Origin of the sequence: Flavobacterium sp. Leaf359 (assembly GCF_001423985.1) — a bacterium.
In the GTDB taxonomy this organism is placed as follows: Bacteria; Bacteroidota; Bacteroidia; order Flavobacteriales; family Flavobacteriaceae; genus Flavobacterium; species Flavobacterium lindanitolerans.
In genome coordinates this window covers 69359-127029 of record NZ_LMPW01000002.1, presented here as the reverse complement: position 1 = coordinate 127029, position 57671 = coordinate 69359, and the positions used below count along the sequence as shown (strand labels likewise).

Genomic DNA, 57671 nt, shown 5'->3' with positions numbered 1-57671 from the left:
CTGGTTTTTGGCACTTTTCTGAAAACCAGGTATTTATAAACGGCTTCAGCCCTGTTTACAGAAAGTTTTCGTTTTTTGGTGTCTTTATCAATAGCTTCTTTGTGGTAAGGAGGCGTACAGCAAACATGTCCCTGGATTTCAAATTCCAGATTCTTGTATTTCAGGAGCTGCCGTGCCATTCTGTCCAGCTCGTTTTTTGATTTCATTGTAAGCTTGCTGCTCCCTTTTTCAAACAATAATTTTTCAAGATAGATACGGTCGCCAACAACATGGTTTTTATGTATCTCACTATAAACACCCGGAATTTCAAGCTTTTCGATTGGAATCTCTTTGAAATTCATCACCACATCCACACGTCTGTTTTTGGAACGTACTTCAGAGATATTATCGATATCGTCTTCAATCAATACCCTTCCTCTTCCTTCGATAGTAACTATAATCTTACTCCTGATTCCATTTTCAACCAATTTTTCCTTTATGGCATTGGCGCGATTACTGGAAAGTTTGAAATTGTATTCGTCCTTGCCCCGGTCATCACAATAGCCATAAATGCTTATGGATTCTATCCTTACGGAATCAGTTGACTGAATGAATTTTGTAACATCTTCCACCTGATTTTCGGTCAGGTTGTATTTGTTCGTATCAAAATAAACAGAATGAACGACCTCTTCTTGTGCAGAGACGAATCCAAAAATAAGCAGGGGTAAAATTTTAAGGATGCGAAGCATTTTATCTCAGTAATATTTTGTTGTATTCTGCCGGATTGTTTAGCAAGGCCGTAGCTTTTTTGATTTCAGAATTATTTTTGGTGTAATATTGATACAAACCTTCTTTGTATTGGTATCTTTTGATGATTTCATCCAGAATAAGTTCTTTTATTTCTGCCTGATGTTTGTTCAATTGGGTCTCGTCGCTTTTTTGCAGTGCTGTTAGCAGCTGTTGGACTTCGTTCTTGATATCTTCGTCTATTTTTTCTTTTTTGGCTGCCTCAAGCGTTTTTTTCATTGCCTGTTCGGTTTCTGTGTCAAAAGCAAATTTCTGGTCTTTCAGGAACTTTTTAAAATCGGCATAATCCGCATCGGTAATAGTTGGTATTTTGTCGCCCAGGCTCGGATTTTTATAGTAGTATCGCGTTACATAATTAAAAATACCATCGTTTTTGACCAAAGCTTCCGTAATGGCGCTTAATTTTGTTTCAGATAATTCTACATCGGGCTGGATTCCCCCGCCGTCATAAACGGTTCTTCCTTTGCGGGTTTTGAATGCATTGTAATTTTTTTCATCGGTGCGAATTGCTTTTCCGTCCTTATCTTTGTGGGCATAATCCAATGCCTGAATGCATCTTCCGGATGGAGTGTAGTAACGCGAAATGGTTACCTTTACCTGTGTACCATAGGTCAAATCGATAGGTCTTTGCACAAGGCCTTTTCCAAAGCTTCTTGTACCAACAACTACCGCTCTGTCCAAATCCTGCAAAGCTCCGGCAACAATTTCGGAAGCAGAGGCACTTTTACCGTCAACAAGAATGACCAAAGGAATTTCAGTATCAACCGGAGCCCTTGATGTTCTGTAAGTATTGTTGTGTTTTTCAATATGTGATTTTGTGGTTACGATTGTTTCGCCACTCGGAACAAATAAGTTACAGATATTAACTGCTTCGCCCAACAAACCACCCGGATTTCCTCTAAGGTCCAGTATTATTTTCTCAGCACCTTCAGCCTTTAGTTTTTCAAGAGCCTGTTTGGTTTCCTGTGATGCCTTGGCGTTAAACTGTGACAGAACAATATAGCCTGTTTTGTCATCTATTTTTGAGAAAAACGGAACAGCTTTCAGGTCAACTTCCTCTAAAACTAAAGTTGTATTATTCGTTTTGCCTTGACGAAGGTATTTGATGTCAATCTTGGCATTTTTGCTTCCTTTCAAAAGTTGCGAAGCATCATCTTTAAAGTCGGAAAGATTTACATCGCCAATCTGGACGATTTCATCACCCGCTTTTAAGCCTGCCTTATCGGCCGGATAGTTTTTATAAGGCTCTTTGATAATAAGCTTTCCTTCTTTTCTGGTAATCATCGCACCAATTCCGGTATATTCGCCCGTGTTGTTGATTTTGAATTTTACGACGTCCTGCTCGTTGAAATAGACCGTATACGGATCCAGTTCCATAAGCATATTCTTGATAGCCTTATCCATCAATTCACCCGGATTCGTTTCGTCAACATAATTCATATTCACGGTTTTGAACATGGTTGTGAATATTTCAATCTGTTTTGCAATTTCAAAGAAATCATTTCTGAAACTCGCTCCAACATATAAAAGGCCTCCAGCTACAACTGGAATGATATATCTCTTCTTTAAAAATGCATACATAACTTTAAGTTTTTCTTTTTCTTCTTCGTTTCTTTCAGATTAGGGAAAACAAGACCACTAAAGTAAGAATAAATGAGTAAACATTTCATCCACATGAAAATAAACTGCTATAGGCTACTAACGGAAACCGCTGCTTTTTTAGTATTGAAATGGCTTAATCCGTATCTTTTTCTATTTCCGGTTTTACCTGAAGACGAAATTTTTCGAACAGCTGTATGGTTTTATGATTTATGTCTTCGTAGGACAACCTCTCTTTTGTTTGGTAAAGAAGCATAAAAGCATAGGGTTCTTCAAGAGAGTCTAATAATAAATTTTTGTTGAGGCGGTAGGTTTCCCGAAGTACTCTTTTGAAATAATTCCGGTCAACGGCTTTTTTGAAATATTTTTTCGAAACTGACACACCTATTTTCAATTTTTGACCCTCATCAAAAGCCTGTTTTTTGTAGACCAGTCTTAGTGGAAATTTTGAAACTGACTTGCCTTCGCGGAACATGCTATCAATCGTCGTCCTGCTTTTTAGTTTTTCCGTTTTGGGATAGGTGTTCATTTTCCTCAAGTCTTACGGATAAATATTATAAACGATTTTTAAATCAGGATAATTGATGTAAAACTGAATGCGGTTGCCTTGCTTTTTTCTGGTAATGATTTCAATAACACAACGGTTGCCACTATTGTCTATACAGTTAAAAGTCACGGTCTTGTCTGTTTCGTTTTCAATAGTTTTGCCATAAGCATCGATATAATAAAGCTGTGTTTGTGCTGAATTTATAACAATGCGGTTTTTGTCTCCATCAAGAACGATAATCAGATTGGTGTCTTTAAAATCCGACCATTTTCCCCATTGGCCTTTGGCATTTTGTTCCATTACGCTATAGCTGGAAGTTTTGAACCGGTATTTCTGGGCAAAAGTTTGCTGTGTTCCAATGAGTAGAAAAAACAGCACGGCCAACATTTTTAATGCTTTCATCTTGAAATTTATATGGGCGGTAAAGTTACAAATATATTTGAATTGATTATTTCAGTAGGCCCGTTCCCTCATTATTGGAGATAATAAAATTGAAATGTGTGCTCTTTCCACAAGATTTTAACATAAAAATTCTACATAATCCCCAAAAATCCACATCTTTTTTTGGAATAGTATCACTTTTTGAAAATATGTTTTTTGTTGATTTATGAAGTTCAAATAAATTACAATAAATTGAATTACAGTAATTTATAATTAAATTTTATAGATAACATTCTGAATGTTGGCTCAAAATGGCATTGAAATTGTCTTAACTTAATCGAAAAACATACAACCACTATAACCACAAAAAAACTACTATGAAAAAATTAATTTTAAGCGCAATTATGCTTACAGGAGTTGTAGCATTTGCACAGGAAACGCCAAAGAAAGCCACAAAAGAAGTTGTAAAAAATGCAGCATCTTCCGTCGAAGCCGAAAAGAAAGCTGAAGCTCCTAAAGTAACAGAAGTGAAACAGGAAGCAAACATTGCGAAAAAAGCCGAAACAACCACAACTAAAACAACCGAAGCTGTCCAACCAGCAGCTCCTGCAGTAAAAACTGCAAAAAAACAAGAATAGTATCAATCCTAACCGACCAACTATCTAACTAGAAACCTTTGGAGTTATCCAAAGGTTTTTTTGTTTCAACTGTTTTTAATCAGCTTTTTAGCTATTTCGTTCAACTCCTTCCGGTTTTGGTCGATATAGCTCAAGCCGGCCTGTATGAGTTCATAGATGTTTTTTGATGAAACATCATCCATTTCTGGCGAAGCATTTTTTAGAGAAGGCATTAACCGATGGTAGTTTTGCCTGTTTCTTGAGCCTAAGGTTTCATACATTTTTTTTAAATGATAATCTGTCGTTTCTACGTTTGATGAAAGCAGGATATCAATAAGCGGCTGAATCCATTTTACTTTTCCCGCATTTTCAAACTGACGGTAGGTATAAGGTTTTAACACCTGACCTGTTCCAATGGAGACAATAATCATGTCGCTGATTTTTGGAAAATCTTTTTTTCCGGGCTGGTTAAGCACTTTTGAAAATTCTATTTTCCGGGCTTCAGCATAAGCACATAAAGCGGGATTGTTGGCATATACACCACCGTCAATGAGTGTAAATTCCTGCCCATAAAGCGATTTTATGTTGGCGGGCTCAAAATAAGTAGGTGCTGCTGAGGTGGCTCTGCAGATGTCTTTGGCGTAAAAATTCTCTAAATCGGAACCCGCTTCATGGCTTGTAAAAAATTTAGCTTTTCTGTGAAAGATGTCATAGGATGTAATGAGGCAGGGTTTTATAAAATCCTTGATTTCAAGATTGCCAAATACATTTTCAAGTTGTCTTTCCAGTGCTTTTTGTGAAATCCGCTCGTTAAAAAGTCCGAACGGATTGATGAGTTGCTGCCAAAACGAAACGTTGAAAATACTTTCTCCGTGTTTGGCATAAAGGTCCAGGGCAGTTTCTACTGAATATTTTGCTTTTTTATTGCTGTCGGGATAGAGTAGGATAGAAGCAAGTATTCCTCCTGTGCTGGTTCCGGCAATGAGATCGAAATAATCACCAATTTTTGCATTCGGATTGTCTAATTTCTGAAGCTGTTCTTCAATATACTTTAAAATGACGCAGGTTATGATCCCTCGGATTCCGCCTCCATCCAGGCTTAAAATTTTGATTTTTTTTGACATGGCTTTTATGATTTAAGATTTGGGTACACATTTCATTTATGTTTTTAGATGCTTAGAAGGACTGTTTTAAAAACAGTCTGTATGATTGCATTTTTGATATTATTCAATTTTATTTTCGATAATCCGGCACCTTGCAGTGCTTTTAGCGCGATAAGATCCTGCTGGCTTTTCAAAAGCCATGAAAATTCTTCTTCGGTAATTGATGACGATGCCAAAAGTAAGGTCCAACGTTCCAGTTTTTCCTTTGAACTATCCAGGAAAGCAGTGATGTCTTTCTGTATTTCCGGTTTAAATTCTTTGTATTTGTCGCCTAAAAGTGTGACAAGTTCCTGTTTCAGCTGTTTTAATAATTTTTCGATATCCATGATTTCTATTTATTGCTGTTTATCAGGCTCAAAAGCCCATCTTTTGAGGTCTTATCTTTCTTGATTTCATACTGTATCAACATATCCATAGCTTCCATGACCTGTTTTTTGGATTCTTGAAGAAAAACGGGTGATAACGATTCCTTTTCTTTCCAGTGTTTAAAGAAGCCAGATAACAGGTTTTTTTCTTCATCCGTCAAAAGTTTCCACATAGCGAATGTGATTTCATTATCGGGCTTATTTTTCTCGTATTCGATCAATTTTTCGACCTGAAGGAAAAAGGCTTCGGTTTCCTGCTGGTGTTTTGCATAGGGCGCTGTGGCTTTGTCCATTAATTTTGAGGCTTCTACTTTCAGTTCGGTTGTTTTCTGATAGGAATACTGATCAAAAACCGCCGTTCTTGTCGATTCGCACGAGACTGCGGCAAACGACAGGAAAAAGAAGAGCATCATGTTTTTTCCAATTGTTTTCATAGCTGTTTTTATTTTAAAATTACATATCCGTTTTTGTCTTTTTTAAGTTTTGATAATGCTCTCCAGCTAAGGTTCCTTTTTTCAAAGTGGGGCATATCTTTAAATGTTTTCCAATTACCACCCCATTCCCAGCCGTGTTTGGCGAAAATTTTCACACATTCATACCAGTCGGCAACCTTGTCATTGTCCCAGTCTTTTTTGGTATCCCAGGAAGCATCTTTTCCGTCGATTATCAGGCAGATATCTACAGCAAAACCATAATTATGTATGGATTGCCCTGCTTTGGCATTGGTGACTTTTTTCCCGGGCTTTGTTCTTCCTTGTGCATATAAGGCATCCTGTTCTTCAAAAGTTCGGAGCCCTTGCGTCACCCGGATTTTTGCCCTACCAGTCAAAGCATTGTCACATTCTTCAATGACTTTTGTAACTTCTTCTCTAACAGTAGGATGAAGTTTTTCAATTCGTTGTTTAGTATATTTATCCATTTGTTTTCAATTAATTACATTACAAATATATGAAAAAAATCAATTAAATAAAAGAAAATAAGATTATTTTCAATCAATTAAAAAACTATAATAAACAGATTTTTAGATTATTGGTTTAAATGTGAGGTAAAAGGTAATAAAAAAAGCTACTCGAAAGTAGCTTAATTTTGATTGTGTTAATGAAATATTTTCTAGTTAAATTAATAACCATTTTGGGACTTGCTTGTTTTTGATTTGCTCTATTGAGTAAAAGTTTTTACAGGCTTCATCAGTAACCAGCATATCTGGATAATCTGAAAGGATTTCATTGAAAAATTCATTCATTGAGTGATAAACTTGGTCGTTTGAAGTATGGTCTATCCATATATAAAAATAATATCTCTTGCCATTTATTACACTACTATTTGTTATCTCGGTTTTAAATTCATCTTTTTCGGTCACTGAAAATTCTAGATAATTATAATCATCCTCGCCGATTTCTTTACTTAAAGCAATATCTCCTAATGATAACGTCTTTTCTTTTGGAATGATTTTAAATTTATTTCTATTTCCAAATTCTATGATTTTTTTTAGAACCTGTTCTTTGTTTCTGTGTTCTTGTGAAACGATTATTGTGCTTCCCATTTTTTAATATAAATTTTTTAGATTATCAATTCCTTTTATAAATATAACTCCTTTTTCCTCTAATTTTTTTAGAATTGGATGGTTTAAAGTAAAAGTCCCAAAATCCTCATATACAACAACAACTTTTTTGCCTAAAGGATTCATAAATTCTTCTACAGATTTGATGTTTTCAGGTAAATATTTTTGAATTTGTTCATTTAATTTTCTAATTGCCTTTTCACTGCCTAGATTAGTTTTTGCCTCTATAATATATTTCTTGGTAGCACAATCAATATCTCCATTTAATACTCGAGTTCTTTTGTTTGTAACTTTATTAGAAAAATCTGTAATTTCATCTGCCACATTTTCAACTAATTCTAAAATTTTTTTGCCACTCTTGCCTCAAAAAGATCTCCGGCTTTGTTAGCATTAATTAAAGTGTCATTAATTTTTTTAATTATAATTTCTTTCGAAAGACCAGACCATTTTAATGTTGTATTCTTAGGATTTGTCCAACTCCAGGTTTGCCCATCAAAGACAATTTGCTTTTCTTTTATCAACCTATTTTCTTTTCTTAGTATTTCCAAATATTCTTCTGCAAGATTATCAGAAAGGTTCTCTAGTTTTTTGGCTAACGCGTTAATTTCTTTTTTACTACCTCTGAAAATTTCTATTCCATCTTTAAGAAGGGCATAAACACCATCTTCTAATTTAACCGGAACACCTGAAAATAAAGGAGAACTAGTGGCTACTTTCTTCAGCTCGACATCAAATTTTTGAAAAAAGACTCTTAATCGTCATTTCTAAAATACTATTCAGCCATTTGAAAATATTTTCTAAAAGAACGCCTAAATTTTTTAGATTGGTAGTTTAAAACATGAAGTAAAAAGTAATAAAAAAGCTACTCGAAAGTAGCTTTTGAATTTAATACTATGGCAAAATATATCTTTAAATTTATGTTTCACAATTAAATACTACATCTAGAAAGCTCTAGTTTTGATGTTTCTAAAATACTTTTATACTAGTAGAAATAACTTAACTGTTTTGTTCAACGAACTTCTTAAAGTCTTTCATAAAGTCAATAAATTCAGGATGGTCTAAAACGAGATCTTGCTTGTCTAATTTTCTCCCAGCACGTTGAGCCATTAAATCAATAAAAAACACTCCATATTTGTTACTACGCATGTAAACATCTTCATTTCCCCAATCAAATGATTTTTCAGGATCATTGTTTTTACTTTTATGCACACCATCTATTATGCTTTGTACTTTTTGAGGTGTCCAGCCAGTATCTCTAAAATTGTTTAGAACATAGTGTTCAGGAGTAATTATCTCAATACTAAAATATTTTGATAGAGAGACTTTTTCGATTAAAAAATTATATTTCATGATTGTTAATTTTAATTTTTTGGATAAGCATTCATTATATTTCCCAAATCATCGACCTCAATTTTTATATCAAATCCTGAGGTTGAAGTTCCTAGAAACCCATTAAACAAATCATTAGGATTTCTTGTGAGTTTTCCCACGCCCTTTGAAACGGTTTTTTCATAAACATAAGCAATTTCTTGTTGAATTCTAATCAAATCCCAATTTTTTGGAAACATTGATGATTGCATTCTTTTAAGAAGATAACCGTCTCTATACTTTATCCTTATTTTGGCTTGAAATGGTATATCATTTGGTATTCCTGAAATTGATCTATAATTTTCCGGAATAATAATTTCATCTAATTTAATTAACCCTTCTAAAATAGCAGAGCCTCTGTGTCCTCCCTGTGAAACTAATATTTCATCTAAATATCTAAAGCCTGAAGGCAAAATTCTTTCATATATTGAGGTGTTGAACTCCCCATCTAAATGATAAAAAAATCCCCTTTCAAATTTATCCGCTAATTTTACAAAAGCGGCTTTCCTGCCTTTTATTTTTTCAACAGATTCATTTAAATATTTGGTTGCTTCATCAACAGATTTTTTAGTTTTTGAAAAAAGATCTTTTAAATAGCTTTCTACTTCGGATTTGTTTAGGCCATTGGAGATTTCTTCATTTTTATATATGAACGTATATAATCCTTCTTCATTTTTTGCAATCGCAACACCAATTTCATGTAGTTGAGCCCACCATTTTTTACGAACTAGATTATAGAAAAATTGTGCAAAAATAGTAATAGGGTCAATAAAACTATAAGTTAGGCCACTTGACAAAACCACTTTGTTCTTTAATCCGGCAAATAGCTCATTTAACCATCTAAAAAGATACTCTAAAAAACACCTAAATTTTAGATTGTTGGTTTAAAATATAAAGTAAAAGGTAATAAAAAAGTTACTCGAAAGTAGCTTAATTTTGATTGTGTTTTTGATTTCTTCCAAAGAATTTTAATAACCTTCTTTTTCATATCTATAAGCCAAATCAATCATTTCACTGATAAATTCACTGAATGATATTTCAAGCGACCTAACATTTCTTTTTCTGTCTTCTTGCGCATAATTTACCATATGCACTACTGGATCGGCTTTTTCTTCATCTAGATAAAAGAAATAAAATATCTCGCAGCCGTTGCTTTCAGCAAAAAGCCAAAAAGGGCGGTCAATTTTGGTGCCGGTATCCTGTAACTCTTCCCACATTATTTCCTGATGCCAGTCAGAAGATATTGTTTCTAAGTCATCTGTGTCTAAAATCGTTAGGTTTCCAGAATATTCTCCAGCTAAATAAAGAAATTCTTTATAGGCTGTAGGAAATATAATGCCAAACTTTTTTTCAACTTTTTCTATTTCATTAATAGACACACCTCTGGACTTTTCAGAACCAATTTTCAGATTTTCTTTTAGTTTTTTTAAATATTTGATTTCCATATGGTATTAGTTTTTTAATGTTTCTCTTAATTGTCTGTTTCCTTTGACGAATTTTTTCGAATTTATTAGAGTTGCTTCTATACTAATTTTTGAGCTATGCATTGATTCTCTTATTAGTATTTGCTTTTTGCAAGAAATACAAGGCTCATAAAGGGTTTTGAAATTGATTTCTTTCACGTTTACTTTGCCATATTTTGCTTCTAATTTTAGCAAATCATCATCAAAAGCAGAAAATATTTTATGTTCACTGTCTTGAAAACGCATTACTTTTTCTTCTAGATCATTAATGTCTTCAAAGTGCGCCATTAATTCATCATAAGACATTTCCAGTTGCCTTGCAATATAATCTTTATTTACATTTGTACACAAACCTGGGCCATTTATTGAATCGCCCGCTAATGCCTTATATTCAAGTTCAATAATTTCTCCATTTATCTCTATTTTGGCTTTCATCGTTGCGGCATTTTTGTTATAGGCCTTTTTATTTAATTTTCTCAATGAAATTAAATCATCAACATCGGTCTTTGAAAGCGCTTTCATGAACTTTAATTGTTTCCATTTTTTTAGAATTAATGCTTCATCCGAATATTTTAATAACAGCTTTTTAAATGGTTTGAAGAATGCCTTCACTAAATTTTTATATAGTCTAATTTCAGCACTGCCTAAAGCAGGAATCTGTGAATTTGCATATCTCCTGGCATCATTTGAATAATTTCTAAATGATTGTTTTGAACCATAAAAGATTTCTTCAATTATTTCTAAAACTTCATCTAAAAGAACGCCTAAATTTTTAGATTTCTCCCTAATATAAGCAAAAATAGCTAAAAGATTTTCAAAGCCAATGATCACTTTGTCAGAAAATTTAAAGACAAATTTTTCCATGGTCTTAAAAATATTTATCAAAGAGTCTGCCAGTTTTTTAAATGCATCTGCTGCTGTTTTGGCGCCACCGGTAAACAGTATTTCCAAAATAAGCTGGATGATAAACCCAATGATATAGCCATAGTAATAGGCAACCTTGTCGAGATTTGGCATTGCTGCATTTTCGGCTAACCAGGCAAACGCCCTCGTTGGGAGAGTAAGGATAAACGCTGCACTTTTTTTAAAGAATTCGATTAAGGCTTTCAGATTTTCTTTGCTAAAAAGATTCTCGAGTGTTTCAATCATGTTTTCAATTATCTCAAAGAACAGACTGAGATAGCTTGGCAAGTTCTCCGCTATATTTTTCCCTTTTTTCTGCAATGCTGCCAAGGCCTTACAGATTATCGATAGAATGTCGAAAATTCCTTTTATCGCGTCTACAATGCTGTTTATGATTCCAACGATATAGGCATTGTACAATACGAAAACAGTTTCTGCAAAATCAAGAGCCTTACCCAACGGATCGCCCAGAAAATCCTTTACTTTTCGTAGCATATAAAGCAGCTGATTGATAATTTTTTTGAAAAAATCAGCTTTGCCAAGGGTTTTTTTACTCTCCTTTAGGATTTTTTCTAACTCAGTAATTTTGTTTATTGCTTTGGCATTGGTTTCTTCAGGCCTGCTCTTTTTGTTTGTTTCCTGCAGGTATTTGATGCCTCCCAATCCGGGTAAAAACAGGTTTGCATTTTTTAGAGGTAGGCCGTTATCATCATAATACTGCCATTGGCTGTCGTCCAGTTTTAGTGCACCAACAAGTTCTCCAATTCCGTCTGAAATTTTCCCGATTCCTTCCAACGTAAGATCTGATGAAAACCGTATAACCCTATTCAAGGCTCCCAAGAATGCTCTTTTGACAATGAAAAAACCGCTTGATTTGTCGGCTATGTGCTCCTTGATGATTTCCTGCAAAGCGGAACTTGAGACATTGGTGTTGAAATAATCTACAACCTTACTTAGTTTTTTATAAGGAACACCCGACGATGAGGTTACGTTAGCACCGGTTTTTATCCTGATAACTGAGCCAAAAAGGTTCATGCTGTCATTGGTTTCGATAAAAAGTACAATTTCGTTCCCGTATAAATTGTCAATGGATTGGTAGGCGGTTTCCAGCAGTGCCCCGTCTTTTGAGATAAAAAGCACTACTGAAAGCTGTTTTTCTCTTAAAATGTCGTTCAGCAAGGTTATCTTTTCCCTCTTTTTCTTCTTCATTTGTGTCGCTACTATTTCTAAACCTCCTAAGAATGTTTCCCAAGCAACAGCTCCTGCCATGTTTTTGGTAACCAAAGCGAAATATTTTTCACCAAACTTATAGATTCGTGCCTGTATGCTTAAAGTTTGAAGAAAAACCGTTGCGGAATCTGATACTTCCATAGCTGTAATAACATTGGAGTTGAGAATGTAATTTCCTTCCCTGTAATCAAGGATTTCACCGTCTTCGGCAAGTTTAAATTCATTGGGATTTCCATCGTTCGGCTCTATTTCTACATAGATGATTTCCGTATAAGCACTGCTTTCATTTTCATTTGTTTCGTCATTTACAACACTGATTTCGTTATTGAAAGCATAAATATTGCTTTTTATGTCGGTAAAGGAATAATTCCCATAATGGAGTAGTCCATATTCTGTCGCTCTCATATTTTGTGTGGTTAAAAAGCCCTGCTACATGTAGCAGGGCCTAAGGGTTAATTTTGGCTTATATTATGCGGTTTGGGAATTATCTCCAATCAAGGCATCTGTTTTTACAAATGATTTTACCGGATTGCCTTCAGCATCCAATATAGGCTGTCCGTCACTGTCAAACAGCGTGTTGTCGTCACAGTCCGAATTGCATGGCAAAGCGTTGACTACATTTAAGCCCATACTTCCTGCCTGGATAATGGTTAGTGAAGTTGGTACGCGGCTTTCCCATGTTTCTTCTACTTCGCCTTCCTGTGTTTGTAATTCTTTGATGATAGAAACAAATAACGGATCGTCAACAGCCGGTACTTGTCCGCCATTCCAAACTTGTCCTGTAGCCATGAACCAGTTAACGGCTTCTTCAAACCCCGGACGTACGGTTAGGATTACTCTTGCCATACCACTTTGAAGGAAAGCTCTGAATATTGGATCGTTCGCCTCATTCGGGTTGTACAGTTCTGCCCATTTTTCTTTGTTAGCCCAGTAAAATGGATAGAAATGGTAGCTCATCAAATCCCATTCAAAGGCTTGTTCTAAGAATTTAACCTGAGATGTGTAGATGTCTAATTCGGCATCATTCTTAACTCTTAGATCTTTAGCGTTACTACCCAAAAGCATGTTTTTGCCCATATTTTCATGTCCTAACATGTAAGCAATACAGTTTTTTCGCAAAATGGTATTCTCAACCTGGCGATAGAATCCAGGATTTGTTTTTGCTTTTGCTTCTCCTGTTGCTTTTGCTACAGCCAGTTTTTCCTGATATTCAGCCAATTTTGCTTCATAAGCCTCAATGATTGCATTAAATGCTTTTAATCTCCATTGCTGTTTTGCTTTTTCAGTCAATTTGCATCTTACTGACGCGACAATATCTCCAGCAACGTGATTTCCAAGTGTAAAGGAAACCGGTACTTCTATTTCGAAATTGTCTATAGGAAAATCTAGAGGCATGGTAGCCTGAAAGAATTTAAAAGGATTTGAAGCTGTTGTGTTACCAATAGATAAAGACAGAATATTTCCTTGATAACCATTTGTACTACTAGCATTAAAGATTCCATATGCATGAACAGCTTTATATCCTTCAGGAACTTTTATTTTGCCATTTCCAGAGTTGGACTCGGTGTCGGCTATTTTTGCCCCATTTGGATAGCCCAAGATTGCAAAGGATTCTCCCACAGTAATTTCCTCGTCAGGATAAGCTTCTATTTCTGCATTGTAAATAGCAGCCCAGTGCTTATAGGTATTTTGAACTAGTACGTTGCTGTCTTTTAATGGCAACAAGGTAGCGGTTCTCGGGTCAATTGGCTTTACCAAAACTTCTGTAAACGTGTCTTTTTTACCGGAAGTTACTTCGTTATGGAAAGAAGACGGTTCCGGAATCATAAACTCATACATCAAACGCTTTCCGTAATTGACCACCTTGTTTTTATAAATTTTGTCAACCCAACGATATACTCCTGAGATGTGATTATCTCCCTTACGGTTATCAAAACCATGTGTGTCTTCTTCAGAAAACTCCTCAATAATTTTGGTCGTACGTTCTTCTTTTACTTTTTGTACGACACGATCAAGGGCCCGTTCTGTAATTTCCTTGGCATACATAACGGCCTGGCTGTTTGATGTTTCGGATGAGGTGTTGTTGGCATAAGATGCATTTACTTCTCCTCCAAATCCTTGGCCTGATCCCCAATGAACTCCGGCCTGAACGCCCATACTGGTGTCCTTGGCCATTACAGAAGCAACTTCCTGATTCATTTCATGGCGTTCTGTAGTGGAGGTATCGGTTAATTTTTCGATTTCCTGTTCGCTGCTTGTCGTAGTGGTGTCTTCCGTTTTTCTGGAGCGTCTGGTTGTTTTTTCCTTAAACTCTCTCGCCATGATATTTTCGATATGGGAAACTTCCCCGGGAACATAGCAACAAATTTCCTGTTCTACTTTCCTGTAATCTGTAATACCCAATCTTCTAAAACCAAATGTTCGAACCGGTTCCAGGACTGGAGTTGTATCAGGCTGACCAGGAGTATTTTCATCATAAATGTCAACTATTTTATAACTTCCATTTCCAGAGGCTTTTAGTTCTTGTATCATTCCGGAAATTATTCCACCGCCTCCAACTGTACCTCTTCCTGTGATTTGTATGGCAGTGTTATTGCTCAACAGTAATTCTCCGTCAACTGTAAAATTTGTTGCCACTGAATAGTCTAATTTTTCTCTGAAAAGAGTTACTTTTAATTTGTCATCAACCCAAGTGTCATCAAAGGAAGTGCCTGAAATTATCGTTCCATTTGGAAATTTTACGTTATAGCTAGCACCGATAACATCAGCTCCTTGCGGGGCGTTGTTAAATAAAAACGTTAAATGAGATTTGCCCATGTGGTTTTGTCCTATAAATGAGAAGACATTACCCAAGCCTATCGTATTGGTATTTATGGGTGTTAAAATACCTCCATTGTTGACAATTTCCTGATTGCCTGGGTTTTGCTGGATGAGCGTATTTGACTCATCAATTATTCCACCCTCTATAGCTCCAATAATCCCGGTAAGTGTGCCAAAGTCATTTGAGAGATTCAAAATGACACTCTCCGTAAATGCGGAAATGTTGGGAGAACTTAATGCAAAATCAATTTCTGAGTTTGCATCGAACTCAAAAGGAGGTACAGTGACTCCAACATATTCGACAAGTGTTTTTTCAATACCCAAATCCTTATCAGTATATTTTTTCTCAACGGTTTGGGCAGAAGCATAAATGTCTTTTACATCTTGTTCGTATTGCTTATAGGCATTTTCCCGAGCCATTTGTGTCGACTTGTTGTATGATTTCTGGATGGCATTCAGTTCTTTTATTGTTTCTTGGTATCGCGAAATCTTTTGTTCGGCTAAAAACAGATCCAATTTTTTATCCAGTGCTTTAGAGTTTACAGGAATTGAACGAGGTTCACCTTTTACAGGGGGCACGAATTCGGTTTCATTTTCAAAAAAGATTTTCGGAATAATTATTCTAGCTTTGGCCACTTCTTTAAGTTCTTCAAATGGCAACTTTTTATTTGTGAGAAACAAATCAGTAACTAATAGAGATAAAAGACTTTCGCGTAGATATGGCGATTTTTGAGAAATGATTTGATAAAAAAGATTATCCCATATCAGAACTCTTGTATTCAGGTCAAAAGATGTAATGTCAGAAGGCATATTCTGCAACAAATTATCTTCTGTTAAAGAATCCCTGTTTCTTGTAAGCCATTCAGAAAATTTCAGAACAGGATCACTAACAGCATGACTAATCTCCTTTTTTGATTTTAAGCTTTGGCTTTCAAAATTAGCAGCTAAATTTTGCAGTAGTGCTTTTTTAGAAACCCCAGTGTTTTGCTTTATTCCTACAATGAAATGGCTGGCTAAATGTTCTGATACGTCAATAAGTTGTGCGAAATGGGTTTTTGTTTTTTCGTCACCTGTTAGTTCTGGTGCCCTCATGGTCATAAACCTGAAAAGCGTGTTTTTGATTTGTGTACTCATTTTGTTATTAATTTAAAATTTAGTGGAAATAAATCTTAGAAATAACCTTTCAAAAATTACAAAACCGCTTTCCGGACAGCAATAATTTAATTTTGTTTGGCTTATAAAGATTTTACATTGCAAATATAGAAGAAAATAATCAACAAAACAAATTAAAATAAGATTATTTTCAAATATTTTATAATTCACTAATAATTACCTGCATGTTATCGATTACATTATGGATTGCTTGTAAACAACACATTTAAAACAAGTAAAACCAAACGATTGTCTTTGCTCAAAATGAGTACTATTTTCTTATTTTTAATTTTATTATAGATTTTTTTCGTAAGTTTGCTCAATAAAATAATATTATAATCATATGGTTTCAGAAAGAGTAGGAGAATATATGGCTAAAAAAGGCATAAGTTATTATGCTTTTGAAAATAGCATCGGCGCCAGCAGAGGAAGTATTTCTAAAGCTGTTAAAGAAGGAAAAAGTATCGGGTCGCAGGTATTGGAAAAAATTATTTCTGTTTATACGGATTTAAATCCAACATGGCTTCTCACTGGGCAAGGAAATATTTTTGTAGATAACGAAGAAATCCTGAACAACAAGCAGATTGAAATGTACAGGCTAAAGACGGATAGTTTTGTTGAAAATCAGCAGATACCGCTGTATGATATTGAAGCTGTAGCCGGGTTGGTGCCTCTTTTTCAGGATAGTAAATCGCAGGATCCCATCGATCATATTTCGATTCCGCATTTGCCAAAATGCGATGGTGCGGTATATGTAACGGGAGATAGTATGTATCCGCTTTTGAAAAGTGGCGATATAGTACTGTATAAGGAAATACATGACGTAGCCAATGAGATTTTCTGGGGCGAAATGTACCTCTTGGGAATCGATATGAGCGGCGAAGAGTATGTTACGGTGAAATATATCCAGAAGTCTGAAAATCCGGGCTGTGTGAGGCTCGTAAGCCAAAATAAGCACCATCAGGATAAAGATGTCGAACTTTCAAAAATAAAAGCCCTGGCACTCGTAAAAGCCAGTATCAGGATTAATGCAATGAATTAAAAAAGGCGGACAATTTTGTCCGCCTTTTTATTTAATTTTTCAAAACTTTGCTGTTGTCCGGAATAGGTGCCGGATATACATTATTGTCTTTTTTCACATCGGCCATCAGGTTTTCAGGATCGATTTCAATTTTGCTAATCATTCCCATTCCTTTGTCAATAGTGAATTTCAATGAAGGATATGCCCAATCCCATCCTTTTAAGAATGTTCTTTTTACACCCGGATATGGATTTTCTTTGATACCTCTCATCATTTGTAACGGAGCATAGAACGATTCTTTGCTTCCATCTACATAAGTCACCATAATATCCAAAGGCATTGGCATTCTTCCAATTCTTTGCAATACGACTTCTGTTTTTCCGCCAGCATCTCTTACTTCCTTAATTCCGTAGTCGATGGTGTTTGTCGTTTGCGTCCAGTCTACCAGGTACCAATCCAGGTTCATTCCGGAAATTTTTTCTGCGGTTCTTTTGAAATCATTTGGCGTTGGGTGTTTGAATTTGAAGTCTTCATAGAATTTTTTAAGCGTTTTTGCCAGGTTTTCCTGCCCGATAATATATCCAAGCTGTGTCAGGAATAATTCTCCTTTGCTATAAGAAGATATTCCATACACCATATTTTCTTCAAATCGGTCACCATGAGTGGTCTGTGGTTGCTCTCTTCCGGTTTTAACCATATAGAAATAGTTGGAATAGGCTGAATCGAATGGATTTTTTTCATCTTTACTTGGCAATACTTTAGCCATAGCCAAATCAGAAATGTAAGATGTAAAACCTTCGTCCATCCATCCGTGTTTGGACTCGTTTGTTGCCAAAACGTGCTGGAACCAGGAGTGGGCCATCTCGTGAGCAGTAACGCCTACAAGGCTACCGTAGGACCTTTCGCCTGTAATTAACGTACACATGGCATATTCCATTCCGCCATCGCCACCTTGAATGACTGAATACTGTTTGTATGGATATGGACCGACATTTTTATTAAAGAAATCCATTAACTCTGCCGTTTTTGGCTGCATTTTTTTCCAGTTTTCTTTAAGTTTTGCTTTGTCTTTGTATAAGAAATGCAATTCCACATTATTTGGACCAGGATAAACATCATGGATATAATCCTTATCTGCCGCCCAACTGAAATCATGAACCATTGGCGCATTAAAATGCCAGGTCAGGGTTTTAACTTTTCGAGGTATTTTTACTTCAACACCTTGATCCTGGTATCCGTATCCAATTTCATTTTTATTCTGAAGATATCCGGAGCCTCCTAAAATGTATTTTTTGTCGATAGTAATTTTGACATCAAAATTTCCCCATACACCGTGAAATTCTCTTCCGATATAAGGGTCGGCATGCCAGCCTTCAAAATCATATTCCGCCATTTTAGGATACCATTGCGTCATAGAAAGTGCTACACCTTCTGAACTGTTTCGACCAGAACGGCGAATTTGTTCCGGAACCTGTCCGTCAAAATCCAAGGTGAATTTGGTTTTGCCTTTTGGCGCAATTGGTTTTGCCAGGTCTACTTCCAGGATAGTACCAACAACCGTGGTGGTAGCCGGAACTCCGTCCTGCATGAAATTGGTTACATTCAGGTAGCCAATCTGATTAGGTTTTAAGAGGCTGATTCTACTTTCTGTTTTTTCAACACCACCAGATTTTGTGGTTTTGACCATTCTTTTGTCCGGGTCTACAATAGTCTGTAGTCGGATATCCATTTCGCTTCCGGGTTGGAAGGCGTTGTTGTAAAGGTGGAAAAAGACTCTTTTGAGCGTGTCTGGTGAATTGTTGGTATAGACCAGTTCTTGTTTTCCTTTGTATTGGTATGTTTTTACATCCATGTTCACGTCCATTTTGTAATCGACGTGCTGTTGCCAGTAACCGCTTTGTGCTACCGCACTACCGCAGAAAACTGTAAATACTGAAAGTAGAAATAGTTGTTTCATAAGCATGCAAAATAAAAATGGAAGGGATTTCCCTTCCATTTTGAAAGTTTCCTAGATTTTATTTTTTCGTTTTAGCCATTTTTTCTGCCATAATCAGGGCGTTATAGGCATTAACCATTTTTCCGGATGTTGATATTTTTGAAAACGAGCGTTTGTTTGCTTTTTCGCCATTAAGGACTACATCTATATTGGTTGGAATTCCGGAATCCATTAAGATGTGCTTCACCTGCGAAGCAGTCAGTGACGGATAATACGAACGAATTAAAGCCGCAACTCCGGCAACATTTGGAGCCGCCATTGAAGTTCCCTGTTCGTATTTGTATTCGTTATTTGGATAGGTTGCATAAATTTTAACTCCAGGGGCAAAAACGTCTACGTCTTTGCTGCCATAGTTGGAGAAGTCTGCTACCAGGTTTGTTCCATAGGTAGTGTCCAAAGCACCTACTTTTATTACGTTATCTGCAATTTCGCCAGATGCAATACGGTCATTTGGAAAACGCTCTTCTACATCAAGATCGGCACCTTCATTTCCGGCTGCCAAAACAATCAGTACGTCTTTGCTTGCCGCATATTTGATGGCGTCATAAACCCATTCTTTATGCGGAGAGAATCCTTTTCCAAAACTTCCGTTGATGACTTTAGCACCATTGTCAACAGCATAACGAATTCCCAAAGCAATATCTTTGTCGTATTCATCACCATCCGGAACGGCTCTCACCGCCATAATAGCAACATTGTTGGCAATTCCATCTCCACCAAGACCATTGTTTCTTACCTGAGCAATGATTCCTGAAACGTGTGTTCCGTGTGAAGCGCCTTCTTTTTTAGGCCCTGTTACATTGTTGTTTCCGTGTTTAGAATCGTTTAGGTCATCAATATTGTCGCCTAAAATTTTTCTTCCGTCGTGTTCAAGATTCAGGTTGTAATTCAGCTGGTTGTAAATGTGTTCCTGATATTCTTTCAATTCTGACTTGAATTCTGGTCCGGCCTGGGCAATAACAGAAAGCATTACTCTCTTGTATTGACTAACAGTCGGGTCTTTTGATTCTAACGCTTTAAGGTCTTCTAATGTATAGTTTTCCTTTTTTAATTCTTTTTGTATTGTTTTATCGGCATTATTGATGAAATCAAATTGTTGCTTTGATGCCAAAGCTTCCTGATATTCTTTTTCGTAAGCTGCTTTTGCTTTCTTGAAATTTTCAGAACCATCATCACCTTTACGGACAATTCTTGTCATTTCCAAAGTTTCATTGGTCACATCGCCAAGAAAATTCCATCCGTGAATGTCATCGATATAACCGTTTTTGTCATCATCAATTCCGTTTCCTGGGATTTCTTTCGGATTCGTCCATATAACTGATTTTAAATCCGGATGTTCAATGTCAACACCAGAATCTACCACGCCCACTATTACTTTCGTGCCTTTTTTGTTTTTAATCAATTCCGCATATGCTTTATCAACGCTCATTCCTGGAATCGTATCTTTTATGATGTCAAGATGGCTCCATCTTTTCAAATCATTTTCTTTAATTTTTGAAGTTTTTAAAGGAAGGTTTTCGATACTTGTAATTGGTGTCATGCTTTTGGAAGCACCACATCCTGATAAAACCAACACTGAAAGCAGTGAAAGGGAGGACAGTTTTAGTATTTTCATTTTCAAAAAAAATTTGATTTCAATTAGTTTGCCAAAAGTACACTGACTTTACCACAAACTTATAAATAATTAACTTTATTTTAGAAAGGTTGATGATTTAAATTCAATGAATTGGCTTTGGAAGGATTCAAAATTAATTTATCTATTGGTTGAGCCAATGCTAGAAGTTTATGGTTTTTGCGACATAGCGCCTTTGCTTGAAAATAATTTCTCACAAAGACGCTAAGTCATAATAAGGTTAATAAGAAGATTTTTTAAATCTTTATAGAATTTCTTCGCAAGTGAAAACGTCTTTCAAACGGACACCTTTTTCTGTGTTTTCAACGGTTATGATTTGGTTGTGAGCATCGTGCTCTAAAAACAGATAGTAGTTGTTTTCGGCTGCTTCGGTCAGAAACTTTGCCTTTTCAGGTAGTGTCAGGAGTGGACGTGTGTCATATCCCATAACGTAAGGCAAAGGAAGATGTCCTGCTGTTGGTAATAAATCTGCCATAAAACAGATGGTCTTGTCCTGATATTGAATTTTTGGAATCATCATTTTTTCAGTATGTCCGTCGGCAAAGAAAATATCAAATCCGAGTTCCGATTTTTTCAGTAAATCGCCATCCGGCCTTTTGATAAATTCCAATTGTCCGCTTTCCTGCATCGGGATAATATTTTCAGTAAGAAAAGAAGCTTTTTCTCTGGGATTTGGTTTTGTGGCCCATTCCCAATGATTGTCGTTTGACCAGAATTTGGCATTTTTAAAAGCGACTTCATAGCCGGTCTTGTCTTTATTCCATTGAACACTTCCGCCGCAATGGTCAAAATGCAGGTGTGTCATAAAAACATCGGTAACATCATCACGATGAAAACCATAATGAGACAATGATTTGTCGATAGAATGGCTGCCCCACAGTGAATAATATCCGAAGAATTTTTCCGATTGTTTGTCGCCCATTCCGGTATCAATCAAAATCAGGCGATTTCCATCTTCAATTAAAAGGCATCTTGCGGCAATGTCAATCAGGTTATTTTCATCGGCCGGATTGGTTTTGTTCCATATCGTTTTTGGAACTACGCCAAACATGGCCCCGCCGTCTAATTTAAAATTTCCTGCTTCAATTGGATATAATTTCATTTTATGAGGATATAAAGGGTTAAAATTGCTTTTTGTTCGCAAATTACTAAAATCGATTGGCTTTAATGGGCGGAAATAAACTTTTTCTATAGAAACATAGTTAGAAAAATGTTACTGATTATGGAAAAAGCTAAATATGACGTATCTTTGCAAATTAATTAGACTAAATTTAAATCACTATGATAAAGGTATCTGATACAGCAAGTAAAAGAATCATCGATATGATGAATGATGACGGCTTTGATGCTACCAAAGATTACGTTCGTGTGGGCGTAAAAAGCGGTGGATGTTCCGGCTTGTCATATGAGCTGAAGTTTGATAAAGAACTGGGAGAAAACGACAAGGTTTTTGAAGATAATAATGTAAGAATTGCCGTTGAAAAAAAATCATTTTTATACCTGGCAGGAACCACTCTTGAGTTTTCAGGAGGACTGAACGGAAAAGGATTTGTTTTCAATAACCCGAACGCTACCCGAACTTGCGGTTGCGGAGAGAGTTTTTCTTTATAACAAAACTATTCAACCCTGAAAGGGTTCAAAACCCTTTCAGGGTTAAAAAAAACTAAAATGAGCAAATACACAGAAGACGATTTAAAAATCGAGCTTGAAAATAAAGAATACGAATACGGTTTTTATACTGATATAGAATCCGATACTTTTCCTGTTGGCTTAAATGAAGACATTGTCCGTGCTATTTCGAAGAAAAAAGAAGAGCCGGAATGGATGACCAACTGGAGAGTAGAAGCATTCAGAGCCTGGGAGCAGATGGTTGAACCTGAATGGGCAAATGTTCATTATGAAAAGCCTAAATTTCAGGAAATCTCCTATTATTCAGCACCCTTAAAAAAAGCAAAATACGAAAGCCTTGATGAGGTAGACCCGGAACTTTTGGAAACATTCAAAAAACTCGGAATTTCTATCGACGAGCAAAAAGTACTTGCCGGGGTTGCTGTGGATATTGTCATGGACTCCGTTTCTGTGGCTACGACATTCAAGAAAACGCTGGCAGAAAAGGGAATTATTTTCTGTTCTATTTCTGAAGCGATTAAGGAACATCCTGAATTGGTTCAAAAATATATCGGTTCTGTAGTTCCGCAAAAGGATAATTTCTATGCGGCACTGAATTCGGCTGTTTTTTCAGACGGGTCGTTCTGTTATATTCCAAAAGGTGTTCGCTGTCCGATGGAACTTTCAACCTATTTCCGTATCAATCAGGCCGGAACCGGGCAATTCGAAAGAACTTTGGTTATTGCCGATGAGGGAAGTTATGTTTCTTATTTAGAGGGATGTACAGCTCCATCACGTGATGAAAACCAATTGCATGCTGCGGTTGTGGAACTGATTGCTTTGGATGATGCCGAAATCAAATATTCTACTGTCCAAAACTGGTTTCCGGGTAATAAAGAAGGTAAAGGTGGAGTATACAACTTCGTGACCAAAAGAGGTTTGTGCGAGAAAAACGCAAAAATTTCCTGGACACAGGTTGAAACGGGTTCTGCCGTAACCTGGAAATATCCATCATGTGTGCTGAAAGGAGACAATTCGGTTGGAGAATTCTATTCTATTGCCGTAACTAATAATTTCCAGCAGGCTGATACCGGGACCAAAATGATTCATTTAGGAAAGAACACCAAATCAACGATTATTTCCAAAGGAATTTCTGCCGGAAAATCTCAAAACAGCTACCGCGGACTGGTTCAAATCAGTTCAAGGGCAGATAACGCCAGAAACTTTTCGCAATGCGATTCGCTATTGATGGGAAATAACTGTGGAGCACACACTTTTCCTTATATCGAATCTAAAAATCCGTCGGCTAAAATAGAGCATGAGGCAACGACCAGTAAAATTGGTGAAGACCAGGTTTTCTATTGCAACCAGAGAGGAATCCCTACAGAAAAAGCGATTGCTTTGATTGTAAATGGTTTCAGTAAAGAAGTATTGAATAAACTTCCGATGGAATTTGCGGTTGAGGCACAAAAATTATTAGAAATATCACTTGAAGGTTCGGTTGGATAATCTTTCAAGACTCTATAAAACACAAAAACAACAATGTTAAGTATAAAAAATTTACACGCTGGAATTGAGGACAAAGACATCCTGAAAGGTATTAATCTTGAAGTGAAAGCCGGCGAAGTTCATGCGATTATGGGACCTAACGGTTCTGGAAAAAGTACGCTTTCTGCCGTAATTGCAGGAAACGAAAATTATGAAGTTACTGAAGGCTCAGTAGAATTGGACGGAGAAGATTTGTCTGATTTGGCACCGGAAGAAAGGGCACATAAAGGGGTATTTCTTTCTTTTCAGTATCCGGTAGAAATTCCGGGAGTTTCTGTAACGAACTTCATGAAAACAGCCATTAATGAATCCCGAAAAGCAAAAGGGCAGGAGGAAATGCCTGCTAATGAAATGCTGAAACTGATTCGTGAAAAATCAGAGCTTTTGGAAATTGACAGAAAGTTTTTGTCACGTTCGCTTAACGAAGGATTTTCAGGAGGTGAGAAAAAAAGAAATGAAATATTCCAAATGGCAATGCTAGAGCCGAAACTGGCTATTCTTGATGAAACGGATTCCGGTTTGGACATCGATGCTTTAAGAATTGTTGCAAACGGTGTTAATAAGCTGAAAAGTGAGAACAATGCAATTATTGTCATTACACACTATCAAAGACTTCTGGATTATATCGTTCCGGATTTTGTACATGTTTTGTACAATGGAAAGATTGTAAAATCCGGAGGAAAAGAATTGGCTTACGAACTGGAAGAAAAAGGTTACGACTGGATTAAGGCGGAGAATTAATTTGTCGAAAGTCAGAAAGTCGAAAGTCGAAAGATATAAAGCCGCAAGTCGGAAAGTCTGAAAGGGCTTAAAAAAATAATATACGCCATAAAAACCCATAAAAATGGGAAAATTTAATTCCTTTGAAGAGATTAATTCTTGGCAAAAGTCTAGAATTTTCAATAAAAAAATTTACCTCATTACTGAAGGTGAATTTTTTAAAAAAGACATTGATTTTGTCAGGCAAATACGGAGAGCCTCAATTTCGATTTCATCAAATATTGCAGAAGGTTTTGAACGCAATACAGATAAGGAATTTATATATTTTCTCTACGTTGCAAAAGCATCGGCGGGTGAAGTTCGTTCCCAATTATATTTAGCATCTGACTTAAATTATATTGGAGAAAAAGATTTTGACGATTTACTTTTTGAAATAATTGAAATATCAAAACTCATAAGTGGGTTTATTAAATATTTAAGTCGAAAGTCATAAAGTCGCAAGTTGAAAAAGAGTGCTGATTTTAGATTTAAGAGACAAAAAATAGTTGACAGCGAGAGTCTTTGGACTTTAAGTCTTTCAACTTTAAGACTAAAACAATGGAATTAAAAGAAAAACTAATATCATCTTTTATGGCTTTTGAAGAACGTGTAGATGTTGATTCTGCTCTACATGATGTTCGTACGGAAGCATTTAAAAATTTTGAAAACAAGGGCTTTCCAACCAAAAAAGAGGAAGCCTGGAAATATACTTCGCTAAGCTCGATTTTAAAAAATGATTTCAGCGTTTTTCCAAAAAAGGAAAATGCGGTTGAATTTTCGGAAGTAAAGAAATTTTTCCTTCATGAAATCGATACTTACAAAGTTGTTTTTGTAGATGGTGTTTTCAGCTCATTCCTTTCTTCTACAACACATGATGGTTTGGATGTCTGCCTGATGTCATCGGCATTGACCAAGCCAAAATACAAGATGGTAATTGATGAATACTTCAATAAGATTGCCAGCAAGGATGAAAGCTTAACTTCATTAAATACTGCTTTTGCCTATGAAGGAGCCTACATCAATATTCCACGAAGTAAGGTAGTAGAAAAGCCTATTGAGATTATCAATTTTTCTACCGGTACGGAAGCTGCATTGCTTGTTCAGCCCAGAAATCTTATTATCGTTGGTGAAAATGCACATGTACAGATTATTGAGAGACATCAGAGTTTGAATGAAAATCCGGTACTGACTAATTCGGTTACTGAAATCTTTGCCCAGAAAAGAGCGATTGTGGATTATTATAAGATTCAAAACGACAATCTTGAGGCATCGTTGATTGACAATACCTATATTGCGCAGAAAACGCAAAGTAACGCCTCTGTGCATACTTTTTCTTTTGGAGGTAACTTGACAAGGAACAACCTGAATTTCTTCCACCAGGGCGAGCATATTGATTCCACGCTGAAAGGAATTACCATTATTGAAGGAAAACAGCACGTTGACCATTATACTTTGGTGCATCACGCCGCTCCAAATTGTGAAAGCCACCAGAATTACAAAGGAATTTTTGACGATAAGGCTACCGGAGTATTCAACGGAAAGATTTATGTGGAGAAGGAAGCCCAGAAAACAGATGCTTTTCAGCAAAATAACAATATACTTTTAAGCGATAAGGCTTCTATCAATGCAAAGCCACAATTGGAAATTTTTGCAGATGATGTAAAATGCTCCCACGGCTGTACGATTGGCCAGCTTGATGAAAAGGCAATGTTTTATATGCAATCGAGAGGAATTCCTCAAAAAGAGGCAAAAGCGTTATTGATGTATGCCTTTTCGAATGAAGTAATCGAAAGTATCAAGATTCCGGCAATGAAAGCCAGAGTCACTAAGATTATTGCGACGAAATTAGGTGTTAATATGGGATTTGATTTATAATCTGAAATATCAAAATACAAAAAAGGCTTCAAATTATTTTGAAGCCTTTTTTGTTTAGTATAGCATGAAATTTGTCAATGTTCTTTCTTGTATTGATCCATTGGAAGAAGTGTATTCACGGATTGGCCCGACATCTTTGGCAAGCCAGTATTCTAAATCAATAGGGGTGGTTTGGTTTAAAATCTTGATTTCTACTTTTGTTTTTACTTTGATAACATTCGGATAAGTGGCACCGTTTAACACAACAGTTGAGTTTTTCTCTGTTATAGTACTGGTATATTTGATAGTGGCAGTGGTTGAAGAATTTTGCCCGTTAACAAAATAGTTAACCCTGGAGGTCACGGTTCCATTCCAGGAGGAATTCGCTTCCAGATGGTCTTTAAAAATTGGGATTTCGTATCCCTGCATATTGATGCTCACGCCATCCTGATTAATATTGGTATCCGCAATTTTCTGGAAATAAGTTGCCCCTTTTTTGGCTACCCAATTTTGGACGCCAAAAACATTGTCGGCATCATCTGAAAGCTCATAATAGGGTGTGCCGTTAATTGTAGTGACCCCAATCATCCTGAGTTCTGAACTTCCGCTGTTGGAACTAAAAGTCCATGTATTGTTTACTTCCATAGGCCAGTAATTTCCCGTTGTTTCACCTAAAGACGGACTACTGTTGCTGTCATCACTGCTGCATGAAGAAGTGAATAACGCTGAAACGAATGCTAATGCTAGAACAAGTTTTTTCATCTGTTATGTTTTTACGAAGATATAATTTTTAAGGAAAAATTTAAGGCAAATATTTATTTGCTGATGCTGCCCAGAATATCTTTCAGCAATTTATTAAAATCAAAAACTTCATCTTCTGTCAGGCCAAAACGTACGATAACCAAATCTTTTGACGGAATGATAAAGATTTTCTGTCCCTGAAAGCCACTGGCATAATACAGGTCTTTGGGAGCGTCGGGATATTTGCCACCGGCATTGAGCCAAAAATGTCCGCCATAACGCCCATTAGAAGTTTTGGTTGGAGTCGCAACATATTTAGCCCAGCTTTCATCAAAAAGCTGTTCACCATTCCAATTCCCCTTGTGGAGATAAAGTAGTCCGAATTTGCCCCAATCTCTGGTGGTTGCCCAGGCATAGGAAGAACCGACATAATTTCCAGCCATATCGGTTTCTATCAGCATAGAATCCATACCAATTTTATCGATTAATGAAGAATACCAGAAATCCAGGTATTCCTGTTGTGTTTTGAACTGATTTCTCAGGATTCCGGATAATAAATTTGTCGTTCCCGATGAATAATTCCAGCTTTCATTTGGTTGACCCACCAAAGGCTTTTCTCTTTGTACTTTTGACATGTCTTCGGCCTCAAACAACATAAGGGTTGCATCACAAATCTTGTCGTATTTCTCTTCCCATTCCAAACCTGAATTCATATGAAGCAGGTCGTTTATGGTGATTTTAGAACGTTTGTCGTTTTTCCATTCTGCAATTGGTGCCGGACTATTGATGTCTATTTTGCCCTGTTTTTGCAATATACCAAAGTAGGTCGCCGTTAGGCTCTTGGTCATTGACCAGCCCAAAATCATAGAATTCTTATCAAAACCGGAATCATATTTTTCTGCAATAAGTTTGTCTTTATATAAAATAAGGAGTGAGCGGGTTCTTTTGTTTTTTTCGCCTTTTTTATCAAAAGCACCTTCTACAGCTTTTTCTAATTTAGAATAATCAATAGTAGCGAAAACAGTATCTTTCGGTTGGTTATTTCCAAAAGGATAGGGAAGATTACTATTCAACTTAATCCTTTTCGGAACCAGATAAGGCTTTGAAAGGTCAAAATCATTATTAATTAATGTAACACCAAGACCTTCCCGATAAATTGCCTTACGCTCTTTTAAACCATAAACTGAAGTCGTGGCATAGTGTTCTTTTTCGTTAATCGTGTTGCTTGCCAGGTTGATAAGTTTGATATCATTGTCTCCCGATTCAATCATTTGCTGGGTTCGATGGCCAATAAAGTAGCCGGAAGCAATGCTTTTTGCTGAAAATCCTGATATCAGGTCCAGCTTTGAATAATTCGTGAATCCCAAATACACAATCATTATCGCTAAAAGAATGCCTGCTATTTTAAGTTTTTTCTTCATGAAAGTTCTTGATTTTGGTAAATTTAAGAAGAAAATCATTATCAGAATGCTCTGAAATTAACAGCGCGATATTTTTATTTAGAATTAGTAAAAATAATTTGCATAAACCGGAAAGCCTCCCTAGATTTGCAATTTAGAATTAATCTAAAGATGAATTGTAATGCAGATTTATACTAAGGCTTATATTTCCTTATCTCTTTTTCTTTCTTTTAGTGCTTTTTCACAAGAAAAGTTTCAAGATACCACAAGCACCAGTCAACTTGAAGAAGTAGTTGTTACCGGTCAATTTGAGCCGCAATCTCTTAAAAAATCAGTCCATAACGTCAGGGTTATTACTAGGGAAGACATAAAGCGTCTTGCAGCTAACAATTTGGGAGATGTCTTGAACCAATACCTTAATATTTCTATTAGAACAAGTGGCAGTGACGGACGTTCTACTGTTTCAATGTTTGGTCTTGATGCACAGTATTTTAAAATTTTAGTAGATAATGTACCCTTGGTCAGCGATACAGGTTTAGGAACCAATATAGACCTTACTCAAGTAAATCTCGACGATATTGAGCAAATTGAAATCATCGAAGGTTCTATGGGTGTTACACATGGAGCCAATGCTGTAACGGGAATATTGAACATTATTACTAAAAAAAGTTCGAAGCACAAATGGGAGATTACAGCTACTGCCCAAGAAGAGACCGTATCCAATGAGTTTGCTTTTTTTGATAAAGGAAGACATATCCAGAATGCTAAAATTTCACACAACTTCAATGATAACTGGTTTGTTTCGGTTGGAGGAAGTAGAAATGATTTTGCTGGTTTTTTTGACAATAAAGAAGGTAAGGATTATATCCAAAATAATGGTAAGAGGGGGTATAGTTGGCTTCCTAAAGAACAATTAGTTGGTAATGGCTTGGTTGGATATACTAAAGGCGATTTCAGGATTTTCTATAAACTCGACTACTTTGGCGAAAATGTAGATTACTACAATCCGGTCGTAATTCCAATTGATAATTATCCTTTTCCTGAAACACATTTTTCCAATGACAGGAGATATATTTCCAACAGATATTACCATCACCTGAATTCTTATGGGAAATTATTTTCACAGTTGAATTATAATGTTTCAGTATCTCATCAAAAGCAAAACCGCGATATTGAGAAATTCAATTATCAATTGGAAAGTCAAAGTGAAACAAATAATGCCAGAGAAACCTACCAGTCAAAAGAAGTCATTTATTCAACGGGTGCTTTGAGCAATTTCTTTAAAGATAAAAGGGTAGATCTTCAATTGGGTTACGAGGCAGTAAACGAAAGAGGTTTTTATGATGCGACTGCCGGAATTTTTAAGGATGACCAACAGCAGGTAACGGATGTTAGAAAAAGATTGGAAAACTACGATATTTTTACTGCTGCAGAAATCCGATTTACGGAAAAATTCTCTGTGCGCCCAGGAATACGTTATTCTATCCAATCAAAGTTTGAAGATCAATATGCCAGTTCTTTGGGTTTGAGATATATTTTCCCTCACGGAATTGAAGCAAGAGGATCTTTAGGAAAGTCTTATAGAACCCCAAATTTTGATGAGTTATATACTTACTTCGTGGATTCTAATCATAATCTTCAGGGAAATGAAAACCTGATTCCAGAAACGAGTACATCGTACGAAGTAAGTGTAAAAAAGGCGACTTATTTTGATTCAGGTGCGCAACTTTCGAATAATCTCGCAGTTACTTACATGGATGTTGATGATAGAATAAGCTTGGTTTTGACACAAGTAACACCTTCACAAAGCTATAAATACATGAATATCGATAAGTATAAGATGTGGAATATTTCGTCAACACATCAGTTTGCATACAAAAACTGGAATGCAAAAGTAGGACTGGCTTTAGTGGGTATCTCACAAAAAATTGATCTGGCGGCCTTAAATGTGACGTCTGATGATAAATATTTGTATTCGTTACAGGTGAATTCTAATCTGTCTTATAATGTTCCAAAATGGAATACACTATTCTCGATTTATTACAAATTTAATGGGAAGCAGCAGCAGTATATATCGTCTACTGATACTGCAGGAAATGCTGAATTCATCTTGTCTGAGCTGGAATCTTATGGCTGGATGGATGCTTCAATCCGAAAATCTTTCTTCAAGAATCAATTTGAAGTTACGGTTGGTGCCCGAAATCTTCTGGATGTTACGAGTGTACAGCTTACACAAGGAACTACTGGCGTACACGTAGCAGGTTCAGACTTGCTATTAGGATATGGAAGATCTTATTTCTTAAAACTTACGTATAATCTCAATTTTAATTAATCTATAAACAATATGAAAAAAAATCTAGTTTTTATCCTTTCACTTGCAATGCTGGCTTTTACAGCATGTAATAGCGATGACGATAACGGATCATCATCATTCAGTACGTCGGTTGCTTTCGGTGTGCCATCTTTAAATTTGACGGAGGCAACAACGCCTGTACAAATTGTGTTTTCTAAGCCTACTACAGCGGCAGGTTCTCTGAATATTTCTTTTGTTACGACAGCTATTACTTATGGCACTGATTTCACTACAGCTCCAGCTGCTACAGGAACGACTTTGACAGTTCCTTACGCTGCTAATGTAAGTTCAGTTTCATTCAATTTTAATAAATTGACTAATACTGCTCCAACAGATGTGAAAAATGTAAAATTTACAATTATTGATGCTACAAATGCTTCTGTTTCTACAAACAATAGAATTCAACTTAACTTTAACGAAGCGGCTTCTTTAGGACAAGCAATGGCGGCAGAAGTTGGCGGACCAAATCAACCAAATCAGGTTTATATTGATTTGAGTAGTGGAGGTCATGCTACTGCACCAAGAACTTCTTGGGATCTTGGATTTTATGGAGGTACTGATTTTAGAGTGGCTATTAACGGTTCGTTGAAAATGGCAGCTAAACAATTGGAAACTACTAATATTGATGAAGTCCAGTCACCAGATGAGTCTATGATTATTTCTCAAGGACAAGGGGTTGCATCTCAAATTGACCACCCGGCCGGACTTATTACAGGAACAACGATTGCAGCAATTTCTGCTAATGATGCTGACAACAAGGTATATTTAATCAACATGGGAAGCAATCCTTCTGAAACAGCTCCTTCAACAGGTTCTGAAGGTTCGGCTTCTGGTACTTCAAGAGGTTGGAAAAAAGTAAGAATCCTTAGAAGCGGAACGGATTATAAAATTCAATATGCTGATATTGATGCAACAACTCACGAAGAAAAAATTATCTCTAAAAATTCAGCTTACAACTTTACATTCTTTAGTTTGGTTTCTAAGAATGTAGTAAATGTTGAGCCACAAAAAAACCAGTGGGATATTAACTTTACAACTTTCACTAATTTAGTAGGTGGTACAACTCCTTACTACTATCCAGATTTCGTAGTAACTAATCTAAAAGGAGGCGCAAGATCATACCAGGTTGTAAACACTGAAACTTTGAATTATGATACTTTCACGCTTGCGAATGTAGTGTCGGCTAACTTTACAGAAGATCAAAGAAATATTGGCTCTAACTGGAGAAGTACAAGTGTTACAGGTCCAGGAGGATTACCTGTTTCAGCATTCGTTTTAAAAACTGACCGTTTCTTCGTTATCAAAGATCCAGCTGGAAATATCTACAAATTGAAATTTACTGGAGGTGCAAATGCATCAGGAGAAAGAGGCTACCCTACTTTCCAATATGCTTTGCTACAATAGTTGACATATAGAATTTACTAACCGAGCCGATAGGCTCGGTTTTTTTATACATTTTAAACAAATATTTATGATGAAAAAATATCTTAATTTCTTTTTATTGAGCCTTTTATTGTTTTTTGCTTCTCTTAGTTATGGGCAAACCTATACTGTGACGATGAGTAATGTTTATGTCAATAATCAATGGGTTAATCAGGGAAGTGCTATTAGCTTTGGAGCTAATGACATTATTACGGTGAAGCTTTCTGTTGATGTTTATAGCAGTACGGGAAATTCAGGAACACTGAACGTATATTATCAAAGAGGCTCTTCTTATGAGCCTATTGTTCCTTCTGGTGGTTATGGAGGAACAATTACGGGTTCGGGATCTCGTAATTTTACAATTGAATTAAATGGAGCCCAATTTGATGCTTCAGGAGGATTTATTTTTGCCCAATTTGCTGTTTCAGGACATAATGGGGCTGTGCCAAGAAGCTCAAATTGGCCAGTAATTAAGCCAGGAGCCCCTCCAATTTCTAACAATAGTATTGTTGGCACTCAAACAAAATTTTATGGCCTAAGCGCAACAATTACAGGAACTACTCCTTCAGGTGGGAATGGTAGTTATTTCTATCAATGGCAAAAAAATACAACAGGAAGTTGGTCAAATATTGTTGGAGCTCATGAACAGAATTATATAACAGAATTATTGACGCAGACAACTCAATTTAGAAGAATAGTAATGTCCAACGGAACCTCTGATCATACTAGTGGAGCTGTTGTGGTAACAATAGTAAATTCACTACCAATAACAAATAATTCAATTTCTGGGAATCAGACAATTAATGAAGGGAATACTGCATCTTTTATAACAGGAACGAGTCCTTCCGGTGGTAGCGGACCTGAAAGTTATAGATATGTATGGCAAAAAAAATCAGGAAATAGTACATGGACCATCATACCTAATGCTTCAAGTCAAAACTATTCACCTGGGACTCCATTTGTTACTACACACTATAGAAGAATTGTGAAATCTGGTAATGCTGTGGATATTACCAGCAATGAAGTAACAATAACGGTTATTCCTGCCCCACCAATCCAAAATAATACAATTGTTTTAAATAATGGTACGATAAATGGAAGCCAACCAACAGGAGGGATAGGTGTTTACAATTATTCCTGGATATTATGGGGAGGAGAAGAGCCATATACTTTCCCAAATACTGAACAAAATTTGGTTATAACTGCAGATATATATAATTATTTAACCGCATATCCAAATTTGTTTATAGTAAGAACTGTAACTTCGGGTAGCCAAATTTCTGGCAGCAATAGCATCGTAATACTTCCTCTTCCGGCAATACAAAACAATGTAATTTCTCTTAATGGATCATTGGTTACAGGAAGCCAGCCAACAGGTGGTAATGGTGATTATAAGTATACATGGAATTTGGTGGGTGGTGAAGAACCTTATGTGTTTCCCGAAACAAGTCAAAACCTAGTTCTTTCCGCATCTGTATTCCAATATCTGGAAATGTATCCAAATTTATTTATATCTAGAACCGTAAATTCTGGAAATAAGATTTCTTATAGTAACAATGTAACCTTAGTTGCTTTGCCGCAAATACAAAATAATACAATTTCGGCGAATGGACTCCAAATTATTGGGAGTCAGCCAACAGGCGGTGATAATACATATCAATATTCTTGGTTTATATCGAGTCCCGAAGATCCAATATTTTTTCCTGATACAACAAGAGACTTAGATCTTAACCCTTATTCGAATGCTATCCGCATATTACAAACCTACCCGACGGCGGTTTTATATAGATTAGTGAAATCTGCTAATAGAAGTTCATATAGTAATAGTTTAAGTTTTTACAGTGGTAGACAAAGACAAAAAGAAATGTCCTTTGCGCAAGGAAATGAAAACTTTGATTCCGAACCTAAAGTCTACCCAAACCCAACAACAAAAAGAGTAAATTTTGAAACCGGTTTAGCTAAAACTACAACAGTCGAAATTACAGCTACGAATGAATTGGGAATCAACATTGTTATTTTTAAAGGGGATGTAAATCTAGGACAAGTAATCGAGTGGAACATCCCGTCAAATTATCCTAAAGGATTGTATTTCTATAAAATCCTTTCAGGAAAAGAAGAAATCAAAACAGGAAAAATACTGTATCAGTAATTTCAATTTATATTGTTTTAAAAACGAGCCACTGGCTCGTTTTTTTGTTTTTTAAACGAAAAAAAGACCTGAATGGCAAAATAGCCAATTCCAAACACTTTCGTTCATTAGAGCAAATAAAAACGGCTGATTTTATCCCATAAAAAAACCTGCCATCTGAAACAGATGGCAGGCCGGATAAAATATATTAAACTAAGTAACCTACAAAGCAGCTACCAGATCTTTCCATTCTTTTAATTCAGGAATACCTGGTTTTCTTTTTCCGAAAAACTGAACGATGATATCACCCATTTCGTTGAATACTTCAATAGCGGTAACTTCACCATCTTCTGTTGGTTTTCTTACAATCCATGTCTGGGCAATTTTAGACATATCCAGGTGCAAATTGAAATCTGGGTCCATTACGTTGAACCAGTCACCATGCCACATTGTTTTTCTTACCAAACCTGTGTGGATTTGAATGTTTCCTCTGTTTCCTGTAAACACCATGATTGGCAGTTTGCTTTCAGCAGCGCCTTCAAGCATTTTTACGATTACATCTTTTTCTACTTTTTTAGCGAAGTTTTCGTTTGGAGCCAAACGCAATGCCTGTGTTCTTGTTACTCCAAATTTGCGAAGCATACCAAAGAACTCGTGTGTGTCTTTCAGGTTTTCCCAAGCCGTTTGGAAACCGGCAACATCAATATCAGCATCTGCTTTTTCATCAATGTTTAGAGGCACTTCAATTGCAGATTCTTCCGCTGCCTGGTCGTCAGACTTGTATTTAGCAACCAATTCGTCAAAAGCAGCTTCGTTGCTGTCTTTTGTCAGATAAATTTTGTGTATAGCCAGGCCATCCTTTCCAAAGAACTGAAGGCTTTTTCTGTCTCCGTGTTCTGATTTCTCTTCTACAGCAAAAGCTTTAGCCCAATGTCCTAAAAAGATACGCAAATCGATATCTTCACCTACAAACAGTCCTGCATGCGGAGAGCTGAAATCAGGGTTAAGATAAATTCCTTTTCTTTCGTGAACACACTCTTCGTTGCGTGTCAAAGCCATTACTTTTCCTAGTTTTTCAACGTCAGTCAGTATTGCAGCAAATTCCGGACGAAGCCTTGTTACGGTTTCTCCTACTTGTGTAGCCAGCAATTCTGCCTCGCTTACGCCTAGTTTTTCAGCAGCATTGCGGATTCTTAAATTTGGGTTTTCAGCTTTTAGCTTATCCCATTGTGACTTCAGGTTGTTTGTTAATGTATCCATCTGTGTAACTATTATGTTCCAAAAATTATTAAAGGGTTTTGATTTACCGGATTAAGGCAAATCGTGCAAGGAAAATTATACACCTTGCTTATGATTTCTTTTGTAAAGACTTTTTCAGGTTTGTCATGGCTTACGATTTTTCCTTTTTTCAAAAGAAGTACCTGATCTGCAAATTGTGCTGCCAGGTTCAAATCGTGTAATACGACTACGGCCGTATTGCCCAGTTCTGTAAAGTTTTTGATTGTATGTAATATTCTGTGCTGGTGTAGCACATCAAGATTATTGAGAGGCTCATCCAGAAACACGAGCTTATGGGCAATATTATTTTCCAGTTGAGCAAGTACTCTGGCCAGATGAACGCGCTGTCTTTCACCGCCTGAGAGAGTATTATAATCTCTGTCTTTCATTGAAAGAACGTCGGTTTCTTCCATTGATTTCGTTACGGCATCCAAATCGGTTTGGTGAGGTACGGAGTTGAAATACGGATAGCGCCCCATCATCACTACATCGGTTACGGTCAAAGGAATGTCATTGCTGTTCTGCTGTGAAAATTTTGCCTTATGCAGCGGAAGCTCTTTTTGGTCCCATTCCTCAAAGGTTTTTTTCTTGAACATGATAGGCTCATCGCCATGTTTCATTTCATTAGCCAACATGCTCAGGAGTGTTGATTTTCCGGCACCATTTGGTCCTACTATGACAAGCAATTCGCCATAATTTACAGAAACGTCGATGTTTTCCAGAATGGAAAACTTTTTATGTGCATATGATATCTTACAAGCTTCTAACATATTACATCGATTTTTTACTGCGAATTAAAATAGCGATAAAGATTGGCGCTCCCATAAACGCGGTCAGTATTCCAATTGGGATTTCTGAAGGTGCGGCAATGGTTCTGCTTATCGTGTCAGCTGTAAGCAATAAAATACTTCCAAAAATGGCCGACATTGGCAGGATGATATGATAATTCGACTTAAAAATTAATCTCAAAATATAAGGAACAATCAGACCTACAAAGCCGATGTTTCCTGAAAAAGCGACACAGGTTCCAACCAGCAAAGCAGTCAGGATGATGATTCTCTTTTTGATTTTTTCAACCGGAATTCCCAAATGTTGGGCATCTCTTTCACCAAGCATCATGGCATTTAGCGCTTTTCCTTTGGTAATCAGCAGAGAAAAAGCGATAATAATTACGACCGCCAGGATGGCATTTTTGGTCCAGGTAGCACCGCCCAGACTTCCCAAATTCCAGAATGTCAGGTCCCTGAGTTCTTCTTCTTTCGAAAGATAAATCAGGAAACCTGTGGTGGCAAATGCCATTGCGGTTATTGCTACTCCTGAAAGAAGCATAACAACTACATTGGTTTTTCCATTGGAGGTTGAAATCCTGTAAACGATGGTCATGGTCAACAAGGCGCCTAAAAATGCGGCTATACTCAACATCGAGAAGTGAAATACTTCAGGAATATAAGGTTTGATATGGCTTCCGAGAACAATTGAAATCGCTCCGAAAAGTATCGCTCCGGATGTAATTCCAATAAGGTCCGGTGATGCCAAAGGGTTTTTGAACATTCCCTGAAGGCAGGTTCCTGAAACTGACAATGCACTTCCAATCAGGATTGCCATTACAATTCGCGGCAATCTCAAATCCATCAGGACAAATTTGTCACTTTCCGGAATGGAATTGTCATTGTTGATAAGGGCCTTAAAAATCTCAAAGAACGAATGCTTTTCAAATTCGTAAACTCCCATATATAAGGCTGCCGTTGCCAAAATCAATAACAACAGCAGACTTAAAACTATATATAGCGGTAATTTATTTTGCATTATAATTAATTCTTCCCCTATGGGATTGGCGGCATTTTATTTCCTGTCCGTTTTGGCGACAGGTTTAAAGGCTTTTAGTTTATTTTGTTGCTTTAATCAATTCCGCATTCAATGCTGCGGCTCCTTCGCCAACACGAGGTCCGAAACCGGAAATCAGGGCGCCATCCAAAGCAATAATCTTTTTGTTTTTCCCGGCATTTGTTTTTTCAACACCTTGAATTTTAAGCAATCCGTCAACACCACCAAGGCTTTGTAAACCTGTTGTAAACAATAAGATTACATCCGGATTTCCTTTGATTAAAGATTCCGGAGTTAAAGGTTTGAAGTCATCAAATTCAGTAACGGCATTTTGTCCGCCAGCCAAAGCAATAGTCTTCTCAACAGGAGTGTTTTTTCCGGCAACCATTAAAGTTCCGGCACCTCTGGCATAGATAAACAATACTTTTGGAGCCTTCGCGATAGGCTGTACTTTTGCCAAATCAGCATCGATTTTGTCTGTCAGGGCTTTGAAGTCTGTGTTTTTGATAATCCCGGCAACATCCGCGATTAATTTTTTTGTTCCTTCCGGAGAAAAATCCTGCGTCAGGATATGAGCTTCAATTCCTGCCGCTTTGATTTTTTCTGCCAGTTCAGGACTCATGTCTTTATCAGTTCCTATGATTACTGTTGGTTTCAAAGCAACAATTGATTCAATCGTAATGGAGCGAACGTGGCCCAGGTCTTTGGCAGTTGTTTTAACTGTTTCAGGATAAGTTGAGGTTACATCAACACCCACTATTTCTTTCTCATGACCCAAAGCAGCAATAATTTCAGTTACGGCTCCGTTTAATGAGACAATTTTTAGGGCTTCGGTTTTTTCAACCGGAGTTTCTTCTTTCTTAGTTTCTTCTTCTTTTTTACATGAAGCGACTGCTAATGAAACAATTGCAAGGACAAGGACACTTATTTTTTTCATTGTAGTTGAGTTTGTTATTTTAAATAAATCTAAATTAACGGCAAAACTATAACTATTTTTGAAGCCTTGAAAGTAAAAAATCTTAAAAGTTTCCTTAAATTACTGTAAAGCTATATTTTGTGAGTCCCTCAGGGGAATTTATCAGGCAGAAAATGGACTTATGTTCCTGTTTTACGGCTTATTGGCAATAGTTTTTATATGAATCTGTGACGAAATTTTAATTCTATCTTAATTCTTACCGTATTAAATAAACATACCGTAAATTTGCATCTATTTCCAGATATAAAATGTTAGATATACAATCCATTCGAGCCGAATTTCCGATACTTTCCCAGAAAGTGAACGGCAAGCCGTTGGTTTATTTTGATAATGCGGCGACATCGCAAAAACCTAAAGTGGTTATTGATGCCATTACTGCTTATTATGAAGAAATCAATGCCAATATTCATCGCGGGGTGCATAAGCTAAGCCAGTTGGCAACCGACGCTTATGAGATTTCCCGTAGCAAAATACAGCACCATATTAATGCCAGGCACAACCATGAAGTGATTTTTACTTCCGGAACTACGTACGGTATTAATTTGGTTTCTAATGGATTTGCTGCTATTTTGAAAGCAGGTGATGAGGTGATGGTATCTAACCTTGAACATCATTCGAATATAGTGCCATGGCAAATGCTGTGCGAACGTACCGGAGCAAAGCTGACGGTAATTCCTATGAACAATCAGGGAGAATTGGTTTTGGAAGAATTTGAGAAATTGCTTTCGGAAAAGACAAAGATTGTGGCGGTTAACCATATTTCAAATGCTTTGGGAACCATTAATCCGATAAAAGAAATCATCGAAAAAGCGCATAAAGCAGGAGCTGCTGTATTGATTGATGGAGCCCAGGCGGCACCCCATATCAAGCCGGATGTGCAGGAGTTGGATTGTGATTTTTATGTTTTTTCCGGACATAAAATTTGTGGGCCAACAGGCAGCGGTATTTTATACGGAAAAGAAGCCTGGCTTAACAAACTGCCTCCTTATCAGGGAGGTGGCGAAATGATTAAGGAAGTAACATTTGAAAAAACGACTTATGCAGAGTTGCCACATAAGTTTGAAGCCGGAACGCCTAATATTGAGGGCGGAATTGTTCTTGGAACAGCAATTGATTATCTGAATTCTATAGGATTTGATAACATAGCGGCATATGAACACGAACTTTTGGAATATGGTACTCAACGTTTGCTCGAAATAGAAGGATTGAAAATTTACGGGACTTCCAAAAACAAGACTTCTGTAATTTCATTTAACATTGAAGATATCCATCCATATGATATCGGAGCTATTGTCGACAAACTGGGGATTGCAGTTAGAACTGGACATCACTGCGCTCAGCCTATCATGAGCTTTTTCAATATTCCGGGAACCGTAAGGGCTTCTTTTGCATTTTACAATACCAAGGAAGAAATCGATGCTTTGGTTGAGGCTGTCAAAAAGGCCAAAACCATGTTGTCTTAAAAAAATAATAGCGTATGAAAATCTTATCTGTATTTGTAATGGTATTGGTTCTGGCAAAAGGCTGTAACAGTTCAGAACTGCGAAAAGAGAGTGAAAACATTTCTTTTGAATATGAGGCTACAACCCGTGGCAACTATCGTAAAATAATAGCCAGGCAGGATACTATCTTTACCATAAAAAGCAGAAACGGGGAAGCTGTTGAAAAAAAACTTTCACGAAGCGATTGGAACAGCATGCTGGACCTGCTTGCTAAAGTGGACAGGACGAATATTCAAAACCTGAAAGCGCCTTCAGAAAAGCGATTTTATGACGGAGCTATGATTGCAGGATTAACCGTAATTTATAAGCAGGACACTTACAGGAGCGCTTCGTTTGATCACGGAAATCCACCCAAAGAAATAAAAAAACTGGTTGAAAAAATCATTTCGGCTTCAGACCTGAACAAAGAATAAGACAATGACAATTCAAGAAATACAAGAAGAAATTAAGGACGAATTCTCTATGTTTGATGAGGAGAATTGGGATGAAAGATACCAATATGTAATCGATATGGGCAAAACGCTGCCATTGATTGATGAGCAGTACAGAACCGACGATAATATCATCAAAGGTTGCCAGTCAAAAGTCTGGTTGCATGCAGAACAACGCGATGGTCAAATTGTTTTTACGGCAGACAGCGATGCTATTCTGACCAAAGGAATTATTGCCATACTAATTCGTACTTTTTCAGGCCAGAAAGCTTCCGATATTCTGGATGCAGATACTAAGTTTATTGACGAAATAGGACTAAAAGAACATTTGTCGCCAACCCGGGCCAACGGATTGGTGTCAATGATCAAGCAAATTAAAATGTATGCGCTGGCTTTTCAGTCAGCTTCTTAAATATAATAAGGACAGCCGGGTCCATAATTGAACCGCAAGCCGTTACTGGCTTCTTATTACTGCAAATCTTCGGCAGATTTGTTGACGAAAAATTATTTTAGACATGGAACAGGAAATAGACACAAATCAACTTGGCGAGGATATCGTCAAAATATTAAAGACCATTTACGATCCGGAAATACCGGTTGACATTTATGAGCTAGGGCTTATTTATGATGTAATGGTCAATACGGATTATGAAGTTAAAATATTAATGACCCTGACTTCTCCAAACTGCCCTGTGGCAGAAAGTCTTCCGAAAGAAGTAGAAGAAAAAATCAACAAGATTGATAACGTAAAAGCAACCGAAGTCGAAATCACGTTTGATCCGCCCTGGAGTAAAGATTTGATGAGCGAAGAAGCTAAATTAGAACTAGGAATGCTGTAGATTAGTTGAGAGTGGATAGTGGATAGTTTAGAGTTGGGCTTGTCATTATATAAATGCACTATCCACTAAAAATTATCCACTATCCATTACTCACTATCCACTAAAAATTATCCACTATCAACTAAATTATGGGTGAGATTGTAAATAAAGTAGCAAACAGCGCATTAGAAGTATTTGATCTGGAAGATTATTATCCAAAAGGAGAGCGTGTGGAGTTAGACATTTCACAATGGCTTTTGGAAGGTTTTCTCTTGCGTGAAAAAGATTTTCGTGAACAGCTGAAACAATACGACTGGTCGCAATATGCAGATAAGTATGTTGCTGTTTATTGCAGTACGGATGCCATTATTCCGGGATGGGCTTTTATTCTTGTAACTGTCTACCTGACTCCTTTTGCGAAAAAAGTAGCTAATGGCAGGTTGGAAGATTTGGAAAATTCTCTGTATGAAGAAATTCTGCCCACATTAGATTACACTAAATACGAAGGAAAACCGGTCATCATCAAAGGATGTTCCCGAAAGCCCGTGCCAACGGGAGCCTATCTGTTGGCAGCGCAAAAACTCCAGCCTTTTGCCAGAAGTATTATGTATGGTGAGGCCTGCTCAGCGGTGCCTTTGTATAAGAAAAAGTAACTTTTTTAGTACTTTTCCTGCTTTAAAAAAGCTGTATTTAATACCTTTGTTAAAAAACAGGAAAGATGATAAAAAAGTTCACCTTACTAATGCTTTGCTTTTTCGGAATGACAAAGGCAAAAGCTCAAGAGCCAGCTGCGCCAGCAGATACTACTAAAACATGGCAGACCAAAGGAAATGCGTCTCTTCTTTTTAACCAATCTACCTTTGATAACTGGTTAGCGGGTGGTGAGAACAACATCTCCGGAACCCTTGGTGTCAATTATGATTTCAATTACAAGAAGGACGATCTCACGTGGGACAACAAAGTCATTGCATCGTATGGTATCGTTAAAACGAGAACCAGTTCATTTGCCAAGAAAACAGATGACCGTTTGGAACTGAACTCTTTACTTGGTAAAAAAATTAAGCCGGACAGTCGTTGGTATTATTCTGCGTTCTTAAACTTTAAGACCCAGTTTACCAAAGGTTATGAGTATGGGAAAGACACCAATGGAGTAGAAATAAGGAGCGAAATTACCAACTTCCTCTCTCCGGCCTATCTTACTTTTGGTCCGGGTGTTCTTTGGAAAAGAGATGACAATTTGAAATTCAACTTTGCACCCGCTACTTCAAAAATCACTTTTGTGGACAAGAATTTTACATTACCTAATGAGGCCTATTTTGGTGTAAAAGAAGGTAAGTCGCTGCGTTATGAATTGGGAGCCTATGCTTCGGCCTATTACAAGCTTGATATTATGGCCAATGTGACTTTTGAAAACATCCTGAGCCTGTATTCCAATTATCTTGAAGATCCTCAGAATGTGGATTTGGACTACCAGTTAAATATCGTGATGAAAATCAACAAATATCTTTCTACCAACCTGTCGTTCCAGACTATTTATGACGACAATGCTTTTCAGGGATTCCAAATCAGACAAGTATTTGGGGTAGGAGCCAATTACGGTTTTTAAAAAAACCACTACATATCAAAAGAAAGCCTTCCATCGGAAGGCTTTCTTTTTGCTGTTTTTAATCGTTTTTATCTTCAGGAGCTTCTTTATAATCCGGATATAAAAATTTGTTGTAAGGAAAACGTGTGATATGGATTTCTCTTACGGCTTCATATACTTTTTCGCGGAACTCCTCGAAGTTTTCCTTGTTGAGTGCAGAAATAAAAAGCGCCCTGTCTTTTCCCATACGTGACATCCAGGTGTCTTTCCACTCTTCAAGGGTATAGTGCTTGGTTGTCTTCTCAGTAATGAGGTCGTCAGCATCAATAGTCAGGTGCTTGTACGAATCAATTTTGTTAAACACCATAATTGTGGGCTTGTCGGCACTCTTGATGTCGGCCAGAATCTGGTTTACAGAATCGATATGGTCTTCAAAATCCGGATGCGAAATATCGACAACATGCAATAGCAGGTCGGCTTCGCGCACTTCATCCAGCGTACTTTTAAATGATTCTACAAGCTGTGTCGGCAATTTACGGATAAATCCAACGGTATCTGATAACAGGAACGGCAGGTTTTTAATAACCACCTTGCGTACGGTAGTATCTAATGTAGCAAACAGTTTGTTTTCAACAAAAACTTCACTTTTGCTGATGACGTTCATCAATGTTGATTTACCCACGTTGGTATAACCTACCAAAGCCACACGAACCATAGCGCCGCGGTTGCTTCGTTGTACAGACATCTGTTTGTCGATGACCTTGATTTTGTCTTTCAGCAAGGCAATACGGTCACGCACAATACGCCTGTCCGTTTCGATTTCAGTTTCACCGGGACCACGCATCCCGATACCTCCTTTTTGGCGTTCCAGGTGGGTCCACATTCCGGACAATCTTGGTAGCAGGTATTGGCATTGTGCTAATTCTACCTGTGTCCTGGCATAGGATGTTTCGGCACGCTGGGCAAAAATATCCAGGATGAGGTTCGTCCTGTCCAGTACTTTACAGTTTAGTATTTTGGTAATATTCTTTTGTTGCGAAGGCGAAAGCTCATCGTCAAAAATAACCGTATTGATGTTGTGTTCCTTTACATAATGGTGGATTTCGTCCATTTTTCCGGTACCTAAAAAGGTTTTCGGATTAGGGCGTTCCATTTTTTGGGAGAAGCGCTTTACAACTTCTCCGCCGGCCGTAAAGGTCAGGAATTCGAGCTCATCAAGATATTCGTTGAGCTTTTCTTCATTCTGGTGTTGTGTGACTATCCCGACAACTACCGTTTTTTCAAACTTTATGGTTTCCTTTTCTAGCATAAGTGCAAAGATAAAAACAGTTTGGCTAATAACAGGAGTGCCAAAAGATTATTTTTTTATGAGTACCTTTTGAACACTGCTCTTGCCACCTGTTATCTGTGCATAATAATATCCGTCCGGAAGATTAGAAAGGTCAATTTCGTTTACAGATTCCGGAACACTATTCGTTTGATATACTTTCTGGCCTAATGCATTATACACCATAATTGTTGTATATGGTTCTTTACTCTGGGTTAGATCGACGGAAAAAATACCGCTGCTTGGGTTAGGATAGATACTGATTTCACCTATTGTAGTCTGAACATTATTTCCAATTTCTTTTTCTGTATTCCATAGCTGTATGCCATTTCCTCTTGCCTGACTGCCTGGGATTTCGGGAGCTATTCGGGTAATGTTGGTGGCCGAAATATTATTGTAATGGCTAAACGATCCGGAAACGATTACTTTTCCATCAGCCTGACGATTCAGGTCGAAAACGGTTCCTGGATAATTATTAGCATGGGTAGGTCCGTCACCGGGACTAAAAGTAGCATCAACGGTTCCATTGGCATTTAGCCTCACTAATTTGTTGACAGAAGCACGATTGTATGTCGTAAACTCACCACCTATGATTATTTTACCGCTAGGTTCAACAACTGCATCTTTGATCACTCTATCGCTGGTTAAACTGGCTTTATTGGTTTGAAAGGTAGCGTCTAATGTTCCATTACTATTTAATCTGACAATATTGTTTTTTCTTATCACACCATGGAAACTAGCAAATGCCCCAACGATGATTATTTTTCCATCGGGTTGTAAAACTATGTTTTGTATTGGAGCTATACAAGTAGAACAAACACTACTGTCTCTATCTGTAGCCTCTACAACTGTTGTTGTAAAAGTCAAATCAAGTGAACCATCGGTGTTTAATCTAAATAAATGTGGTTGTCCAATATAATTGCCTAAAGCATCGGTAGCAAAACTACGATTTCCAGAAACTAAAATTTTTCCATCGGGCTGTACCACAATCTTATATATGGAACTAAATGTGCTTGGGTCATAAGTATAAGGATAGACAAAAGAAGTATCCAAAGTTCCGTCATTATTAAGGCGTATCATGTTTCGCGTTGGTACACCATTATAAGAGTGGATATAACCTCCTCCCAATAGTATTTTTCCATCGCTTTGGACGGCACAGGATATAATACGGTCATTAGTATCGATGCCGGTCCCTCCTGCGTTAAAACTGGTATCAACCGTTCCATTGGCATTTAATCTTGCAATTCCTCGTGGAGTAGGTGTTCCGTTTATAGATGTAAATGTTCCGACTGCAATAATCTTGTCGTTCGGGAGTACCTTAAAATCTTCAGGCGGATGAGGTAAACTTCCCAAAGCGGGAAATGTGGTATCTTGTGTAAGATCAGTATTTAGACGCACCAAGTGCTTGGCGTCAACATTATTGTATTTGGTGAATGGTCCACAAATAATTATTTTTCCGGTACTCTGAAGTTGTGATTCAAAGACTGTTGTGTTGGCCCGGATAGCAAATGCGATTTCCGGCGTTGTAATAACACGGTCTGCTACCGTAACGGTTACCGAAGCGGTATCGCATATTGAAGGATTGGAAATAAGGCAGATACTGTACTGTAACGTATAAGTATTCATAAGTGTCCCAACCGGAATGTTAATTCCTCCATTGGCATTTATACTCGCTCCTGCAACACCTCCATTGTTAGTGAGGGTTAGAATTACCTCTGCAGGATTTGCTGCTGCCCCATTTACGATATCGTTAGTTAGTAATGAAGGTGTGACACCTCCTGTAAGATAATCAATTGGTGTACCCGAAAAATTATCGTTTACAGCATCAATAGTTTGTGGGTTTACTGTTATGGTAACCGTCGCGGTATCGCAATTGGAAAGGCTAGTAGTCTGGCAGATTTGATAATTTAATGTATAAGTTCCAACAGGAACCGCAGCCGAAACATTCACGGCACCTGTTAAAGTGTTTAAGGTTATTCCGCTATGAGTTGAACTTATAAGGGATAATGTAATATTTGAAAATGTGGCTGGATTTCCGTTAAAGGTGTCATTTGTAAGTACATTTGTAATAGGAGTGTTTGCAAGTCCATTTAAAGCAGTTCCTGAATCGTTGTTGGCGATTATAGATGTTGTTAATGAACAGTTAGCTGTGACAGCAACAAAAACTTTAGAATTTATTGAAGTACCATTTCCTAAATATGGAAAAGAAACATCATTGAGTCCTGTTGCAAAAAGGGTGTTATCTTGCTTAAGCCCCAAAGAAAATCCAAATTCTCCAGAGATGTTTTTCCAAATAGTTCCTGGGCTGATATGGACAGGAGTTAGTCTATCTATGTTACTTCCATCACCTAATGTACCATTAAAATTATCTCCCCATGCATAAAGATCTCCATTGTTTTTAATAGCTAAAGTTGATCGGCCACTTCCGGTCACTAACTTCCAGTCATTGGCCATTCCTATTCTAATAGGGCTGTTTTTATTAACCAAAGTTCCGTCACCTAATTGACCATTGTCATTAAGTCCCCAAGACCATAGAGATCCATCTGATTTAATAGCATGTGAATGCCCTTCTCCTGCAGAAATGGTTATCCAGTCATTATCTGTTCCGATTTTCACTGGAGTATAGTATGTGCCTGGACTGGCGGGAGGAGCGCCTAATTGACCATTCTCATTAAGCCCCCAAGACCATAATGTTCCATCTGTTTTTAATGCTAAGGAATAGAGTGTGCCTGCTGACACCATAGCCCAATCTGATGCAGAGCCTACTTGTGTTGGAATATCACTAGGCGTTATCGTTCCATTTCCTAATTGACCATATTGATTACCACTGCTCCGTGGCCCCCAACTCCAGAGTGTACCGTCAGTTTTTATAGCTAGTTGATGCTGATGGTTACCACTTATTATTTTCCAGTTATTAGCTGTGCCTAATTGAGTGGGAATGGTTACGAACAAAGGGAGTGAGCCATAAAAGGCAGGATTTGCTCCCCATCCCCATAAAGTTCCATCAGTTTTTATAGCGTAAGAAGCTTGAAATGTTGCACATACGAAACTCCAGTCTGTATCAGAGCCAATTTGAATTGGAATGTTACTCATCTGGTTAGATGTAGCACTACCTAATTGATAACTTTGGTTAGAACCCCATCCCCATAAAGTTCCGTCCTCTCTTAAAGCAAGAGAATGACCAGTTCCGGTTGAAATTGATTTCCAGCATTGTGCCGAAACATTAATCCCGTATAAAACCAGAATCAAAAAAAGTAATGTTTTTTTCATAATTAAATTGTTTTAAATGGTTGATAAATATTATATAAGAAAAGCCTTTTTCGCTAAAGCGTAGATGCTTTTTTACTTGCAAAGACTGTCTTAAGAATCTTTTTGCATGAATTTTAATGCAAAATACGATTTATAATGCAACATTTCATAAAAAATGTTAAAACGAAGTACTTTATATAAAAACGATTGTTTTTTAGGAGAAACTTTAAAAAAATCAGCAAATAATACTTTAAAAAAGAGAAAAAAATTCTGGGTAAAACTTACCATAGACCCAAAAACTGCTGATATTCACAAAACAATTTAGTTAAATGTCATTTTTTTGTTACGATATTCTTAAAAATAGTTAAATTTGGAGTTCTTAAATTTTTATCAAAATATATTAAACAACCTAAACTTTTCATTTTATGAAAAAAATTACGTTATTACTTCTTACCTTTTTCATCTCTCTTGTCGCCTATGGGCAAGGCCTGACAGAGAATTTTGATGGAGGTACGGCACTCCCTGCAGGTTGGAATTGGTATAATGGTAGTTTGCCAGCAGGTTCTCCTGCACAAAGAAACTGGCTGATTAACACACAACCCAATTTCTCGGCTTCAGTTCCCAATTCTGCATTTGTACAGAATTATCAGATTGGACAGGGAAACACCTCGAGAAACTGGTTATCCACTACTCGGGTTACTTTGCCGGAAAACGCCCAACTCCAATTTTTAACCAGAGCATTCCTTAATGAAGATCAGGGAACCATCTATGAAATTAGGGTTTCCAGAAATGCTGATCCTAGTGTTTTAGCAGATTATGCTCTTGCTGAAACCTGGAATGAACAGCAATTAAATCCAAATGGGATTTATGAAGCTGACGGTACTACACCACACTGGGACGAAAAAACAGTTAACCTGAAAGCATTGGGCTATAATGCCGGCCAAGAGGTGTATATTGCTTTTGTCCGTGTCTTCACACAACCAACCGCTGCCCTTGGTGGTGACCGTTGGTATATTGACGATGTGCGTGTTTCTAAAAAATGTGAGATGCCTATAAACATGGCGGCACCTACCATTAATATGACGAATGCGGTACTTACATGGAATGTTCCGGCAGGAGGAGCAACAGATTTTGAATTGGTTATTGTTCGTGATACACAAACATTGGACCAGGGTATAATAATACCTATAACAGGTGCTCTGACTTACACTATTCCAGTAAACACATTGACTGCTGCGACCAATTATAAATATTATATAAGAGCTGTTTGTTCTGCAACCAATAAGAGTGATTGGACTGCACCCTATTTCTTTACAACAGCTGCTTTAGGAGAAAGGTGTTCGGATCCTATTGTGATGCCGGGCATACCGTATTCTACCAATAATAATACAAGCAACTCAAATGACAGAACCGATGTAGCTCAGGGGACAGGTTGTGGAGCTGTTCCTGCCACTACAAATTATATGACAGGTAACGAAGTATTCTATTCTTTCGTAGCTCCGTCAACCGGAGATGTCAGAATTGAAATGACGCCAACCGGACCAAACTCCGCTTTATTTGTATACAACAGTTGTGCTAACGTAGGAGTGAGCTGTATTACGGGTGTGGCAAACACCGGAAGTGGTACAAGAATAATTCCTGCTTTGGCAGTAACAGAAGGACAGACTTATATTGTGGTTATTTCTTCTACCAGTGCTACACAAACAGTAGGCTATTATTTAGAGTTGCAATATGTAACTTGTCCGGAGCCAACTAACTTAAGTGCGCCGGTTGTTAATCAGACAGGAGTTACTTTAGCATGGGATAATCCTAACCCTGCTTATGCAACATGGGAAGTGGCTATTCAACCGGCAGGAGCTTCTATTCCTGGTCCTGGTGTTTCAGGTACTAGAGTAACAACAAATAGAGATTTTACCACTACAATTGACGGAACCCCAATTGTGGCTTCTACTGCTTACCAATATTGGGTAAGAGCATTGTGTGTGGAAGGTGGTACGACTTTTAGCCCATGGGCAGGTCCGTTCGAATTCTTCACACCTATATGTGATGCTACTTTACCAAATGCTCAGTGCGTTCATAACTTCAGGCTAACCGGTACTAACGGATGGCAGGGAGCGGTTATGCATGTACGACAAAACGGTATTACCGTAAAAGTATTAGGGCCGCAATTTACTTCAGGTACTTCCTTAGTAGTTCCGGTACCTTTGTGTAACGGTATTCCTTTTGAACTGGTTTGGGTATCTGGTGGTACAGCACAGGCTAGTGTAGGAATCGTTGTCCAAAACTCTTTCGGACAATTATTATATCAAAAAACGGCTGGAACCGGAGCACCGGGCACTACGCCATTACATACAGAAATGGTAGATTGTGAATTCCCGAAATGTCCTCCTCCAATCAACCTGGGAGCGACAGGAATTACAGCAAGTGGTGCTACTCTAACATGGACACCGGCTTCACTTCCTTCAGGACCAACTACGGAATGGGAAATTTATCTGGCACCACAGGCAACTGCTGTGGCACCTGGAAATGATGATCCAATCAATTTAGCGAACACTACAACAGTTCGTCCTAATCCAAGAACCGGATTGATTTCAGATACTCAGTATGTATTCTATATCAGAACGGTATGTGGAACAAACAGGGCAAGTACATGGGTAGGTCCGTTTACTTTCAGAACGGCCGTATCTTGTGGTATTCCTACTGCCCTGGGCGTAAGAAACCCTCAGACAACAAGTGCTGATTTATTCTGGACGCAGCCTGCATTAGGAGGCGCTTCGGCATGGCAGGTAGTAGTTCAGGCACCGGGAGCAGGAGCTCCAGCCTATGATGATACCAGAGCAGTGAATTTAGCAAACGGTGGAACCTATGGAACGGGAGGGGCAGGCTCTGCCTTAACTCCGGCTACCCAATATGAATATTATGTAAGAGCGGTTTGTTCAACTTCTCCTTTAGATGTTAGCCGTTGGGTAGGACCATTCCTGTTTAACACTGCTTGTGAGCCGCTAGCGGTTCCTTATTCTGAAGGATTCAACAGTACTTCAACAAGAGAGCTTTGCTGGTCTGTATTGAGTGTTTTGGGTACCAATACCTGGAACATGAACGATACGGCAACTCCTTCTGAAGGAAACGAAGTAGCTACTTTTACTCCTAATAACGGTACCAATAATGATGACTGGCTGATTTCGCCAACATTAGATTTAAGACAGAACTATAGATTGCGATATAAATATAAGGTAGCCAGTGCTACTGCAGCAAATGCGCTTGAAATCAGAATTACAAACGCAGGAAATACTGGAATTGCTCCATCAGATTTTGCCGCGACACCATTATGGACAGGTACACTGACAAATACTACTTATCAGGAGCGTATCATTAATCTTGTTGGTCGTGGTAGTGCCACAACTAATGGTGATTTGGTAAATATCGCTTTCCGTGTTCCTCCAGGAGTAAACAACGCAAACAAAATCTTTATTGATGATGTAGTGTTTGAGCCAATTCCTGCATGTCCGGATCCTATGGATTTAGGAATAGTGACGAACAGTATCACGTCAACTTCTGCACAAATATTCTGGACACCAGGATATCAGGAAACACAATGGCAGGTAGCAGTTCAGCCAATCGGAACAGGAGTTCCGGCAGCTAACTTTAATGGGGCTGTTACTACAAACAACGTAAACTTCCTGGCAAACACAAATACTGTTAACGGTACTCCGTTACAGCCAGGAAACCAATATGAAGTATATGTAAGAGCAATCTGTGCTGATCCAAATGTAAGCCAGTGGGTTGGACCAATCGTGTTCAGAACACTTCTTTGCGAAACAGCAGATTTATGTGCTTATACTTTCACAATGACAGATACTGCATCTAACGGATGGGGTACAGGAGTTTCGATGAACATTATCCAAAACGGATTGGTTATCGCTACTTTAACGGGTCCTGCTAACGGACAGGCTTCAGCTACACAAGTGGTTAACTTCTGTCCTGGAGTACAATTTGAAGTATTCTGGAATCCAAGTACAGCCAGTACGGCAAACCTGGCTCAGGTTGGTTTGACAATTACGAACTTCTATAATGAAGTAGTATATACTAAACCTGCCGGAACCGGAAGACCAAACAGTAGATTGTACAGAGGGATGCCTTTCTGTTCCACAATTACATGTCCTTATCCAACCAACTTATCCGTTGAGCAAACTTCACCGGTTTCCGCAAACCTTACCTGGTCACCGGGAGGAACGGAGCAGGCATGGGAGTATGTATTCCAGCCAGCTGGAGGTAACTATCCTGGAAACTTGCCTGGACAGCGTGTAAACGTGCCACATGCTAACATTACCGGATTGGCGCAAGCTACTCCATATGAATATTATGTGAGAGCAATTTGCGGACCGGATAACGTAAGTTACTGGGCCGGACCATATGAATTTACAATCTATAACTCACCAGGATGTATTGGTGTAGATATTGAAGGTATTACAATGTCTGTAGGAGAAGAAAAACTTCTTTGTCCAAATGACAACTGTATTGACCTGACGGCAAGTTATTTCCAGACACAGGCTACTAACAGATATCGTGTTGAGCGTATCGACTATGCTCCGCCATTCCCTTACACTGCAGGACCTGGAAGTATTACAGTTCCGGTAAACATGGATGACGACTGGTCACCACTTATTGACCTGACATTACTTAGTGATTCTACTGGAAACAGCAGACCATTTAATTTCTGTTTCTTCGGAGATTCATACAGCAAATTGTTAGTGACGGATAACGGTGCTATTACCTTCAGTATTGCCGGACCGCAAGGAAACGGTGGTATGTATACGCCGGGATCTGATAATGCGGGATGGACAATGGCTGCAAACAGACAAATACCTAGTATTCCAGCCATGAATGCAACAACACAGTTGCCATACCGAAATTCTATTTCCGGAGTACTACAGGATTTGGATCCGAGACCAGGAAATTCACCGGCAGATGCTTCTATCAACTATACGGTTCTTGGTACGGCTCCATGTAGGGCTTTCGTTTTGAATATTTATAAAATGGCTTCTTATAACTGTAATAGTCAATTGCAGACCAGCCAGATTGTATTGTATGAAGGAAGTAACATGATTGACGTTTACGTTGAAAGCAGAACTCCTTGTAACAGTCATAACCAGGGTCTTGGTGTTATCGGTATCCAGGGAGATACAAATACAGAATTTGCTGTTCCACCAGGAAGAAACGTAGGTGCTTGGACAGCCAGTAATGAAGCCTGGAGATTTATTCCGGATGGAGACTTGTCTAACGTAGTTTTCAAATGGCTTAAAAATGGTGAATTCTACAGTAATGACTTGAGCATTAATGTTTGTGCTGATGATGTTGAATTAATGCAGGCTGTAGCTCTATACGACAAGTGTGATGGAACTACTACTGAAAGAAAAGCTGAAGTAACATTAAAAGTAGATCAATTCCCAATCAATGAGCCAAATGATTTACTGGCTTGTACAGGAACTACAACTTCATTTAACGTAACGGAAAATACGGCCGTAATTCTTGATGGTGTTGATAATTCTGATGATTATGAAATTTCTTACTACTTGACTCAGCCAGAAGCTGAAGACGGATCTACACCAGGAATTACTTCTGTTATTTCTACAGTTGTTGCTCCTATTTATGTAAGAATTGAGAAAATTTCAACAGGATGTTTTGTAACAAGAGAATTTAATGTTGATCCAACTGCTCCACTACCGGCATTTACAGTAACAGGAGACACAATACTTTGTGAAGGAGATTCTACTACTCTTACTGTTGAGGCAACTAACTTTAATGTGGCTGATGCTGTTTTTGAATGGACATTGCCTGATGGAACTGTTTCCACTCAGACAGGATCTACATTCAATATTACTGGTGCAACAGCTGCTGATGGTGGAACTTATAGTGTAAAAGTGACAGCAGGCTGTGATGAAACGCTAGAGTTTACTGTACAGGTGAATCAAATTGATACGGATTTCACATACCCAACACCGGTTTGTCCTTCAGGTACAATTAGTCCGACAGCGGTAACCGCTGCAACATTTACTGCAGGCGGAAGCTATACAATTTCTCCGGCATTGCCAATTGATCCTGCTACTGGAACAATTACTCTTGACGGAGCTACAGCTGGTGACTATACCGTTACGTATACAGTAACTCCTGCAATTACAAACTGTACGGATGATAAGACGGGTCAGTTTACAATAACTATTGCAGGTACTACTATTGTACCGGTAGTTACATTCAACTATACAACACCAGTTTGTAAGAGTGCAACGACAAACCCAACACCTAATTTAGGAGCAGGTTTTGTAACAGGTGGAGTATTCTCGTCAACAGATGCTAACGTTTCTGTAAATCCGGCAACAGGAGAAATCAACCTTGCCAATACACAACCAGGTACTTACACGATTAATTATTTATTGGATGCTATTCCTGCAGAATGTAAAGCAGGAGGAACATTTGATGCAACTATCGTAATTACCAACTCTATTACCCCGGTAACAGATTTCAGTTATGCGGATGATAGTTTCTGTTCAGGCGCTACGCTACCAGGACAATTGCCAACAGGTGCTTTTGAACCAGGCGGACAGTTTACGGTTGAGCCTAGCACGGGATTGAATGTGAATCCTACAACGGGTGAATTTATGGCAGGTACAAGTACACCAGGTACTTATGTGATTAAGTATATAATTCCGGCTGACCCTGCAATTTGCAGAAGCAGATCTGAATCTTCATATACTGTGACTATTGAGAGCACATTCGAAATTACTGTTACTGACGAATGTAGAAACAATGAGTATGTTCTTATTGCTGAGCCTTCTGATCCAAGCTATACTTTCGTATGGAAAGATGCTTTGGGCGCTCCGGTTGGAACCAACAGCAACATCTTTAATGTTTCGCAATATGTTGCCAACCTTTCGGGAGAAGTTCAGTATCCATTGAACTTTACGGTGACAATCAGTACAGCTACTGGATGTTTGAACGTAAAACCTGTTGTTGTAGAAAGCACTTTCTGTGACATTCAAAAAGGTATTTCGCCAAACAACGATGGTAAAAATGATTATTTTGACCTTGCCGGTTTCAATGTGAAGAAATTGACTATCTTTAACCGCTATGGAACAGAAGTATACAGTCGTACCAACTACACGAACGAATGGAGAGGTCAATCTAGCAAAGACAAAGAATTGCCTGACGGAACCTACTATTATGTGATAGAGCGTAGCGGTGTACCTTCTAAAACAGGATGGATTCAAATCAATAGACAAACAAAATAGATATGTCAAAAACACTGCCTGCTATGGCAGGCAGTGTTTTGATACTATAAAAAAATCAAACCAATGAAGAAAATACTTTTCACCGCACTGATAACACTGTCGGTTTTTGTTGATGTTGAAGCGCAGCAAGATCCGCATTATACGCAGTACATGTATAATATGAACGTGATCAATCCAGCCTATGCGGGTTCAAAAGAAAACTTATCTTTTGGATTATTGTATAGACAGCAATGGGAAGGAATCGAAGACGCTCCAAGAACGTTTACTTTTTCAGGACACTCTCCTGCCGGAAAAAACGTAGGTTTAGGTTTGTCTGTGATTTCTGACGAAATTGGTCCTGTTAAAGAACAGAACGTTTATGGGGATTTCTCCTACACATTAAATCTTGGTGGAGAGCACCGCCTAGCCTTGGGTATTAAAGCAGGTGCCACTTTCCAAAAAATAGGCTTGTTTTCAGATATTAATGGGTCGTTGCCTGATCCGACTGATGAGGCATTCTCAGAAGATAGTAACAATACATATTTCAATATCGGAACAGGTTTTTTCTATTACACTAATAATTATTATATCGCTTTATCGGTTCCAAACATGCTCAAATCAAAGCATTTGAATGTTAGGAGAGATGGTCAGGAAAGATATTATGGTGAGGAAACACAACACTATTTCTTAACGGGAGGTTATGTGTTCCAATTGACAGATAACATCAAATTCAAACCGTTTGCAATGGTGAAATCAGCTTTTGATGCACCAACATCATTTGACGTTTCGACTAACTTTTTATTCAATGAAAAGTTTGAGATTGGTGCAACTTACAGACTGGATGACTCTTTTGGAGGAATGGTTAATTATGCAATTACTCCAAACCTGAGAGTGGGTTATGCTTATGACAGAATTATTTCTGACCTGAAAGTTACAACTCCGGCTTCTCACGAGGTTATCCTGTTATTTGATTTGAATTTCCCGAAAAAGGTATCACGTTCACCAAGATATTTCTAACCTAAAAGCGACCTAGACAATGAAAAATTTATATATTACATTAAGTTTTGTGATCGCTAGTATGACACTATCAGCACAAAATAAAGATACCGAAAAGGCCGACAAACTATTCAACCGATTTGAATATGTTGATGCTTCTAACGAATACCTGAAGCTAGTAGACAAAGGTAAGGCTGATAATTATGTTTATAAGCAGCTAGCCGATAGCTATTATAATGTTTTTAATACAAAGGAAGCTATCAAGTGGTATGCTAAAGCAACTCAGGAAAAGCAGGATGCCGAAACTTATTACAGATATGCACAAATGCTAAAAGCTGAAGGGAAGTATGAAGAGTCCAATGTGCAAATGCAGAAATTTGCAGGCATGGCTCCAAACGACCAGAGAGCTATAGCATTTAAGCAAGATCCTAACTATCTTCCAAAACTGAAAAGCCAAACCAAATTGTATGATGAAAAGTCATTAGATATTAATAGTGACCAATCAGATTTTGGTGCTGTATTGACAAATGACAATACATTGTATTTTGCGAGTGCCAGAAACAAGTCAAGAAAAACTTATGGCTGGAATGAAGAGCCGTTCCTGGATCTTTACAAAGCAACATACAATGCTAACGGAACATTCAGCGAGCCTGTAACGGTTTCTGAAATCAATACAAAATTCCACGATGGCCCGGCTTCAATTACTGCTGATGGAAATACAATGTATTTTGCCAGCGAAAGTTTTAAAGAAGGAGACTTCGAAAAAGACAAATCGAAAAAGCTTAAATTCGGACAGGTTTATTTGTTCAAAGCAACTAAAGAAGGTGATAAATGGGGTAATGTAAAAGCACTTCCATTTAACAGCAAGGAATATTCTGTAAGCAATCCAAGTATCAGCAAAGACGGTAAAACACTTTACTTCTCTTCTAACATGCCAGGATCTCTTGGTGGAAACGATATCTGGAAAGTAGCTGTTAACGCTGATGGAAGCTTTGGAACTCCTGAGAATTTGGGAACTAAAGTAAACACAGAAGGTAATGAAAGTTTCCCTTTCATTACAGATGACAACAAATTGTTCTTTGCTTCAGACGGAAGAAAAGGTTTTGGAGGCTTGGATGTTTTCCTAATCGATTTCAACAAAAAGACTGATGCAATAAACGTTGGTGCTCCGGTAAATACATCAAAAGATGATTTTGCGTTTACATTTAACACCGCTAAAAATATCGGTTTCTTCTCTAGTAACAGAACAGGTAATGACAATATCTATCAGGCAACTCCGGTTTGCGGCGTAGAAGTTGTTACTATTGTTAGAGATGCTAAAACAGGAGCTATCTTGTCTGATGCAAGAGTTGCTATTCTTGACGATAAGAAAAATGTTATCGAAACAAGAACTACAGCTGCAGACGGACAAGTGGTTTACAGTGTAGATTGTAACAGAGCTTATACACTTCAGGTGGCAAAAGACGGTTACGAAAGCAATGTATTTCCGGTTGCCAAAACTAACGGAGGAATTGTAAACGTGAATGCTGACCTGCAGCCAATCGATGTGATTGTTACTCCAACAGAAATTGTCTTGAAAGAGATTTTCTTCGAGTTTAACAAGAGTAATATCACGCAGGAAGGTGCATTTGAGCTAGACAAACTTGTTCAGGTAATGAAAAATAACGACCAGATGGTTATCATGGTTAAGAGTCACACCGATAACAGAGGTAGCGACGCTTACAACATGAACCTTTCTGACAGAAGAGCAAAATCAACTGTTCAGTACGTTATTTCTAAAGGAATCGACAAATCCAGAATTTCTGGAAAAGGTTATGGCGAGAGCGAACCTAAAGTGGATTGCAAAGAAAACTGTACAGAAGAAGATCATGCTAAAAACAGAAGAAGTGAATTCTTGATTATCAAGAGATAATTTCTAAAGTCAATAGAAAAAAGGGTTGCTGAAAAGCAACCCTTTTTTTATAGTTGAAAGTTGAAAGTTGAAAGTTGAAAGTTGAAAGTT

The 57671-nt window shown here is 37.7% G+C and carries 46 protein-coding genes (1 of these 46 cut by a window edge); 19 read left to right on the top strand and 27 right to left on the bottom strand.

The window, feature by feature from the left end:
- From ASG38_RS03140 to ASG38_RS03125, 4 genes are all read right to left on the bottom strand, one after another.
- Positions 1 to 728, bottom strand: the 5' portion of a protein-coding gene (locus tag ASG38_RS03140) for an OmpA family protein (RefSeq protein ID WP_056067064.1). 91 nt of this gene lie to the left of the window's left edge; only the first 728 of its 819 coding nucleotides appear in the window; the start codon lies at positions 726 to 728; its stop codon lies off the left edge, out of view.
- A gap of 1 nt (position 729) precedes the next feature.
- Complete coding sequence (locus tag ASG38_RS03135) at positions 730 to 2367, bottom strand: S41 family peptidase (protein WP_056067061.1); 1638 nt, start codon at positions 2365 to 2367, stop codon at positions 730 to 732.
- Positions 2368 to 2521: 154 nt separating this feature from the next.
- On the bottom strand, positions 2522 to 2914 hold the full coding sequence (gene rnpA, locus ASG38_RS03130) for a ribonuclease P protein component (RefSeq protein ID WP_056067058.1): 393 nt from the start codon (positions 2912 to 2914) through the stop codon (positions 2522 to 2524).
- A gap of 12 nt (positions 2915 to 2926) precedes the next feature.
- Entirely contained in the window at positions 2927 to 3334 is a 408-nt protein-coding gene (locus ASG38_RS03125; RefSeq protein WP_056067056.1) for a hypothetical protein, read from the bottom strand.
- Between the two features lie 356 nt (positions 3335 to 3690).
- Here ASG38_RS03125 and ASG38_RS03120 point away from each other — a divergent pair, with 356 nt between their 5' ends.
- Positions 3691 to 3951: a hypothetical protein gene (locus ASG38_RS03120; RefSeq protein ID WP_157485998.1), complete on the top strand. Its 261-nt coding sequence runs from the start codon at positions 3691 to 3693 to the stop codon at positions 3949 to 3951.
- Positions 3952 to 4016: 65 nt separating this feature from the next.
- Here ASG38_RS03120 and ASG38_RS03115 read toward each other — a convergent pair whose 3' ends face one another.
- The 12 genes from ASG38_RS03115 to ASG38_RS17605 all read right to left on the bottom strand — a co-directional run bounded on the left by ASG38_RS03115 (position 4017) and on the right by ASG38_RS17605 (position 15937).
- Entirely contained in the window at positions 4017 to 5054 is a 1038-nt protein-coding gene (locus tag ASG38_RS03115) for a patatin-like phospholipase family protein (protein ID WP_056067051.1), read from the bottom strand.
- Positions 5055 to 5098: 44 nt separating this feature from the next.
- Entirely contained in the window at positions 5099 to 5419 is a 321-nt protein-coding gene (locus ASG38_RS03110; RefSeq protein WP_056067048.1) for a hypothetical protein, read from the bottom strand.
- Between the two features lie 5 nt (positions 5420 to 5424).
- Entirely contained in the window at positions 5425 to 5892 is a 468-nt protein-coding gene (locus ASG38_RS03105; protein WP_056067044.1) for a hypothetical protein, read from the bottom strand.
- Positions 5893 to 5900: 8 nt separating this feature from the next.
- Positions 5901 to 6377, bottom strand: a complete 477-nt coding sequence (locus ASG38_RS03100) for a M15 family metallopeptidase (protein WP_056067043.1) — start codon at positions 6375 to 6377, stop codon at positions 5901 to 5903.
- 195 nt (positions 6378 to 6572) lie between these two features.
- Entirely contained in the window at positions 6573 to 7001 is a 429-nt protein-coding gene (locus ASG38_RS03095) for a hypothetical protein (protein ID WP_056067040.1), read from the bottom strand.
- A 3-nt stretch (positions 7002 to 7004) separates the two neighbouring features.
- A complete protein-coding gene (locus tag ASG38_RS03090) occupies positions 7005 to 7343 on the bottom strand; it encodes a hypothetical protein (RefSeq protein ID WP_056067037.1) in 339 nt (112 codons plus the stop codon).
- Positions 7344 to 7357: 14 nt separating this feature from the next.
- On the bottom strand, positions 7358 to 7567 hold the full coding sequence (locus ASG38_RS03085; protein ID WP_157485996.1) for a hypothetical protein: 210 nt from the start codon (positions 7565 to 7567) through the stop codon (positions 7358 to 7360).
- Between the two features lie 448 nt (positions 7568 to 8015).
- Complete coding sequence (locus ASG38_RS03080; protein WP_056067032.1) at positions 8016 to 8369, bottom strand: hypothetical protein; 354 nt, start codon at positions 8367 to 8369, stop codon at positions 8016 to 8018.
- An 11-nt stretch (positions 8370 to 8380) separates the two neighbouring features.
- Complete coding sequence (locus tag ASG38_RS18215; RefSeq protein WP_235498557.1) at positions 8381 to 9184, bottom strand: EndoU domain-containing protein; 804 nt, start codon at positions 9182 to 9184, stop codon at positions 8381 to 8383.
- A 171-nt stretch (positions 9185 to 9355) separates the two neighbouring features.
- Complete coding sequence (locus ASG38_RS03070; protein WP_056067029.1) at positions 9356 to 9832, bottom strand: SMI1/KNR4 family protein; 477 nt, start codon at positions 9830 to 9832, stop codon at positions 9356 to 9358.
- 6 nt (positions 9833 to 9838) lie between these two features.
- Positions 9839 to 12388 (bottom strand): hypothetical protein, encoded by a 2550-nt coding sequence (locus ASG38_RS03065; RefSeq protein WP_056067026.1) that lies wholly within the window; start codon positions 12386 to 12388, stop codon positions 9839 to 9841.
- A gap of 63 nt (positions 12389 to 12451) precedes the next feature.
- Positions 12452 to 15937, bottom strand: coding sequence for a hypothetical protein (locus ASG38_RS17605; protein ID WP_157485994.1), 3486 nt, complete (start codon positions 15935 to 15937; stop codon positions 12452 to 12454).
- Between the two features lie 361 nt (positions 15938 to 16298).
- On the opposite strand from ASG38_RS17605, the gene ASG38_RS03055 reads away from it, so the two are divergent.
- On the top strand, positions 16299 to 16997 hold the full coding sequence (locus ASG38_RS03055) for a helix-turn-helix transcriptional regulator (protein ID WP_056067023.1): 699 nt from the start codon (positions 16299 to 16301) through the stop codon (positions 16995 to 16997).
- A 31-nt stretch (positions 16998 to 17028) separates the two neighbouring features.
- Here ASG38_RS03055 and ASG38_RS03050 read toward each other — a convergent pair whose 3' ends face one another.
- The 3 genes from ASG38_RS03050 to ASG38_RS03040 all read right to left on the bottom strand — a co-directional run bounded on the left by ASG38_RS03050 (position 17029) and on the right by ASG38_RS03040 (position 21707).
- Complete coding sequence (locus ASG38_RS03050; RefSeq protein ID WP_056067021.1) at positions 17029 to 18933, bottom strand: M1 family metallopeptidase; 1905 nt, start codon at positions 18931 to 18933, stop codon at positions 17029 to 17031.
- A gap of 58 nt (positions 18934 to 18991) precedes the next feature.
- Positions 18992 to 20587 carry a S8 family peptidase gene (locus tag ASG38_RS03045; protein WP_056067018.1) on the bottom strand — a complete coding sequence of 532 codons (1596 nt, stop codon included), beginning with the start codon at positions 20585 to 20587 and terminating at the stop codon, positions 18992 to 18994.
- 262 nt (positions 20588 to 20849) lie between these two features.
- The gene (locus tag ASG38_RS03040) at positions 20850 to 21707 is read right to left on the bottom strand and encodes an MBL fold metallo-hydrolase (protein ID WP_056067015.1); all 858 of its coding nucleotides are present in this window, start codon (positions 21705 to 21707) and stop codon (positions 20850 to 20852) included.
- 179 nt (positions 21708 to 21886) lie between these two features.
- On the opposite strand from ASG38_RS03040, the gene ASG38_RS03035 reads away from it, so the two are divergent.
- From ASG38_RS03035 to sufD, 5 genes are all read left to right on the top strand, one after another.
- Positions 21887 to 22216: an iron-sulfur cluster assembly accessory protein gene (locus ASG38_RS03035; RefSeq protein ID WP_056067012.1), complete on the top strand. Its 330-nt coding sequence runs from the start codon at positions 21887 to 21889 to the stop codon at positions 22214 to 22216.
- A gap of 57 nt (positions 22217 to 22273) precedes the next feature.
- A complete protein-coding gene (gene sufB / locus ASG38_RS03030; protein ID WP_056067009.1) occupies positions 22274 to 23722 on the top strand; it encodes a Fe-S cluster assembly protein SufB in 1449 nt (482 codons plus the stop codon).
- A 33-nt stretch (positions 23723 to 23755) separates the two neighbouring features.
- The gene (gene sufC / locus ASG38_RS03025) at positions 23756 to 24502 is read left to right on the top strand and encodes a Fe-S cluster assembly ATPase SufC (RefSeq protein WP_056067005.1); all 747 of its coding nucleotides are present in this window, start codon (positions 23756 to 23758) and stop codon (positions 24500 to 24502) included.
- 103 nt (positions 24503 to 24605) lie between these two features.
- The gene (locus ASG38_RS03020) at positions 24606 to 24974 is read left to right on the top strand and encodes a four helix bundle protein (protein ID WP_056067002.1); all 369 of its coding nucleotides are present in this window, start codon (positions 24606 to 24608) and stop codon (positions 24972 to 24974) included.
- 104 nt (positions 24975 to 25078) lie between these two features.
- On the top strand, positions 25079 to 26395 hold the full coding sequence (gene sufD / locus ASG38_RS03015) for a Fe-S cluster assembly protein SufD (RefSeq protein WP_056066997.1): 1317 nt from the start codon (positions 25079 to 25081) through the stop codon (positions 26393 to 26395).
- Between the two features lie 54 nt (positions 26396 to 26449).
- Here the strand turns inward: sufD and ASG38_RS03010 are convergent, their stop codons facing one another.
- Both ASG38_RS03010 and ASG38_RS03005 read right to left on the bottom strand, forming a co-directional pair.
- Positions 26450 to 27136, bottom strand: a complete 687-nt coding sequence (locus ASG38_RS03010) for a hypothetical protein (RefSeq protein ID WP_056066994.1) — start codon at positions 27134 to 27136, stop codon at positions 26450 to 26452.
- Between the two features lie 53 nt (positions 27137 to 27189).
- Positions 27190 to 28536 carry a serine hydrolase gene (locus ASG38_RS03005; RefSeq protein ID WP_056066992.1) on the bottom strand — a complete coding sequence of 449 codons (1347 nt, stop codon included), beginning with the start codon at positions 28534 to 28536 and terminating at the stop codon, positions 27190 to 27192.
- Between the two features lie 160 nt (positions 28537 to 28696).
- Between ASG38_RS03005 and ASG38_RS03000 the strand changes: the two genes are divergently transcribed.
- The 3 genes from ASG38_RS03000 (at position 28697) to ASG38_RS02990 (ending at position 34439) form a co-directional block, all read left to right on the top strand.
- On the top strand, positions 28697 to 30847 hold the full coding sequence (locus tag ASG38_RS03000; RefSeq protein WP_056066988.1) for a TonB-dependent siderophore receptor: 2151 nt from the start codon (positions 28697 to 28699) through the stop codon (positions 30845 to 30847).
- A gap of 12 nt (positions 30848 to 30859) precedes the next feature.
- Positions 30860 to 32272 (top strand): HmuY family protein, encoded by a 1413-nt coding sequence (locus tag ASG38_RS02995; protein WP_056066984.1) that lies wholly within the window; start codon positions 30860 to 30862, stop codon positions 32270 to 32272.
- A gap of 67 nt (positions 32273 to 32339) precedes the next feature.
- Positions 32340 to 34439: a T9SS type A sorting domain-containing protein gene (locus tag ASG38_RS02990; protein WP_082482141.1), complete on the top strand. Its 2100-nt coding sequence runs from the start codon at positions 32340 to 32342 to the stop codon at positions 34437 to 34439.
- A 201-nt stretch (positions 34440 to 34640) separates the two neighbouring features.
- On the opposite strand, the gene ASG38_RS02985 is transcribed toward ASG38_RS02990, so the two are convergent.
- The 4 genes from ASG38_RS02985 to ASG38_RS02970 all read right to left on the bottom strand — a co-directional run bounded on the left by ASG38_RS02985 (position 34641) and on the right by ASG38_RS02970 (position 38457).
- Positions 34641 to 35678 carry a hemin-degrading factor gene (locus ASG38_RS02985; RefSeq protein WP_056066978.1) on the bottom strand — a complete coding sequence of 346 codons (1038 nt, stop codon included), beginning with the start codon at positions 35676 to 35678 and terminating at the stop codon, positions 34641 to 34643.
- Between the two features lie 11 nt (positions 35679 to 35689).
- Positions 35690 to 36466: a heme ABC transporter ATP-binding protein gene (locus tag ASG38_RS02980; RefSeq protein ID WP_056066975.1), complete on the bottom strand. Its 777-nt coding sequence runs from the start codon at positions 36464 to 36466 to the stop codon at positions 35690 to 35692.
- A gap of 1 nt (position 36467) precedes the next feature.
- Positions 36468 to 37502 carry an iron ABC transporter permease gene (locus ASG38_RS02975; RefSeq protein WP_056066971.1) on the bottom strand — a complete coding sequence of 345 codons (1035 nt, stop codon included), beginning with the start codon at positions 37500 to 37502 and terminating at the stop codon, positions 36468 to 36470.
- A gap of 79 nt (positions 37503 to 37581) precedes the next feature.
- Positions 37582 to 38457, bottom strand: coding sequence for a hemin ABC transporter substrate-binding protein (locus ASG38_RS02970; protein WP_056066968.1), 876 nt, complete (start codon positions 38455 to 38457; stop codon positions 37582 to 37584).
- A gap of 287 nt (positions 38458 to 38744) precedes the next feature.
- Here ASG38_RS02970 and ASG38_RS02965 point away from each other — a divergent pair, with 287 nt between their 5' ends.
- The 6 genes from ASG38_RS02965 (at position 38745) to ASG38_RS02940 (ending at position 42853) form a co-directional block, all read left to right on the top strand.
- The gene (locus ASG38_RS02965; RefSeq protein WP_056066966.1) at positions 38745 to 39959 is read left to right on the top strand and encodes an aminotransferase class V-fold PLP-dependent enzyme; all 1215 of its coding nucleotides are present in this window, start codon (positions 38745 to 38747) and stop codon (positions 39957 to 39959) included.
- 14 nt (positions 39960 to 39973) lie between these two features.
- On the top strand, positions 39974 to 40411 hold the full coding sequence (locus ASG38_RS02960; protein WP_157485992.1) for a hypothetical protein: 438 nt from the start codon (positions 39974 to 39976) through the stop codon (positions 40409 to 40411).
- Positions 40412 to 40415: 4 nt separating this feature from the next.
- A complete protein-coding gene (locus ASG38_RS02955) occupies positions 40416 to 40841 on the top strand; it encodes a SufE family protein (RefSeq protein WP_056066960.1) in 426 nt (141 codons plus the stop codon).
- Between the two features lie 103 nt (positions 40842 to 40944).
- A complete protein-coding gene (locus ASG38_RS02950) occupies positions 40945 to 41268 on the top strand; it encodes an SUF system Fe-S cluster assembly protein (RefSeq protein WP_056066957.1) in 324 nt (107 codons plus the stop codon).
- A gap of 128 nt (positions 41269 to 41396) precedes the next feature.
- Positions 41397 to 41900: a DUF2480 family protein gene (locus tag ASG38_RS02945; RefSeq protein ID WP_056066952.1), complete on the top strand. Its 504-nt coding sequence runs from the start codon at positions 41397 to 41399 to the stop codon at positions 41898 to 41900.
- Positions 41901 to 41968: 68 nt separating this feature from the next.
- Entirely contained in the window at positions 41969 to 42853 is an 885-nt protein-coding gene (locus tag ASG38_RS02940) for a DUF3078 domain-containing protein (RefSeq protein ID WP_056067385.1), read from the top strand.
- Between the two features lie 58 nt (positions 42854 to 42911).
- Here the strand turns inward: ASG38_RS02940 and hflX are convergent, their stop codons facing one another.
- The gene (hflX, locus tag ASG38_RS02935; protein WP_056066949.1) at positions 42912 to 44141 is read right to left on the bottom strand and encodes a GTPase HflX; all 1230 of its coding nucleotides are present in this window, start codon (positions 44139 to 44141) and stop codon (positions 42912 to 42914) included.
- A 48-nt stretch (positions 44142 to 44189) separates the two neighbouring features.
- A complete protein-coding gene (locus ASG38_RS02930; protein ID WP_056066947.1) occupies positions 44190 to 47429 on the bottom strand; it encodes a T9SS type A sorting domain-containing protein in 3240 nt (1079 codons plus the stop codon).
- 404 nt (positions 47430 to 47833) lie between these two features.
- On the opposite strand from ASG38_RS02930, the gene ASG38_RS02925 reads away from it, so the two are divergent.
- The 3 genes from ASG38_RS02925 (at position 47834) to ASG38_RS02915 (ending at position 57581) form a co-directional block, all read left to right on the top strand.
- The gene (locus tag ASG38_RS02925; protein ID WP_056066944.1) at positions 47834 to 54694 is read left to right on the top strand and encodes a choice-of-anchor J domain-containing protein; all 6861 of its coding nucleotides are present in this window, start codon (positions 47834 to 47836) and stop codon (positions 54692 to 54694) included.
- A 63-nt stretch (positions 54695 to 54757) separates the two neighbouring features.
- Positions 54758 to 55690 (top strand): type IX secretion system membrane protein PorP/SprF, encoded by a 933-nt coding sequence (locus ASG38_RS02920; RefSeq protein WP_056066942.1) that lies wholly within the window; start codon positions 54758 to 54760, stop codon positions 55688 to 55690.
- 19 nt (positions 55691 to 55709) lie between these two features.
- The gene (locus tag ASG38_RS02915) at positions 55710 to 57581 is read left to right on the top strand and encodes an OmpA family protein (protein ID WP_056066940.1); all 1872 of its coding nucleotides are present in this window, start codon (positions 55710 to 55712) and stop codon (positions 57579 to 57581) included.
- Positions 57582 to 57671 lie beyond the last annotated feature (90 nt).

Coding starts and splice junctions, on each gene's coding strand:
- ASG38_RS03135 (WP_056067061.1), bottom strand. CDS start 2,367: ATGTATGCATTTTTAAAGAAGAGATATATCATTCCAGTTGTAGCTGGA.
- rnpA (WP_056067058.1), bottom strand. CDS start 2,914: ATGAACACCTATCCCAAAACGGAAAAACTAAAAAGCAGGACGACGATT.
- ASG38_RS03125 (WP_056067056.1), bottom strand. CDS start 3,334: ATGAAAGCATTAAAAATGTTGGCCGTGCTGTTTTTTCTACTCATTGGA.
- ASG38_RS03120 (WP_157485998.1), top strand. CDS start 3,691: ATGAAAAAATTAATTTTAAGCGCAATTATGCTTACAGGAGTTGTAGCA.
- ASG38_RS03115 (WP_056067051.1), bottom strand. CDS start 5,054: ATGTCAAAAAAAATCAAAATTTTAAGCCTGGATGGAGGCGGAATCCGA.
- ASG38_RS03110 (WP_056067048.1), bottom strand. CDS start 5,419: ATGGATATCGAAAAATTATTAAAACAGCTGAAACAGGAACTTGTCACA.
- ASG38_RS03105 (WP_056067044.1), bottom strand. CDS start 5,892: ATGAAAACAATTGGAAAAAACATGATGCTCTTCTTTTTCCTGTCGTTT.
- ASG38_RS03100 (WP_056067043.1), bottom strand. CDS start 6,377: ATGGATAAATATACTAAACAACGAATTGAAAAACTTCATCCTACTGTT.
- ASG38_RS03095 (WP_056067040.1), bottom strand. CDS start 7,001: ATGGGAAGCACAATAATCGTTTCACAAGAACACAGAAACAAAGAACAG.
- ASG38_RS03080 (WP_056067032.1), bottom strand. CDS start 8,369: ATGAAATATAATTTTTTAATCGAAAAAGTCTCTCTATCAAAATATTTT.
- ASG38_RS03070 (WP_056067029.1), bottom strand. CDS start 9,832: ATGGAAATCAAATATTTAAAAAAACTAAAAGAAAATCTGAAAATTGGT.
- ASG38_RS03065 (WP_056067026.1), bottom strand. CDS start 12,388: ATGAGAGCGACAGAATATGGACTACTCCATTATGGGAATTATTCCTTT.
- ASG38_RS17605 (WP_157485994.1), bottom strand. CDS start 15,937: ATGAGTACACAAATCAAAAACACGCTTTTCAGGTTTATGACCATGAGG.
- ASG38_RS03055 (WP_056067023.1), top strand. CDS start 16,299: ATGGTTTCAGAAAGAGTAGGAGAATATATGGCTAAAAAAGGCATAAGT.
- ASG38_RS03050 (WP_056067021.1), bottom strand. CDS start 18,933: ATGAAACAACTATTTCTACTTTCAGTATTTACAGTTTTCTGCGGTAGT.
- ASG38_RS03045 (WP_056067018.1), bottom strand. CDS start 20,587: ATGAAAATACTAAAACTGTCCTCCCTTTCACTGCTTTCAGTGTTGGTT.
- ASG38_RS03040 (WP_056067015.1), bottom strand. CDS start 21,707: ATGAAATTATATCCAATTGAAGCAGGAAATTTTAAATTAGACGGCGGG.
- ASG38_RS03035 (WP_056067012.1), top strand. CDS start 21,887: ATGATAAAGGTATCTGATACAGCAAGTAAAAGAATCATCGATATGATG.
- sufB (WP_056067009.1), top strand. CDS start 22,274: ATGAGCAAATACACAGAAGACGATTTAAAAATCGAGCTTGAAAATAAA.
- sufC (WP_056067005.1), top strand. CDS start 23,756: ATGTTAAGTATAAAAAATTTACACGCTGGAATTGAGGACAAAGACATC.
- ASG38_RS03020 (WP_056067002.1), top strand. CDS start 24,606: ATGGGAAAATTTAATTCCTTTGAAGAGATTAATTCTTGGCAAAAGTCT.
- sufD (WP_056066997.1), top strand. CDS start 25,079: ATGGAATTAAAAGAAAAACTAATATCATCTTTTATGGCTTTTGAAGAA.
- ASG38_RS03010 (WP_056066994.1), bottom strand. CDS start 27,136: ATGAAAAAACTTGTTCTAGCATTAGCATTCGTTTCAGCGTTATTCACT.
- ASG38_RS03005 (WP_056066992.1), bottom strand. CDS start 28,536: ATGAAGAAAAAACTTAAAATAGCAGGCATTCTTTTAGCGATAATGATT.
- ASG38_RS03000 (WP_056066988.1), top strand. CDS start 28,697: ATGCAGATTTATACTAAGGCTTATATTTCCTTATCTCTTTTTCTTTCT.
- ASG38_RS02995 (WP_056066984.1), top strand. CDS start 30,860: ATGAAAAAAAATCTAGTTTTTATCCTTTCACTTGCAATGCTGGCTTTT.
- ASG38_RS02990 (WP_082482141.1), top strand. CDS start 32,340: ATGATGAAAAAATATCTTAATTTCTTTTTATTGAGCCTTTTATTGTTT.
- ASG38_RS02985 (WP_056066978.1), bottom strand. CDS start 35,678: ATGGATACATTAACAAACAACCTGAAGTCACAATGGGATAAGCTAAAA.
- ASG38_RS02980 (WP_056066975.1), bottom strand. CDS start 36,466: ATGTTAGAAGCTTGTAAGATATCATATGCACATAAAAAGTTTTCCATT.
- ASG38_RS02975 (WP_056066971.1), bottom strand. CDS start 37,502: ATGCAAAATAAATTACCGCTATATATAGTTTTAAGTCTGCTGTTGTTA.
- ASG38_RS02970 (WP_056066968.1), bottom strand. CDS start 38,457: ATGAAAAAAATAAGTGTCCTTGTCCTTGCAATTGTTTCATTAGCAGTC.
- ASG38_RS02965 (WP_056066966.1), top strand. CDS start 38,745: ATGTTAGATATACAATCCATTCGAGCCGAATTTCCGATACTTTCCCAG.
- ASG38_RS02960 (WP_157485992.1), top strand. CDS start 39,974: ATGAAAATCTTATCTGTATTTGTAATGGTATTGGTTCTGGCAAAAGGC.
- ASG38_RS02955 (WP_056066960.1), top strand. CDS start 40,416: ATGACAATTCAAGAAATACAAGAAGAAATTAAGGACGAATTCTCTATG.
- ASG38_RS02950 (WP_056066957.1), top strand. CDS start 40,945: ATGGAACAGGAAATAGACACAAATCAACTTGGCGAGGATATCGTCAAA.
- ASG38_RS02945 (WP_056066952.1), top strand. CDS start 41,397: ATGGGTGAGATTGTAAATAAAGTAGCAAACAGCGCATTAGAAGTATTT.
- hflX (WP_056066949.1), bottom strand. CDS start 44,141: ATGCTAGAAAAGGAAACCATAAAGTTTGAAAAAACGGTAGTTGTCGGG.
- ASG38_RS02930 (WP_056066947.1), bottom strand. CDS start 47,429: ATGAAAAAAACATTACTTTTTTTGATTCTGGTTTTATACGGGATTAAT.
- ASG38_RS02925 (WP_056066944.1), top strand. CDS start 47,834: ATGAAAAAAATTACGTTATTACTTCTTACCTTTTTCATCTCTCTTGTC.
- ASG38_RS02920 (WP_056066942.1), top strand. CDS start 54,758: ATGAAGAAAATACTTTTCACCGCACTGATAACACTGTCGGTTTTTGTT.
- ASG38_RS02915 (WP_056066940.1), top strand. CDS start 55,710: ATGAAAAATTTATATATTACATTAAGTTTTGTGATCGCTAGTATGACA.